The organism is Erwinia sp. INIA01 (assembly GCF_025947915.1).
Taxonomy (GTDB): Bacteria; Pseudomonadota; Gammaproteobacteria; order Enterobacterales; family Enterobacteriaceae; genus Erwinia; species Erwinia coffeiphila.
The window spans coordinates 230,290-287,507 of the sequence record NZ_JAPDNC010000008.1; the positions used below are offsets into that span (position 1 = coordinate 230,290).

53 protein-coding genes (2 of these 53 only partly in view) are annotated in these 57,218 nt (G+C 56.8%); 23 read left to right on the forward strand and 30 right to left on the reverse strand.

All coding sequences use genetic code 11. The features are described 5' to 3' along the window. From OMR58_RS15805 to OMR58_RS15830, 6 genes are all read right to left on the reverse strand, one after another. Nucleotides 1-204 carry the 5' portion of a YdgH/BhsA/McbA-like domain containing protein gene (locus OMR58_RS15805; protein WP_105593585.1) on the reverse strand. Its footprint begins 12 nt before the window's first position, so only the first 204 of its 216 coding nucleotides appear in the window; its start codon is at nt 202-204; the stop codon falls past the left edge of the window. A gap of 317 nt (nt 205-521) precedes the next feature. Beyond that, nucleotides 522-920, reverse strand: a complete 399-nt coding sequence (locus OMR58_RS15810) for a VOC family protein (protein ID WP_105593584.1) — start codon at nt 918-920, stop codon at nt 522-524. Between the two features lie 158 nt (nt 921-1,078). Next, nucleotides 1,079-1,684, reverse strand: coding sequence for an alpha/beta hydrolase (locus OMR58_RS15815; protein ID WP_264546367.1), 606 nt, complete (start codon nt 1,682-1,684; stop codon nt 1,079-1,081). 20 nt (nt 1,685-1,704) lie between these two features. Further along, complete coding sequence (locus OMR58_RS15820; protein WP_264546368.1) at nt 1,705-2,664, reverse strand: glutathione S-transferase family protein; 960 nt, start codon at nt 2,662-2,664, stop codon at nt 1,705-1,707. Between the two features lie 10 nt (nt 2,665-2,674). Next, complete coding sequence (locus tag OMR58_RS15825) at nt 2,675-3,091, reverse strand: DoxX family protein (RefSeq protein WP_105593581.1); 417 nt, start codon at nt 3,089-3,091, stop codon at nt 2,675-2,677. Nucleotides 3,092-3,205: 114 nt separating this feature from the next. Next, nucleotides 3,206-4,114 (reverse strand): LysR family transcriptional regulator, encoded by a 909-nt coding sequence (locus OMR58_RS15830; RefSeq protein ID WP_264546369.1) that lies wholly within the window; start codon nt 4,112-4,114, stop codon nt 3,206-3,208. A gap of 232 nt (nt 4,115-4,346) precedes the next feature. On the opposite strand from OMR58_RS15830, the gene OMR58_RS15835 reads away from it, so the two are divergent. Then, nucleotides 4,347-6,179, forward strand: coding sequence for an ABC transporter ATP-binding protein (locus OMR58_RS15835; protein ID WP_264546370.1), 1,833 nt, complete (start codon nt 4,347-4,349; stop codon nt 6,177-6,179). Nucleotides 6,180-6,181: 2 nt separating this feature from the next. On the opposite strand, the gene OMR58_RS15840 is transcribed toward OMR58_RS15835, so the two are convergent. Then, nucleotides 6,182-7,309 carry a GNAT family N-acetyltransferase gene (locus tag OMR58_RS15840; RefSeq protein WP_264546371.1) on the reverse strand — a complete coding sequence of 376 codons (1,128 nt, stop codon included), beginning with the start codon at nt 7,307-7,309 and terminating at the stop codon, nt 6,182-6,184. Nucleotides 7,310-7,513: 204 nt separating this feature from the next. Between OMR58_RS15840 and OMR58_RS15845 the strand changes: the two genes are divergently transcribed. Next, on the forward strand, nt 7,514-8,419 hold the full coding sequence (locus OMR58_RS15845; RefSeq protein ID WP_264546372.1) for a siderophore-interacting protein: 906 nt from the start codon (nt 7,514-7,516) through the stop codon (nt 8,417-8,419). Between the two features lie 8 nt (nt 8,420-8,427). On the opposite strand, the gene OMR58_RS15850 is transcribed toward OMR58_RS15845, so the two are convergent. Continuing rightward, nucleotides 8,428-9,330, reverse strand: a complete 903-nt coding sequence (locus OMR58_RS15850; protein WP_105593576.1) for a LysR family transcriptional regulator — start codon at nt 9,328-9,330, stop codon at nt 8,428-8,430. A 217-nt stretch (nt 9,331-9,547) separates the two neighbouring features. Here OMR58_RS15850 and OMR58_RS15855 point away from each other — a divergent pair, with 217 nt between their 5' ends. After that, nucleotides 9,548-9,880 carry a helix-turn-helix domain-containing protein gene (locus tag OMR58_RS15855; protein ID WP_200563158.1) on the forward strand — a complete coding sequence of 111 codons (333 nt, stop codon included), beginning with the start codon at nt 9,548-9,550 and terminating at the stop codon, nt 9,878-9,880. A 158-nt stretch (nt 9,881-10,038) separates the two neighbouring features. Next, nucleotides 10,039-10,548: a TIGR00645 family protein gene (locus tag OMR58_RS15860; RefSeq protein WP_105593574.1), complete on the forward strand. Its 510-nt coding sequence runs from the start codon at nt 10,039-10,041 to the stop codon at nt 10,546-10,548. Between the two features lie 30 nt (nt 10,549-10,578). Here the strand turns inward: OMR58_RS15860 and OMR58_RS15865 are convergent, their stop codons facing one another. Beyond that, nucleotides 10,579-12,567, reverse strand: coding sequence for a sigma-54-dependent Fis family transcriptional regulator (locus OMR58_RS15865; protein WP_105593573.1), 1,989 nt, complete (start codon nt 12,565-12,567; stop codon nt 10,579-10,581). Nucleotides 12,568-12,753: 186 nt separating this feature from the next. Between OMR58_RS15865 and OMR58_RS15870 the strand changes: the two genes are divergently transcribed. The 6 genes from OMR58_RS15870 to OMR58_RS15895 all read left to right on the forward strand — a co-directional run bounded on the left by OMR58_RS15870 (nt 12,754) and on the right by OMR58_RS15895 (nt 17,505). Next, nucleotides 12,754-13,767 (forward strand): Gfo/Idh/MocA family oxidoreductase, encoded by a 1,014-nt coding sequence (locus tag OMR58_RS15870; protein ID WP_200563160.1) that lies wholly within the window; start codon nt 12,754-12,756, stop codon nt 13,765-13,767. 11 nt (nt 13,768-13,778) lie between these two features. Beyond that, nucleotides 13,779-14,555: a TIM barrel protein gene (locus OMR58_RS15875; protein WP_200547221.1), complete on the forward strand. Its 777-nt coding sequence runs from the start codon at nt 13,779-13,781 to the stop codon at nt 14,553-14,555. Between the two features lie 115 nt (nt 14,556-14,670). Continuing rightward, nucleotides 14,671-15,594, forward strand: coding sequence for a substrate-binding domain-containing protein (locus OMR58_RS15880; RefSeq protein WP_105593570.1), 924 nt, complete (start codon nt 14,671-14,673; stop codon nt 15,592-15,594). Between the two features lie 198 nt (nt 15,595-15,792). Beyond that, on the forward strand, nt 15,793-16,689 hold the full coding sequence (locus OMR58_RS15885; protein WP_105593569.1) for an alpha/beta hydrolase: 897 nt from the start codon (nt 15,793-15,795) through the stop codon (nt 16,687-16,689). A 193-nt stretch (nt 16,690-16,882) separates the two neighbouring features. After that, entirely contained in the window at nt 16,883-17,200 is a 318-nt protein-coding gene (locus tag OMR58_RS15890) for a CopG family ribbon-helix-helix protein (RefSeq protein WP_264546373.1), read from the forward strand. Further along, nucleotides 17,200-17,505 carry a type II toxin-antitoxin system RelE/ParE family toxin gene (locus tag OMR58_RS15895; RefSeq protein ID WP_264546374.1) on the forward strand — a complete coding sequence of 102 codons (306 nt, stop codon included), beginning with the start codon at nt 17,200-17,202 and terminating at the stop codon, nt 17,503-17,505. Before OMR58_RS15890 ends, OMR58_RS15895 begins: the two co-directional genes overlap by 1 nt. A gap of 117 nt (nt 17,506-17,622) precedes the next feature. On the opposite strand, the gene OMR58_RS15900 is transcribed toward OMR58_RS15895, so the two are convergent. Continuing rightward, entirely contained in the window at nt 17,623-18,441 is an 819-nt protein-coding gene (locus OMR58_RS15900; protein WP_264546375.1) for an alpha/beta fold hydrolase, read from the reverse strand. A 301-nt stretch (nt 18,442-18,742) separates the two neighbouring features. Between OMR58_RS15900 and OMR58_RS15905 the strand changes: the two genes are divergently transcribed. Genes OMR58_RS15905 through OMR58_RS15915 form a run of 3 tightly spaced genes read left to right on the forward strand, consistent with a single transcriptional unit; the run spans nt 18,743 to nt 21,432 of the window. After that, nucleotides 18,743-19,384, forward strand: a complete 642-nt coding sequence (locus tag OMR58_RS15905) for a hydrolase (RefSeq protein ID WP_123334303.1) — start codon at nt 18,743-18,745, stop codon at nt 19,382-19,384. 54 nt (nt 19,385-19,438) lie between these two features. After that, complete coding sequence (locus OMR58_RS15910) at nt 19,439-19,855, forward strand: DoxX family protein (protein ID WP_264546376.1); 417 nt, start codon at nt 19,439-19,441, stop codon at nt 19,853-19,855. Further along, nucleotides 19,852-21,432: an MFS transporter gene (locus tag OMR58_RS15915; RefSeq protein ID WP_264546377.1), complete on the forward strand. Its 1,581-nt coding sequence runs from the start codon at nt 19,852-19,854 to the stop codon at nt 21,430-21,432. Before OMR58_RS15910 ends, OMR58_RS15915 begins: the two co-directional genes overlap by 4 nt. Here OMR58_RS15915 and OMR58_RS15920 read toward each other — a convergent pair. Then, complete coding sequence (locus tag OMR58_RS15920) at nt 21,416-22,462, reverse strand: LacI family DNA-binding transcriptional regulator (RefSeq protein WP_200563165.1); 1,047 nt, start codon at nt 22,460-22,462, stop codon at nt 21,416-21,418. The genes OMR58_RS15915 and OMR58_RS15920 overlap by 17 nt on opposite strands. A 447-nt stretch (nt 22,463-22,909) precedes the next feature. Between OMR58_RS15920 and OMR58_RS15925 the strand changes: the two genes are divergently transcribed. Further along, a complete protein-coding gene (locus OMR58_RS15925; RefSeq protein WP_200563166.1) occupies nt 22,910-25,282 on the forward strand; it encodes a membrane-bound PQQ-dependent dehydrogenase, glucose/quinate/shikimate family in 2,373 nt (790 codons plus the stop codon). Between the two features lie 114 nt (nt 25,283-25,396). Here OMR58_RS15925 and OMR58_RS15930 read toward each other — a convergent pair whose 3' ends face one another. The 3 genes from OMR58_RS15930 to OMR58_RS15940 are packed head-to-tail and all read right to left on the reverse strand — an operon-like array spanning nt 25,397 to nt 28,529. After that, the gene (locus OMR58_RS15930) at nt 25,397-27,268 is read right to left on the reverse strand and encodes an amidohydrolase (RefSeq protein ID WP_444861322.1); all 1,872 of its coding nucleotides are present in this window, start codon (nt 27,266-27,268) and stop codon (nt 25,397-25,399) included. Then, nucleotides 27,258-27,842, reverse strand: coding sequence for an antibiotic biosynthesis monooxygenase (locus OMR58_RS15935; RefSeq protein WP_264546378.1), 585 nt, complete (start codon nt 27,840-27,842; stop codon nt 27,258-27,260). The genes OMR58_RS15930 and OMR58_RS15935 overlap by 11 nt, the downstream gene beginning before the upstream one ends. A 45-nt stretch (nt 27,843-27,887) precedes the next feature. Continuing rightward, complete coding sequence (locus OMR58_RS15940) at nt 27,888-28,529, reverse strand: hydrolase (RefSeq protein ID WP_264546379.1); 642 nt, start codon at nt 28,527-28,529, stop codon at nt 27,888-27,890. Between the two features lie 130 nt (nt 28,530-28,659). On the opposite strand from OMR58_RS15940, the gene OMR58_RS15945 reads away from it, so the two are divergent. Continuing rightward, on the forward strand, nt 28,660-29,568 hold the full coding sequence (locus OMR58_RS15945; RefSeq protein ID WP_105595721.1) for a LysR family transcriptional regulator: 909 nt from the start codon (nt 28,660-28,662) through the stop codon (nt 29,566-29,568). Between the two features lie 153 nt (nt 29,569-29,721). Here OMR58_RS15945 and OMR58_RS15950 read toward each other — a convergent pair whose 3' ends face one another. The 7 genes from OMR58_RS15950 to OMR58_RS15980 form a co-directional block, all read right to left on the reverse strand. Beyond that, nucleotides 29,722-31,209 carry an FGGY-family carbohydrate kinase gene (locus OMR58_RS15950; RefSeq protein ID WP_264546380.1) on the reverse strand — a complete coding sequence of 496 codons (1,488 nt, stop codon included), beginning with the start codon at nt 31,207-31,209 and terminating at the stop codon, nt 29,722-29,724. Further along, nucleotides 31,206-32,099 carry an L-ribulose-5-phosphate 3-epimerase gene (locus OMR58_RS15955; RefSeq protein WP_264546381.1) on the reverse strand — a complete coding sequence of 298 codons (894 nt, stop codon included), beginning with the start codon at nt 32,097-32,099 and terminating at the stop codon, nt 31,206-31,208. Before OMR58_RS15955 ends, OMR58_RS15950 begins: the two co-directional genes overlap by 4 nt. Further along, on the reverse strand, nt 32,099-33,145 hold the full coding sequence (locus OMR58_RS15960) for an ABC transporter permease (protein WP_264546382.1): 1,047 nt from the start codon (nt 33,143-33,145) through the stop codon (nt 32,099-32,101). The genes OMR58_RS15955 and OMR58_RS15960 overlap by 1 nt, the downstream gene beginning before the upstream one ends. 13 nt (nt 33,146-33,158) lie before the next feature. Then, nucleotides 33,159-34,145, reverse strand: a complete 987-nt coding sequence (locus OMR58_RS15965; RefSeq protein WP_105595710.1) for an ABC transporter permease — start codon at nt 34,143-34,145, stop codon at nt 33,159-33,161. Beyond that, nucleotides 34,138-35,652, reverse strand: a complete 1,515-nt coding sequence (locus OMR58_RS15970; RefSeq protein WP_264546383.1) for a sugar ABC transporter ATP-binding protein — start codon at nt 35,650-35,652, stop codon at nt 34,138-34,140. The genes OMR58_RS15965 and OMR58_RS15970 overlap by 8 nt, the downstream gene beginning before the upstream one ends. Nucleotides 35,653-35,719: 67 nt before the next feature. Further along, the gene (locus tag OMR58_RS15975; protein WP_105595712.1) at nt 35,720-36,724 is read right to left on the reverse strand and encodes a substrate-binding domain-containing protein; all 1,005 of its coding nucleotides are present in this window, start codon (nt 36,722-36,724) and stop codon (nt 35,720-35,722) included. A gap of 277 nt (nt 36,725-37,001) precedes the next feature. Continuing rightward, nucleotides 37,002-37,811 carry a DeoR/GlpR family DNA-binding transcription regulator gene (locus OMR58_RS15980; RefSeq protein ID WP_105595713.1) on the reverse strand — a complete coding sequence of 270 codons (810 nt, stop codon included), beginning with the start codon at nt 37,809-37,811 and terminating at the stop codon, nt 37,002-37,004. A 441-nt stretch (nt 37,812-38,252) separates the two neighbouring features. On the opposite strand from OMR58_RS15980, the gene araD reads away from it, so the two are divergent. Next, nucleotides 38,253-38,948 carry an L-ribulose-5-phosphate 4-epimerase gene (araD, locus tag OMR58_RS15985; protein ID WP_105595714.1) on the forward strand — a complete coding sequence of 232 codons (696 nt, stop codon included), beginning with the start codon at nt 38,253-38,255 and terminating at the stop codon, nt 38,946-38,948. Between the two features lie 146 nt (nt 38,949-39,094). Here the strand turns inward: araD and OMR58_RS15990 are convergent, their stop codons facing one another. The 4 genes from OMR58_RS15990 to OMR58_RS16005 form a co-directional block, all read right to left on the reverse strand. Further along, complete coding sequence (locus OMR58_RS15990; RefSeq protein WP_264546384.1) at nt 39,095-39,811, reverse strand: helix-turn-helix transcriptional regulator; 717 nt, start codon at nt 39,809-39,811, stop codon at nt 39,095-39,097. Between the two features lie 453 nt (nt 39,812-40,264). Further along, nucleotides 40,265-41,617 (reverse strand): glutathione-disulfide reductase, encoded by a 1,353-nt coding sequence (gene gorA, locus OMR58_RS15995; protein ID WP_105595716.1) that lies wholly within the window; start codon nt 41,615-41,617, stop codon nt 40,265-40,267. Nucleotides 41,618-41,749: 132 nt separating this feature from the next. Then, entirely contained in the window at nt 41,750-42,538 is a 789-nt protein-coding gene (locus OMR58_RS16000) for a nucleotidyltransferase domain-containing protein (protein ID WP_264546385.1), read from the reverse strand. A gap of 7 nt (nt 42,539-42,545) precedes the next feature. Further along, a complete protein-coding gene (locus OMR58_RS16005) occupies nt 42,546-43,769 on the reverse strand; it encodes an RtcB family protein (protein ID WP_264546386.1) in 1,224 nt (407 codons plus the stop codon). 192 nt (nt 43,770-43,961) lie between these two features. Between OMR58_RS16005 and rtcR the strand changes: the two genes are divergently transcribed. Further along, nucleotides 43,962-45,545 (forward strand): RNA repair transcriptional activator RtcR, encoded by a 1,584-nt coding sequence (gene rtcR / locus OMR58_RS16010; protein ID WP_264546387.1) that lies wholly within the window; start codon nt 43,962-43,964, stop codon nt 45,543-45,545. Nucleotides 45,546-45,606: 61 nt separating this feature from the next. Then, complete coding sequence (rnz, locus tag OMR58_RS16015; RefSeq protein ID WP_264546388.1) at nt 45,607-46,521, forward strand: ribonuclease Z; 915 nt, start codon at nt 45,607-45,609, stop codon at nt 46,519-46,521. A 627-nt stretch (nt 46,522-47,148) separates the two neighbouring features. On the opposite strand, the gene OMR58_RS16020 is transcribed toward rnz, so the two are convergent. Beyond that, complete coding sequence (locus OMR58_RS16020) at nt 47,149-47,991, reverse strand: 23S rRNA (adenine(2030)-N(6))-methyltransferase RlmJ (protein WP_105595722.1); 843 nt, start codon at nt 47,989-47,991, stop codon at nt 47,149-47,151. Between the two features lie 139 nt (nt 47,992-48,130). Beyond that, a complete protein-coding gene (locus OMR58_RS16025) occupies nt 48,131-48,955 on the reverse strand; it encodes a CPBP family intramembrane glutamic endopeptidase (protein WP_264546406.1) in 825 nt (274 codons plus the stop codon). A 226-nt stretch (nt 48,956-49,181) separates the two neighbouring features. Between OMR58_RS16025 and prlC the strand changes: the two genes are divergently transcribed. After that, entirely contained in the window at nt 49,182-51,224 is a 2,043-nt protein-coding gene (gene prlC / locus OMR58_RS16030) for an oligopeptidase A (protein ID WP_264546389.1), read from the forward strand. 6 nt (nt 51,225-51,230) lie between these two features. Continuing rightward, nucleotides 51,231-51,983: a 16S rRNA (guanine(1516)-N(2))-methyltransferase RsmJ gene (gene rsmJ / locus OMR58_RS16035; protein WP_264546390.1), complete on the forward strand. Its 753-nt coding sequence runs from the start codon at nt 51,231-51,233 to the stop codon at nt 51,981-51,983. An 89-nt stretch (nt 51,984-52,072) separates the two neighbouring features. Here the strand turns inward: rsmJ and OMR58_RS16040 are convergent, their stop codons facing one another. Then, nucleotides 52,073-53,269: an NAD(P)/FAD-dependent oxidoreductase gene (locus OMR58_RS16040; protein ID WP_264546391.1), complete on the reverse strand. Its 1,197-nt coding sequence runs from the start codon at nt 53,267-53,269 to the stop codon at nt 52,073-52,075. 133 nt (nt 53,270-53,402) lie between these two features. Here OMR58_RS16040 and OMR58_RS16045 point away from each other — a divergent pair, with 133 nt between their 5' ends. After that, on the forward strand, nt 53,403-53,906 hold the full coding sequence (locus OMR58_RS16045) for an RrF2 family transcriptional regulator (RefSeq protein ID WP_264546392.1): 504 nt from the start codon (nt 53,403-53,405) through the stop codon (nt 53,904-53,906). Between the two features lie 38 nt (nt 53,907-53,944). Here OMR58_RS16045 and uspA read toward each other — a convergent pair whose 3' ends face one another. Then, complete coding sequence (gene uspA, locus OMR58_RS16050) at nt 53,945-54,382, reverse strand: universal stress protein UspA (protein WP_105595727.1); 438 nt, start codon at nt 54,380-54,382, stop codon at nt 53,945-53,947. 332 nt (nt 54,383-54,714) lie between these two features. Here uspA and uspB point away from each other — a divergent pair, with 332 nt between their 5' ends. Further along, nucleotides 54,715-55,050 (forward strand): universal stress protein UspB, encoded by a 336-nt coding sequence (uspB, locus tag OMR58_RS16055; RefSeq protein ID WP_200547192.1) that lies wholly within the window; start codon nt 54,715-54,717, stop codon nt 55,048-55,050. A gap of 82 nt (nt 55,051-55,132) precedes the next feature. Here the strand turns inward: uspB and pitA are convergent, their stop codons facing one another. Next, nucleotides 55,133-56,632, reverse strand: a complete 1,500-nt coding sequence (gene pitA, locus OMR58_RS16060; RefSeq protein WP_200563187.1) for an inorganic phosphate transporter PitA — start codon at nt 56,630-56,632, stop codon at nt 55,133-55,135. Nucleotides 56,633-56,874: 242 nt separating this feature from the next. Between pitA and OMR58_RS16065 the strand changes: the two genes are divergently transcribed. Continuing rightward, a protein-coding gene (locus OMR58_RS16065) for an NAD(P)/FAD-dependent oxidoreductase (RefSeq protein ID WP_264546393.1) crosses the window boundary here: on the forward strand, nt 56,875-57,218 show its start. Its footprint extends 841 nt past the window's final position; only the first 344 of its 1,185 coding nucleotides appear in the window; it begins with the start codon at nt 56,875-56,877; the stop codon falls past the right edge of the window.

Below are 57,218 nucleotides of genomic sequence, written 5' to 3' on the forward strand. Positions count from 1 at the left end.
TTCCGCAGAAACGTATGCGCCGTTTTCAACGCGTGCGCTGGTGATTTTATAGCCTGCACCCGCCTGCTGAGCCTGAGCGGCGATTTTCGCTTCAGCGCCGTCAAGGGTAGAGGAGGTGGCAGTAATGCTCTGAGCAAAGCTACCGAATGACATCAGTGACAGAGCAGCAACGGCAGCAACAGACAGTGTTTTGATAGTTTTCATGGTCGTATTCCTTCATTTGTATGGTGAGGAGGTTGTTTGCCTCCGATGAATAAATAGTAACTCTAGTTACTATAAGTTAATTAATAATAAGTGCGGTAATCATGATCGTGCTAACTTTTCGATAAACAGATGATATGGGTCAGTCCTTGTTCAGTCAGTGAAAAAGGAGGAGTGGCTGTCGTCAGGAAAGGGTCAGGCGATGGACATGTCAGAAGATAAGCGTGATACCGGGCGACAGGCGACAGGCGACAGGCGACAGGCGGCAGTGCTAAGGGATAATCACGCCGGGCTGGAAGGATTTAGCCCGGCGATAAGACTTATTGCAGGTTTTGGTACAGATCCCAGCGGTTGCCGTAGAGATCCTCAAACACCACCACGGTGCCGTACTCTTCCTGCCGGGGTTCTTCGCAGAAGTGGACGCCGGCCGCTTTCATCGCGTGGTAATCACGCCAGAAATCGTCCGTTTGCAGGAACAGGAATACCCGCCCGCCGCACTGGTTGCCGATAAAAGATTCCTGCCGGTCGTTAGAGGCGCGCGCCAGCAGCAGATTACAGTCGCTCTCCGGGTTTGGCGTCACCACCACCCAGCGCTTGCCCGGCTGCGGCGTGTCTTCAACCAGCGTGAAGCCGAGCTTGTTGGTGTAGTAATCAATCGCCCGATCGTAGTCGTCCACCACGATGGCGACGTATCCCATGCATCTTTTTTGCGTTCTCAAAACTTTATCCTTTCGTTTTATGAGCCAGCCAGGTCTTTGAATATAACCCTAAGACGAAAAAAACCGACGGATGAGGTCGGTTTTTTGTGAGTATTAAGAGAGTGAGGCTCAGAACGGAACAGCGCTATCCACTGTTGGCATCAGGATAAGGTTTCTGTTCAGCTCAAATTCAAACGCTCGGCAATAAACTCCGCCGCAAGCTGCGCACCGCGCGCTGAAATGGTATGCCCGGTACCCGGCTCAAAGTCGCTGCGGGCGCTGACGCCCAGATCGCGCAGCGTCTCTGCCGCCACTTCGCTTTCTGCCACCGGGATCACGCCGTCGGCCATACCGTGGATCAGCAGCACCGGAGTATTCAGCGCCGGAGTCAACGGCTGCGGTGAGGCCAGGCGGCCGGAGAAGGCCACAATCCCGGCGACCGGCCAGCGGCCGGACACCAGCGTATCCAGCGCCATAATCGACCCCTGCGAGAAGCCGACCAGCACCACCTTGTCGAGTTTATCGGTCATCTGATGCTGTTCAAGGATCGCCGTCAGCTCGCGGTCAAATGCTTCCCGCGCTGCGGCCACACGCGCCGGGCGGTTAGCTGGCGTAATACCGGCCAGGCTGAACCACTGATAGCCCGCGCCGTGCTCAAAATGGAACGGCGCGTCAGGGCTGGCGAAACTCACGCCCGGCAGGCTCGGTGCCCAGTGGCGACCCAGCCCGGCCAGATCGTTGCCGTTGCTGCCCACGCCGTGCAGTAAAATAACCAGACCTGTCATGACATTTCTCCTGATGCAGATTACAAACCGTACGCGGTCATATCGGGACCGGCAGGCACAATTCCGTTCGGGTTCAGGCTCTTAATCGAGTAATAGCCCTGCTTAATATGGTCGATACTCACCGTTTCGCGAACGCCCGGCAGCGCCAGCATGCCCAGCAGGAAGCCGTTTAGCGCCGGGTAATCACGCAGCTGCCGCTGATTGCACTTAAAGATGCCGTGATAGGCAACGTCAAAGCGGATCAGGGTCACGAACAGGCGGATATCGGCCTCGGTCAGCGACTCACCAAACAGCCACGGGCCGCGCTGGCTCAGGCGCATCTCCAGCGTATCCAGCATGCCGAAAACATCGTTAAAGGCTTCGCGGTAGCTGACCTCGGTCGTGGCAAACCCGGCGCGGTACACGCCGTTGTTCAGACGGGGATAGATTTCCGCGTTCAGGGCGTCGATCTCGTCCCGCAGCGCCAGCGGACAGAGGTCGATGCTGTCGCTGGCCAGGCTGCCGAAACCGCTGTTAAACATCCGCAGAATGTCGGCGGATTCGTTGCTGACGATGGTAGCGGTTTTTTTATCCCACAGCACCGGCACCGTTGCACGGCCGGTAAAGCTGTCGTCGGCGCGAGTATAGAGCTGATGCAGATACTCGGCGTGATTCAGCGTATCGCGGTCGGAACCGGGATAGTCGCCGAAGCGCCAGCCTTCATCGGTCAGCTTCGGTTCCACCACCGAGACGCTGACCATGTCCTGCAGGCCTTTCAGGCTGCGGGCGATCAGCGTGCGTGATGCCCACGGACAGATCAGCGCCACGTACAGGTGATAGCGATCCGCTTCGGCGGCAAACCCGCCGTCACCGGTGGGGCCGGGTGCGCCATCGGGCGTCACCCAGTGGCGGAAGCTTGAGATCTGGCGAACGAAGCCGCCTTTCTCATCGGTGGCCTGCACCGGGTGCCAGTCCGCCGTCCATTTACCGTTTACCAGCATAGTGACTTCCTTAACGCAGACGTGAATCAGGCAGGGAGGCTTTCAGCGCGTACTTGCCGTCACCGATCAGCGCCAGTACCACCAGGCTGATGGCCCAGAACACAGGATATTCCCAGCCGCCGTTCGGGTTAGTGAACCAGAAGCCCGCCGGACCGTGTACGGTGAAAATCGCACCCAGCAGTACCGGGATCAGCACAATTGCAGCGATGCGCGGACGGTAGCCGACAATCAGCGCCACCGCACCGAGAATTTCCCAGACGATAGTCACGTAGGCCAGGCCGCCGGGCAGACCCAGCGAGGCGAAGAATTTTGCGGTGCCTGCGGGCGTAAAGACAAACAGTTTCAGACCGGCGTGGGCCAGGAACAGGATGCCGAGAGAAAGACGCAGAATGAGCGCGGCCCAGGGAGCGGTGCGGGTATCAGTCATGTTATTTACCTTATTCAGTATGCCATCGGGGGTTGATGGAACGTACTTTACACTGATTCCCTGTGGCTGATTATCCCGCCAGAAACGCAAACATTACTTCCATTTTGGAAGTAATCACCAGCCGCGATCCCACTCCGGCTCACCGGCGTAGTGGCTGACCAGGAAGTCGATCAGCGCCCGGACTTTGTGCGCCAGATGGCGCGCCGGAGGATAGACCGCGTACAGCCCGAGCGGCGGAATTTCGCTGTGGCGCAACAGGGGGCGGATGGTGCCTGCCCGCAATGCCGGACCGGCAATAAAGGTCGGCAGCCGGGCAATGCCCAGCCCGCTCAGCGCGGCGGTCAGGCTGGCTTCGGCGTTGGAAAAGTGCAGGCGGCCGCGCACCGGCAGAGTAACCGCTTCGCCGTCCACGCTGAACGGCCAGTTAAAGGGATCGCGAAAATTGGTGTCGATAATGCAGTTGTGATCGGCCAGCTGCTGATAGCGGGTCGGCGTGCCGTGCGCGCTCAGGTACTCATCGCTGGCGGCAATCACCACCCGCATATCGCTGAGGTGGCGGGCGATCAGGCGGCTGTCGCTCAGCCTGCCGATGCGGATTGCAACGTCAAAGCCTTCATCCACGATGTTGACCAGCCGATCGGAGAAGTTAACGTCCAGCTCGATTTCCGGGTATTCGCGGGCAAAGGCGATCAGCACCGGGGCCAGCTGGCTGGCACCAAAGGTAATTGGCGCGCTGAGCTTGATGCGCCCGGTCGGTTTCCCCGCAGCATGGCGCACCGAGGCATCCAGCGCGTCCCACTCTTCCAGCAGGTTTTTAATGCGGTCGAAGTAGGCCAGCCCGACTTCGGTCGGCGACAGAGCGCGGGTGCTGCGCTTGAGCAGCTGTACGCCCAGCTCGCTTTCCAGCCTGGCGACCAGCTTGGACGCCTGCCCGCTGCTGGTGCCGAGCCGCGCGGCCGCCGCCGCGAAGCTGCCCAGTTCCATTACCGCTACAAACATCCGATCGCAGTCCAGACGTTCCACATGCTTTTCCTGATTCCGAGGGGCAGATATGCCTGCGGGAGGATTTTCCGGGGCCGCAGGCGCTGGCGTTATTAAAGCAGCCTTTGCGGCCGTTGTGCATCCAGGAATCTGCATTTCGCCGTCCGGCCGCCGCATCGGTGGATTATTTACGATACAAAGGCACTGACTGACGCCTGATGACCGGCCTGATGCACTAAGCTTCAGGGTTCTGTTGGTCAACTGAGCCTGTCTTATGTTTTATCACCGTGTTGAAAGGATGATCGATACCTTCAGGGAAGCCCGGGGCACCACGCCGCCCGACAGCGTGTGGCCCTTCTATCTGTTCTATCTGCGCCAGGTGTGGCCGGTCTTTGCGCTGCTGTTGGTGATTGGCTTGATTGCGTCTTTGATCGAAGTTTCGCTGTTTCGCTATCTCAGCCGGATTATCGATCTGGTGAACAGTACCCCGGCCGCCAGCTTCTTCCAGGATCACTACGGCGAACTGCTGTGGATGGCTGCGGTGGCAATGCTGTTTCGTCCGCTGTTTATCGGCCTGCACGACCTGCTGGTGCATCAGACCATTAACCCCGGCATGACCAATATGATCCGCTGGCAGCATCATAACTACGTGCTGCGCCAGAGCCTGAACTTTTTCCAGAACGACTTTGCCGGGCGCATCGCCCAGCGAATTATGCAGACCGGCAGTGCGCTGCGCGATTCTGCGGTGCAGATGGTCGACGCGCTGTGGCACGTGGTGATCTACGCGGTGACCACGCTGGTGCTGTTTGCCGAAGCCGACTGGCGGCTGACCATTCCGCTGATTCTGTGGATTATCGGTTACGTGCTTTGCCTGAAGTATTTTGTGCCGAGGATCAAAGCGCGTTCGGTGGCGTCATCGGATTCACGCTCGCGGCTGATGGGCTTTATTGTGGATGGCTACACCAATATCGCGACCCTCAAGCTGTTTGCCCACGGCGATCTGGAACGCAGCTATGCGCGGGAAGCGCTGGACGATCAGACGCAGAAAACCCGCAGCCAGGGACGAATGGTGACCGGGATGGATGTGGTGGTCACCACGCTCAACGGCCTGCTGATTGTCAGCACCACCGGGCTATCGCTGTGGCTGTGGGGCCAGTCGCTGATCAGCGTCGGCGCGATCGCGCTGGCTACCGGGCTGGTGATCCGCATCGTGAATATGTCCGGCTGGATCATGTGGGTGGTGAACGGCATCTTCGAAAACATTGGCATGGTGCAGGACGGCTTGAAAACCATCTCCCAGCCGCTGAGCGTGAGTGATAAACCCGATGCGGCGGCGCTGGATGTCAGCCGTGGCGAAATCCAGTTTGACGGCATTACCTTTAACTACGGCGGCGAGCGGCGGGTGATTGACGGCCTGCAGCTGGACATTCGACCCGGCGAGAAAATTGGCCTGATTGGCCCGTCGGGTGCCGGGAAGTCGACGCTGGTTAACCTGCTGCTGCGGCTCTACGACCTCAACGGCGGGCGGATTCTGATCGACGGCCAGAATATTGCCGACGTCAGCCAGGAGAGCCTGCGCGCGCAGATTGGGATGATCACCCAGGATACCTCGCTGCTGCACCGTTCAATCCGCGAAAACCTGCTGTATGGCCGCCCCGGCGCCAGCGAAGAGGAGATGCTGCAGGCGATCCATCGGGCGAAGGCTGATGAGTTTATTCCGCTGCTGTCGGATCTCCAGGGCCGCACCGGACTGGATGCATACGTCGGCGAACGCGGCGTGAAGCTTTCCGGCGGTCAGCGCCAGCGTATCGCCATCGCCCGTGTGCTGCTGAAGGATGCGCCGATTTTGATTATGGATGAGGCCACCTCGGCGCTGGATTCCGAAGTGGAAGCGGCGATTCAGGAAAGCCTGGAAGGGCTGATGGGCGGCAAAACGGTGATCGCCATCGCCCACCGCCTGTCGACCATTGCCCGCATGGACCGGCTGGTGGTGCTGGAACAGGGGCGGATTGTCGAGATCGGCAGCCATGCCGAACTGCTGGCGAAGGACGGCCTGTATGCGCGGCTGTGGCGGCATCAGACCGGCGGCTTCGTCGGTGAACAGTAGCGCTATCCGGCGTTAAGCCGGTACGGCAGCGCGTCGCGGGCTTCCTCAGCCCAGGCGCGCACGCCGTCGCGCTCCTGCTGCAGAAAATCCGCCACGGCGTCATGCAGGCCGCCGTGGCGCAGCAGGTGCCAGGATTCTGTCAGTACCGGTTCAAAACCGCGTATCAGCTTGTGCTCCCCCTGTGCCCCGGCGTCAAAGCGCTGTAGTCCGTTATCGATCGCATATTCCATCCCTTGGTAGAAACAGGTTTCAAAGTGCAGGTGGTTGAACTCCGCCAGGCAGCCCCAGTAGCGGCCGTAGAAGGTGCTGCCGTCGACCAGGCTCAGCGCCATAGCCACCGGCTGGTGGTGCTGGCTGGCGATGGTGATGCGCAGCGCTTCCGGCATGCGTTCCGCCAGCAGGCTGAAAAACTGGCGGGTGAGATAGGGCTGGCGGCCGCGAACGAAGTAGGTGTTGGCGTAACAGGTGTAAACAAAATCCCACTGGGCTTCGCTCAGTTCGTGCCCCTGATACCAGCAAAATTCAATGTCCTGCTGGCGTACGCCTTCGCGCTCTTTGCGCAGCTGTTTACGCTTGCGCGAGGTCAGCACGTCGAGAAAATCCTGAAAATCGCGGTAGCCGCGATTGTGCCAGTGATACTGGCAACCGAGGCGCGGCAGCCAGCGGCCGTCCTCCGCCAGCCGATCGCCGAGCGCAGCGTCGTTAAAATTGATATGGCCGCTGTAAAAACCATGGGTGGCGAGAAATTCCGGCAGCGCCTGTAGCAGCCGGTCGGCTGCCTGCGCTTCGCCCAGCAGCCGCGCGCCGCCCACCGGACTGAACGGCACCGCCGACAGCCACTTGGGATAGTAGGGAATGCCCGCCCGCTGGCTGGCATCCGCCCAGGCGTGATCGAAGACGTATTCGCCCATGGAGTGCCGTTTGCCGTAGCCCGGCATTGCCGCCAGCACGCGGTCACCCTCGCGCCACAGCACATGCTGCGGCTGCCAGCCGCTGCGCCCGCCGACCGAGCCGCTCTCTTCCAGCGCGCTGAGGAAAGCGTGGCGCATAAAGGGCTGGTCGTTGGGGGCCAGGGCATCCCACTGACTGGCCGGGATATCGGCCAGCTGCGTCAGAAGGCTTAACGACATCGATACACTCCACGATAAAGAAAAACCTTACGTTGAACGCTTTCGCGACGGAGATCAACGCCTTCCGCCCGGGTGGCACACGCGGATAAATGAAGCTGGATACGGATTGGGGTAATACGCATTCTCATTATCATTTGCCTTTGCTATTCTTGCTGCCCTTATGTGCGGCACGCGCGCACGGCTTTCGGTTAACAAGGTGGATCTATGGCTGCTCAGAGTTATCGCTTATTCAATGTCGTACTGGCGCGCAAGCAGGTACTGTCTCCTTCGATGCTGTGCTGCGTGTTTAGCGGTGAGGAAGTGCGCCAGATGAAGATGGATGCGCCGGACCAGCGCATCAAGCTGCTGCTGCCACCGCCAAGCGGCAAACACTTTGAGCCGGTCGATAACGGCCTGACTTGGTGGGAGAACATGGGCAAGCTGGCGGTGGAAGATCGCCCGATCATGCGCACCTATACCATTCGCCACGTTAACGCCGACGCCGAGGTGCCGGAGATGGAAGTGGAATTCGTGATGCACGGCACCGAAGGCCCGGCATCGGCCTGGGCGCTGAACGCGCAGCCGGGCGACGCGATGCAAATCGCCGCGCCGAACCGCGAATACGGTCAGGACAGCGGCGGCTACGAATGGAATCCGCACGAGCAGGTGAAGCAGGGGCTGGTGGTGGCGGATGAAACCGCGCTACCGGCGGCGAAGGCGATCCTTGAGCAGCTCTCCAGCTGGCAGAACCCGCCGCAGTTACAGGTGTTCCTGGAAGTACCCGAGCGTGGCGACTGCGTCGATCTCAGCCAGTACGCCTTTGCCGATATTCACTGGCTGCCGCGTGACGCCAGCGGAGCCAGCTACGGTGAGGCATTGCTGAGCGCGGTGCGTGAGCACGTGCGCCTGCCGGACAGTGCGCTGGCGCGAGAAGATCTGCGCGAAGAGGCCGAAGGGCAGCTGGTGTGGGATCGCGCCGACCACGACGACGTGCGCTTCCACGGCTGGGTGGCGGCTGAATCGAGCGCGGTGAAGCACCTGCGCCGCTACCTGATCGGCGAGCGCGGCCTGGCTCAGGACTGCATCAGCTTTATGGCCTACTGGAGCCGTGGCCCGCGCCGCAAAGGCTGAGTGCCGGGTCAGTTCTCCATCAGTACCGGGCAGGCTTCTTTCAGCGTGTTATAGAACCAGGTCTTGGCGGTGATGTCGCCGATCTCGGTATGGCCGTAGAGATAAACCTCCAGATTCGGCAGCTGGAACGGCAGTTCGACAATGCGCCCGTTGCCGCGCGCGGCATAGATTTTCGCCGCGCTGAGCGGAATGGTCACCAGCAGCTCGCTGCTGGCGATAATCTCGCCCAGCGCGGTAAAGTGCGGCACCTCCAGCGCGATGCGCCGCTCAAAGCCATACTCCTTAATTTGCGCCTCCACCATATGATGCCCGCTGATGGTCGACACGATAATGTGCTGCTCGGCCAGATAGTCATGCAGCGTCAGCTCGCCGCCGATGCGCGGATGCTGGTTATTCACCAGGCAGACGTAGCGCTCATCCATAATTCTGTCGCGCTGGGCAATCGGTGAAATGCTTTCGTTGCGGCTGCACAGCGTGGCATCCACTTTCCCGGTCAGTAGCCATTCATCAATGCGCATCATCTCGATCGGCAGCACTTCCAGCTGCACATTCGGTGCCAGCTCTCGCAGATGTTTAACCAGCCTTGGCAGCAGCAGCTGCTCGCCGAGGTCGGAGAGTGCGAGGCTAAATTTGTGAAAAGATGTTTCCGGAGAGAAGCTGCGGGTATCCGCCACGGCGGTTTCAATCCCACTGAGCGACTGCTTAAAAACCTTATACAGATGGCTGGCAACCGGCGTCGGCAGCATCCCTTTTCGGCTACGTTTAAACAGCTCGTTATCCGTCGCAGACCGCAGCCGGGCTAGCGCATAGCTAGCAGAAGGCTGCGTGATGAACAGCCGATCGGCAGCACCGCTGACGCTGCGGGTTTCATAAATGGCGATGAAAACCCGAACCAGATTAAGATCCATCATAGGGTTATATAGTTCCTGTCTATATCAGCAGATTCAAATTATCTATTTGAGCTATTTTAAACTTGCTAATAACATCCTTTCTACTTTTTATTGATATGTTCCGTTAATTTTTGCATATCACCTGTTTCATTATATAAATCAAAAAGATAATTCCATCGTAAAAATGAATGGCAGAAGCAGATGCGGGTAATTCGCTGCCGTTGTGGAGTGTGTAGAAATGAAAAATGAAATCGTAGACGTCATCGTAGACTGGATTGATGAACATCTGGAAGAAGGGCTGAATATCGAAGCCGTGGCGGCCAAATCAGGCTACTCCAAATGGCATTTACAGCGGGCGTTCAAAGAGAAAAAAGGCATTACGCTGGCGAGTTTTATCCGCAGCCGCCGCCTGGATCAGGCCGCACAGTGCCTGATTAATTCCACCAAAAGCATTATGACTATTTCGATGGATCTGGGTTTCTCCTCCCAGCAGTGTTTCCAGCGGGTGTTTAAAAAGCACTTCAACGTTACTCCGCGCGACTACCGCGTGCAGTACCGCCAGTATCACTAACGCCTTTCGCCACCCGGTGGCCGGCTGCCTTCGCTGCGGGATGACCTTCCCGCAACGTAAAGTCGTTTAAATTGTTCCGAATCCGGTCCTCCGCGCCTGCTAAAGTTCATCGACCATCAGTTATACTGTGCGCCGTGTTGAACTCTGAACTGGATGCTATGGAACGTTTCGTTGAAAATCTGATTTACACCTCACGTTGGCTGTTGGCTCCAATCTACCTTGGGCTGTCGCTGGGATTGCTGGCGCTGGGCATTAAGTTTTTCCAGGAAGTCTTCCACCTGCTGCCGCATGTGATCGAGATGACCGAAAACGACATGGTGCTGATGCTGCTGTCGATGATCGACATGACCCTGGTCGGCGGGCTGCTGGTGATGGTGATGCTCTCCGGCTATGAAAACTTCGTTTCCAAGCTGGATCTGGATGAGCACCGCGAAAAGCTGAGCTGGCTGGGTAAAATGGACTCCGGCTCGCTGAAGAACAAAGTGGCGGCGTCGATTGTGGCTATCTCCTCAATCCACCTGCTGCGGATCTTTATGGACGCGCGCAACGTACCCGACAACAAGCTGCTGTGGTACGTGATTATTCACCTGACCTTCGTGCTGTCCGCCTTTGTGATGGGCTACCTCGACAGCATGTCGCGCAAAGATAAAGACAAAACCTTAATCTGATTTTCTCAGACTCTCGCCGGTAGCACTGCGCTACCGGCGGAACTCATCCACGCTTATCGCGTACTTCTTCAGTTTGTTATACAGCCCGGCGCGCGACAGCCCCATCTGCTGTGCGGCCTGCCGCAGATTGCCGTTGAGCGAATTCAGCGTGGCAATAATATGCACCCGCTCATTTTCATCCAGCCGCACGGCGTGGGTGGTGGTGCCCCGTGAAACCGCCAACTCCGGCTGTGAGCGGCCCGCCTGGATCACCTCTTCCGGTAGATCGACGGCGTCAATATGCAGCCCGTTATGGGTATTGATCACCCGCTCGACGATGTTTTCCAGCTCGCGCACGTTGCCCGGCCACGGATACTGGCACAGTGCCTCAATCGCCCGTGGCGTAAACTGCACGTTCACTTTTTTCAGCTGGGTGCAGACCTTTTCCCGGAACCATTCGGTGAGTGCCGGAATATCGCTGCTGCGCTCGCGCAGTGCCGGAATGGGGATCGAGATGACGTTCAGCCGGTAGTACAGGTCGCGGCGAAACGCGCCGGTTTCCACTGCCTTCAGCAGATTACAGTTTGTCGCGGCGATAATCCGCACGTTCACCTTCACCGCCTGCGATGCGCCGATGCGCACCACTTCACTCTCCTGCAATACGCGCAGCAGGCTGGTTTGCGCCTCCAGCGGCATGTCGCCAATCTCATCAAGGAACAACGTGCCGCCGTCGGCCAGCTCAAATTTTCCCGCCGCGCCGCCGCGCCGCGATCCGGTAAAGGCACCGTCGGCGTAGCCAAACAGTTCGCTCTGTACCAGATCGCGCGGCAGCGCTCCACAGTTCACGGCGATAAACGCTTCGCCGCTGCGCAGGCTTTCATTGTGGATCGCCTGGGCAAACAGCTCTTTGCCGGTGCCGCTCTCACCGGTCAGCAGCACCGTACTGTCACTGCGGCAGCAGCTGCGCGCTTTTTCCATCGCCGCCATCAGCGTGGGTGCGCTGCCGCACAGCATGTCGAAGGTATAGCTGGCGTTAACGCCCATCACCCGGCGAGTAATGGCGCGAATACGCTGGTTTTCCCGCAGGGCGATAATCTTGCCGCCGGTCGGCGCGGGCATCACCGACACCAGGCAGGAGACGTGCTGATTTTCTGACGGTACAAACACCACTTCGCGGTCGTTGCAGAAGGTCATGGTCGCCAGCCGCGCGTTTTGCGGATTCAGCACCGCATCCACCTGATGGCCGGTGCGGGCGAAGCCGTGGAAGATCTGCCGCGCGTAGCGGTTGATGGTTTTGATCGTCCCGCTGCGATCCAGCACGATCACCCCTTCATTCAATGTTTCCAGGATCGACTTCTGCTCCGCCAGCAGGGCGCGCAGGATCAGCTGCTGGCCCACCGCTTCCGCCGCCGCCTGCACGGTGCCGAGGGTGTGATAGTGGAAGTTATCCTGGGTGGCGGTCAGCGTCAGTACGCCAATCATCCGCCCTTCGGCATCGCGGATTGGCGCGGCGGCACAGGGATAGTGGCGGCTGCGCAGGGCAAACTTCCAGTTCTCACCGCTGAGCAGATAGACCACCCGCTGCTGCTTCAGGCAGCGCGCGGTGCAGTTGGTCCCCATCTCGGATTCACGCAGGATGCTGCCCACCGGGGTGATATCCAGCCCGCAGTAGGAGAGGGTGATGCCGTTGGCGTCGGTGAGATTGATATGGCCGTCGGGATTATAGGCCAGCAGATTTTCCATAATCCCTCTCGCCACCTCAATCAGCACGGCGTTATCCGCCAGAATCTGCTTCACCTCATCCTGCGGTGGGAAGGTGTAGGCAAAAAAAGCCGGATCGATACCAGCATCGCGGCTGTATTTCCACGAGTTCAGAATGTCGGGGCGCACGAAATCCGGCTCTTTACCGGCATCAAAATCACGGCGTGCCTGCTCAAGCAGCGCATCCCAGCGCCGGGCTTCCTGGCTGTTTTCCGGCAGGCTCAGCTTACCGTCGCACTCTGCGCCAATGGCTGCCCTCAGAACGGGTTGATGATTCATGCTCTTCCCTCCGCTTATCGAGTGTCCATTTTATCGACATGTTAAGTTGACATGTTTTTTTTATGTCCATTTTGTGATCGCAGCGGGCAGAGAAAAGCGCGCCGTCAGGGGATTGTCAGGCTGGCATAGCCTTTGCTTATGACAAAGACACAACGAATGTCTGCCAGTAACCTGAAGGGGAACAAGATGTCTGCAACAAAAAAAATTATACGCGTAGGTCTGATTGGCGCGGGACGGATGGGGAGCTTCCACGCGACCTCTCTGGCTCAGCGTGTACCGGGTGCAGTACTGGCGGCGGTGGCCGATCCGGTCCCGGGCGCGGCCCAGCGCCTGGCGGAGAAACTCGGCGTTGAGCACTTCTACAGCGAACCGCAGGCGATGCTCGACAGCCCGGATATTGACGCGGTCGTCATCGTTTCCCCGGCGCGTACTCATGCTGAACTGGTGGTCGCCGCCGCGCGCGCCGGTAAGCACGTCTTCTGCGAAAAACCGATGGCCGTAACCCTCGAAGAAGCCGATCGCGCCATTGCCGCCGCCCGCGAGGCCGGTGTGGTGTTGCAGGTGGGCTTCAACCGCCGCTTTGCCAGCGGATTTGCCGCCGCGCTGGCGGAAATCAAGGCCGGTAAAATCGGTACGCCACAGCTGCTGCGCTCGCTGACCCGCGACCCGGCCCCGCTGCGCGATCCTACGCCAATCCCACCGTGGACGATTTATCTGGAAACCCTGATCCACGATTTCGACACCCTGCTGCACTGCAACCCGGGCGCGAAGCCGGTGGAAGTCTATGCCATCGCCGACGCGCTGGTGCGCCCGGACTTCAAGGACAAAGGCCTGCTGGATACCTCCGTGGTCACCATCCGCTTTGATAACGGCGCGATCGCCATTGCCGAAGCCAACTTCCAGGCGGTGTACGGCTATGACGTACGCGGTGAAGTGTTCGGCAGCAACGGCATGCTGCAAATCGGCAATATCAACGTCAACAACGCGGTGCGCTACACGGCGGAAGGTATCTCGATTGATACGTCGCGCCAGGACACCGATCTGCTGGCCGACGCCTACATTGCTGAACTCACTGAGTTTGTACGCTGCGCTGCCACCGGCGAAACCCCGCGTGCCACCGGTGAAGATGCGCGGAACGCGCTGGCGATTGCGCTGGCCTGTATCGCCTCCGTACAGCAAAACCTCCCGGTTAAATTATAAGGATCGTCACCATGTCCGATTACAGCCTGTCCGTCAGTGCCGAAATGGTTTTCCTCGATCTGCCGTTTATTGAACGCGTGCAGCGTATTCACCAGCTGGGTTTCGGCGTGGAGATCTGGCACTGGGAAAATAAAGATATCGATGCGCTGGCGGCCACCGGTGCACGTTTCACCTCGATGACCGGTTATCTGACCGGCAACCTGACCGACGATGCGGAAATTGAAAACCTGCTGAGCAGCGCCGCCGAATCGCTGGCGGTGGCCGAACGGCTGAACTGCCCGTCGCTGAATCTGCACGGCACCGGGCTGGATAATAAGGGCCTGCCGGTGAAGCCGGTGGATATCGTCACCGGTGAGATGTGGGTGAAAGCGGTGAGAACGCTGGAGAAGCTGGCGGCGCTGGGCGAGAAAGCCGGGCGGGTGTTCACCCTGGAAAACCTTAATACCGCCGTCGATCATCCGCGTACGCCGTTCGCCAAAGCGGCGGATACCCTGGCGCTGGTGGAAGCGGTCAACAGCCCGTATTTGAAGATGAATCTGGACCTCTACCACGCGCAGATCGGCGAGGGCAACCTGATTGAGCTGGTACAGCGCAGCGGTAATGCGATCGGTGAAATTCAGGTGGCGGATGTACCGGGCCGCTGCGAGCCGGGCACCGGAGAGATCAACTATCGCGCGGTGGCGAAAGCGCTGCGCGCCATGAATTACCGGGGGGTAATTGCGCTGGAAGGCTGGGCGTCAGGGGACACTGAAACAGCTCTGGCAAGCTTTAAAGCGCACTTTGAGTAATGCAGTACCGATGCGGCCAGCCCTGGCCGCAATTTTTTTTCCAATAAGTAAGACGTTCACCCGATGTTTTGTAGTTAAAAAATAATAACTTACCTATACCTACAGGAATCATGCTATGAACACTAAAAAAATCGCACTGCTCGTTTGCGCTATGGCGCTGGCTCCGGCTTCCCAGGCGAAAGACCTGCGCATTGGCGTTGCGCTGGCCAACTTCGATCTTAACTTTGTCTCCATTCTGCGTACCCAGATGGCTAACGAGATGAAGAAAGAGAACATTCAGGGACAGTTTGAAGATGCCAAGGGCGATGTGGCGGTCCAGGTTCAGCAGGTTGAGAACTTTATTAACCAGGGCGTTGACGCGATTATTCTGAACCCGGTGGATACTCAGGGCGTTAAACGCATGATGGATGCGGCCACCAAAGCCAATATCCCGCTGATCTTTGTTAACCGTAAGCCGGAAGTTGAGCTGACCGGCAAGATGGCCTACGTGGGCTCCGACTCGCTGCTGGGCGGCCAGATGGAGATGGAAGCGCTGGCGAAAAAGATGAATTACAAAGGCAACGTCGCCATTCTGATGGGCGCGCTGTCGGCGGAGGAAGCGCGCCAGCGTACCAAAGCCACGGAAGAAGTGATCGCCAAATATAAAGACATGAAAGTGATCGAGAAGCAGTCCGCCCAGTGGATGCGTAACGAAGCGGTGGATGTGACCTCCGGCTGGCTGCTCTCCGGCGATAAGATCGATGCGATTGCCGCCAACAACGATGAGATGGCTATCGGCGCGATTATGGCCCTCGGCCAGAGTGGTAAAAAAGATATTCTGGTCGCCGGCATCGACGGCACCCCGGATGCCCTGCAGTTTATTAAAAACGGCAAGCTGGCGTTAACCGTGTTCCAGGATGCGGCAGGCCAGGGCGTGGGCGCAGTGACCATGGCGAAGCAGGTGATTGACGGTACCAATAAAGACAAATTTATGTGGATTCCGTATCAGGTGATCACCAAAGAAAACTACGAAGAGTTCACCAAAAAGAACGTGAAGTAATCTTCCCGCCGGGTCCTGAATCAACAGGACCCGCTATTGTCTGTTTCCGTCTGAGTAATCCCACATTTAGTGATGAAAAAAGTGTGACGCCTGTAGCATTTTGCCACGCTTGTGAATACTATTTCGCCACTGAGATCCGCCGTCCTGGCGCTCAACGATAACCTCCCTGTTTCCTGCTGAGAATGTTGGATATGTACGATGATTAGTCGCCGCCGCCTGCTGCTCGGCTCCGGCGCGTTTGTCCTTGCCATGAGCACCGATAACCTGTTCGCACGTCAGGACTTTTTTCCTCTGTGGCCGGACGATCCGCCGGGCGGTGGAGGCCCTAAAGGGGCGCTGCGCATCTCGCCTAACGGTTCGTGGTCGAATATCGTCAGCCCCGGCATCCAGCGTTTTCAGCCGGAAGTGCCGAATGGAAAAGCTGTGCTGATTGCTGCCGGTGGGGGATATCGCTGGATCGGCATGGGGCGCGAAGGCTGGCCGGTGGCGCGCTGGCTGACGTCGAAGGGCTTTACTGCCTATGTACTCAGCTATCGTCTTCCCGGTGAACACTGGCAGGACGGTAACCTCGTTTCGTTGCAGGATGCTCAGCGGGCGATCCGTCTGGTGCGCTCAATGGAGCGCAGCGTACATCTGCTCGGGTTCTCCGCCGGAGGACATCTTTTCGGCATGGCCGCTGCCCGGCCCGAATACGATTCCTATCAGCCGCAGGATGCGCTGGACGAACTGGTGCCGAAGGTCGACAGCGTGGGGCTGATTTATCCGGTGATCACTCTCGAAGCGCCTTACACTCATACCAATACCCACCTGTCGCTGGTGGGCAATCATCCTTCTCCCGCCGAAGAGGCCAGCTGGTCGGTACAAAACTACGTGACCCGCGCCTATCCGCCGCTGTTTATGGCGCAGGCGGAAGACGACACCACCTCTAACCCGGAAAACAGCGTGATCATGCACGATACCTGCCGCCGGATGGGCGTTTCGGTACAGATGATCCGCATTTCCAAGGGCGGCCACGGCTTTGGTCTGGGTAAGGTGGGCACCCCGGCCGCAATCTGGGATGAAGCCTACGCGGTGTGGCTGGCGGCACGCGGGTGATTTTTGCTTTTCTTTAGCCGTTTGATTTTCGGCTGTGAATTTGCGAGCGGCCTCGGTTAATCGGTCGAAATACCAGCGCTAACGGACACGCTGTGGCATAAATAGCGGTGTCTATTCACATGGAGTCGCGCAGATTTTTCAGGCGTGTGGCACAGAACCCGGTTGCTGGCGGGTGAGATCAGGATGATTTAGTATGATTAGAATTGAAGCACATTATGAGAGCTCCATTATGGGACAGACAAAAACACGTGCGGTTAGCGCCTGTGTTACCCTGGAAATGGCAGAGAAACTCGATCGGATAGCGGCGGACTACAGTTGCTCACAGGAATTGCTGATAAAGCAGGCCCTACAGGATTTAATTGACCAGGAGGAGCAGCGTCATCAGATGACGCTGGAAGCTCTGGCCGCTGTGGATGAAGGCCGCGTTGTTGCCCATGATGATGTGATGCAATGGGCGAAAAGTTTAGGCACAGAGAACGCTTTATCGGTACCCAAATCCGGTAAACGGTAATGGCGTTGCTCTGGACGCAGCCGGCGATTGACGATCTCGACCGTATTTATCGCTTTCTGGTAGAGGTTAATCCTCTGGCCGCTGCTGGCGCGGTACAATCGCTGGTAACGGCTGCAAATAATCTTACTGTCTACCCGCGCAGTGGAGCTGCTTTAAAGGCGTATCATCCGCGAGACGTTCGGCGACTCATCCTCGGGCATTATGAAATGCGCTATGAATTTCAAGAAGAGACGGTCTTCATTCTTCGCATATGGCATACCCGGGAGCACCGTTTGATCAATGGCACTGAACCTGACAAACAATAGCTTTAATTATCGGCTAACCATTTTGTACAGCGATCGGTGCTACCTGCGTGTCAGAAAAACCTGAGTAATAAAAAAGGGGGCGATTGCAATAATCGCCCCCTTTAATGAGAAGTAAAATTAGCGCTGCAGGAAGGCCAACAGATCCTGGTTCAGCTGGTCCTGATGCGTGACCGCGAAGCCGTGTGGGGCATTGTCATACACTTTCAGCGTTGAGCCTTTAATCATCTCCGCCGCCAGTTTACCGGTGGCTTCAAACGGTACGATCTGGTCGTTACTGCCGTGGATAACCAGCGTTGGCACGTCAATCTTCGCCATATCGCCGCGGAAATCGGTTTCCGAGAAGGCGGTCACACAGTCAATGGTCCCTTTCAGCGAAGCCAGCAGGGCGATATTCAGCGTCTGGGTCAGTACGCCTTCAGAGACGGTCTGGCCTGCGTTGGTGCCGAAGAACGGCGTGCTGAAGTCGCTGATAAACTGAGCGCGGTCTTTACGCAGGCCGTCACGGATACCGGCGAACACCGACTGCTCAACCCCTTCCGGGTGATCGGCCGTCTGGCCGAAGATTGGCGTAACGGCACCGAGCAGTACCAGTGCGTTGATGCGTTCGCTGCCGTAGCGGCCGATGTAGCGGGACACGTCGCCGCCGCCCATCGAGAAGCCCACCAGGGTCACGTCGGTCAGGTCAAGGTGCTGGATCAGGTCGTTGATGTCGGAAGCGAACGTATCGTAGTTGTAGCCTTCCCACGGCTGCTCTGAACGGCCAAAACCACGGCGGTCAAAAGCAATCACGCGGTAGCCGCGCTCGGCGAGGAAATTCATCTGGCTGTCCCACATGTCGGCATCCAGCGGCCAGCCGTGGCTGAACAGTACCGGCTTACCTGTACCCCAGTCTTTGTAATAGATTTGAGTGCCGTCTTGCGTATTGAATGTGCTCATGGTTATTTCCTCGAATCGTTAATTAGGTTAATTACGTCTTGTTGGAATTAATCTTAGATGCCTTGTCGAATGATAGATAACGCAGAGATTTTGATAACTTGTTAGAAAATTCTTATCAACTTATCTTGATGATATGTATGGGTAATCTCTTCTATATAATGGCTAAAAACCTGTCAAAAAAAACTTAACGAGTTGCTAAATTCTTTCCGCTATCCGCTTTTTATCTCCTGCCGTAATCTTATTTCCAGCAGCACAACATCACTCACAAAATTGAAAAACTAAACATTAAGAGGAATTGAAAATGTCTAAATTCGACCTGCTGGACCCACAGAACTCCACCCTGATTTTCATCGACCATCAGCCGCAGATGTCCTTCGGTGTTGCCAACATCGATCGCCAGCAGCTTAAAAATAACACCGTCGCTTTAGCCAAAGCGGGCAAGATTTTTAACGTGCCGACCATCTACACCTCCGTTGAAACCGAAAGCTTCAGCGGCTACATCTGGCCTGAACTGTTAGCGGTTCACCCTGAATCTACGCCGATTGAGCGTACCTCAATGAACTCCTGGGAAGATGAAGCTTTCGTGAAGGCGGTGAAAGCCACCGGCCGCAAAAAGCTGATTATCTCCGCCCTGTGGACCGAAGTGTGCCTGACCTTCCCGGCGCTGATGGCGCTGAAAGAAGGCTTCGAAGTCTACGTGGTGACCGACACCTCCGGCGGCACCAGCGTGGATGCCCACGAGCGTTCCATCGACCGTATGGTGCAGGCCGGTGCGGTGCCGGTGACCTGGCAGCAGGTGCTGCTGGAGTACCAGCGCGACTGGTCACGTAAAGAGACCTACGACGCGGTGATGGACCTGGTACGCGAGCACAGCGGTGCCTACGGCATGGGCGTGGATTACGCCTACACCATGGTCCACAAAGCCCCGGCCCGCAAGGCCTGATCCATTAACCCGATGCCGGAGCCGACCTGAAGGCGGCTCCGGCAGGAGAGAATCATGCGTAATGCCCTTATTCCTGCTTTAACGTCCCGCATGCCGTTCCCGGCCGTTCGCTGGCTGGCGCTGTTAGCCCTCTGTTCCGCCTATATTCAGGGCGGCCTGGTCAAGCTGCTGGACTTCCCCGGCGCGATAGCCGAGATGCAGCATTTTGGTCTGTCACCGGCGGCACCGATGGCCGCTGCGGTGATTGTGCTGGAACTGGGGGCATCACTGATGATCCTGAGCGGCCGCCTGCGATGGCTGGGTGCACTGGCCCTCGCGCTGTTTACCGTGGCCGCGACCTTTATGGCTAACGCATTCTGGCAGGTGCCAGTAGCGGAGCGCGGCATGGTCATGAACGGATTTTTTGAACACCTTGGACTGGCGGGTGCGCTGGTTTACGTCGCCTGCAATGATTTGAGGAACAGCAAATGACCACTAGTACGCAATCAGGGGCTTTCGCTCCGCTGAAACAGGGGCTGTTCGCCGCCATCTGGGCGGCAACCATCCTCGGCAATACCGGGAGCTTTATGCGCGATGTCGCCAGCTCCTGGCTGGTGACCGGGCTGTCTTCCAACCCGGCCGCCGTTGCGCTGATGCAGACCGCCGCGACCTTGCCGATCTTCCTGCTGGCGATCCCTGCCGGGGTGCTGTCGGATATCCTGGACCGCCGTCGCCTGCTGATTTTCGTGCAGCTGCTGCTGGCCAGCGTCAGCGGAACGCTGCTGATTTTGTCGCATAACAACATGCTGACCGTGGAATATCTGGTGGCGTTAACCTTTATCGGCGGGATTGGCGCCGCGCTGATGGGGCCAGCCTGGCAGGCAATTGTGCCGGAGCTGGTGCCGCGCCCGCAGCTGAAAAACGCCGTAGCGCTCAACTCGCTGGGGATCAACATTGCCCGTGCGGTTGGCCCGGCTGCCGGTGGTCTGCTGCTGGCGGCGCTGGGTGCCTGGGCGGCCTACGGTGCCGACGTGCTGAGCTACGTGTTTGTTATTGCCGCGCTGGTTTGGTGGAAGCGTCCGCATAAGGCACAGAACGAACTGTCCGAGCATTTCCTCAGCGCATTCCGGGCGGGGATTCGATACGTGAAGGCCAGCCGCGAACTACACCGCGTATTATTACGGGCGGCTATCTACTTCTTCTTTGCCAGCGCAATCTGGGCGATGCTGCCGCTGGTGGCGCGTAACCTGCTGCAGGGCAGCGCCGGATTCTACGGCATTATGCTCGGCGCAGTGGGTACTGGTGCTATCGTCGGCGCGCTGATTATGCCTGCGCTGCGCCAGCGGATGAACGTTGACGGACTGATGCTGTTTTCCGCCGTGCTCTCTGCGCTGGTGATGGTGGTGATTGCTCTGCTGCCGGTGAAAGCGCTGGCGTTGCCGCTGATGATCCTGCTGGGTATCAGCTGGATCACCGCGCTGACCTCGCTGAACGGCGTGGCACAGGCGGTACTGCCGGACTGGGTACGTGGCCGTGGACTGGCGGTCTACCTGATGATTTTCAACGGGGCGATGGCGGCGGGCAGCCTGGTCTTGGGCCTGGTTGGCCAGCAGATTGGCCTGGTGCCGACGCTGATTGTTGCCGCGCTGCTGCTGCTGATTTCCGCACTGCTCTGTCTGCGCCTGAAACTTCCAGCGGGTGAAGCGGATCTGCAACCTTCCGGGCACTGGGATGCACCCGAGCTGAGTGGTGAAGTGACTACCGATCGCGGCCCGGTGATGATTCAGATTGAGTACCAGGTTGCGGTGGAAGATCGTCCGGCGTTCCTGGCAGAAATTAAGAAGCTGTCGCTGACGCGCCGCCGTGACGGAGCCTATGCCTGGGGGATTGCGGAACACAGCCACGATAGCGGCACGCTGATGGAGTGGTTCCTGGTGGAGTCCTGGCACGAGCATCTGCGCCAGCACCAGCGGGTATCGAATGCCGATGCCGATTTACAGAGCAGCGTGACCCGCTTCCATCAGGGGGAGGATAAACCGAAGGTGCATCACTTTATTTCGCTTCACTGATGGGGTCGGCGGCAGGGTTAAGATGGGACTGGCGGATACGTAGCTCGCCATATCGCCACGGACCCTGCTCGTCAGCCGGAGAACCCAGTAGCCGGTTGAGCGCTTCGGCAATTTGCAGGTCGGAGCGCTGTGCCCAGGTGGTCAGATTCCAGGTAGTGGTTCGCGCTTCTTCCACGTCATCAAAGCCGACAATGCCGATGTGCAGGTCGGCATCATAATCCCGAATCGCCTGCATTGCCCCGAAAGCCAGCACGTCGTTCTCGCAAAACAGCGCATCAATCCGCGACTCAGCAGGCGTTACCCGTAAGTAATCACTCATGGCGCGATACGCGATTTCGCGGTCGTAGTGGTTACATTTCAACAGGATATCCAGCTTTTTCCCCGCCGCCTGTAGCACCGACTGATAGCCTTCCATACGCAGTAAATGGGTGGTTTCCGTGTTGCGGCCTTCCATATAACCAAAGCGTTGATAGCCCTGATCCAGCAGCAGCTGCCCCATCTCCCCGCCTGCTGCGAAACCGTCAATATTGACGACTTCCACATCTGCCGTATCGGTATTGCGGCAGACGTGAACCGACGGCACCTGATGCACGCTTTCGGCGGTGAGGATCAGTTCATCGCTGAGGATGGTGGCGAGAAACAGCAGGCCATCCACCTGCAGCTGTCCGGCCATTTCCAGCACCGAACGATAGTTCTCCTGCGAATCGGTGTTCAGCAGCAGCATCATATAGCCGCGTTCGTTCAGCTGGTGGCTGACTTCACTGAGCATTTTGAGGGTATGCGGGTTGTTAAATTCATCGGTGACCACGCCGATAATATTGGTTTTACGCTGCTTCAGTCCTCTGGCCAGCAGGTTGGGGCGGAATCCCAGTCGGTTAGCGGCTTCCAGTACCTGTTCCCGCACTTTCGGTGAGATAGATGCGCCGTTTTTGAAGGCGCGCAGGACCGTCCATTTTGATACGCCCACCAGTTCGGCAACGTCGCTGGCGGTCGCTTTCTGCTGCTGCTTCTCTCTCACTTTGTTTTTCATCGTTTTATCTTCGTGGCCCTCAGATTACGAGCCACAGAATAAACAAATCCTCACCACGGAGACAGCACGCGCTGGTGATTGTGTTAGCTGCGTCGTTTCTTCGCTGGATAAATTGAGAACAATTATCGTTGCTACCGTTGGCAAAGTTTTGCCAACGGTAGCAAACTCCGGTAACATTTGATCTAAGTCACAAACAACAAACATTGCTGCATCATATTTTTAAATAAATTAACCAGACAGGTTCAAGCCCACAACAAATGTAATGGGTTAGGGATGAGTGTTGCCTGCGTTCAGAGAATATGCCGCAGAAGGGGTGCAGAGGGGGGACGAAATCCGGGAATTACGTATTTAAAATCAGATAATTAGAAAGAACACTACATTGTGCTGGGCAAAAGTTATTTTACCTATCTTCCTGAATGACTTTTTCTTAATGGAAAATATCTCATCATGAATAACAGTAGAAATATTGTGGTTACTATCATCGGGGCAGCTTTGCTGCTGTTGGGCTTAGGCCTGGCGGCGGGCGGCGCGTACCTGATCTCCCTGGGCGGTTCCTGGTTCTATCTGCCTGCCGGTCTGGCAATGGCCGCCAGCGGTCTTGGCCTGATCCGTCAGAAAGGCTGGGCGTTGTATGTTGCCTGGGCACTGCTGATCGTCAGCCTGATCTGGGCATTCAGCGAAGTCGGTACCGACTTCTGGCAGCTGGTGCCGCGTACGGTCACCTTCCTGGTGGTGGCGCTGCTGGTGACGCTGAGTGCGCCAACCCTGCGTAAAGCCGACCTGGGCCGCGTGATTTCCTGCAAGCTGGCCGCCGGTGTTTCTGCGGTGCTGGCGATCGGTATCATCGCTATCTTTGCCGGTATGTTCCGTCCGCATCCTGAAGTGGAAGCCACCGCCGATAAAGTGCCGGTGCTGGATGAGAAAGCCGCGGACGACAGCGGCAACGACTGGACCGCCTACGGCCGTAATACCGGCGGACAGCGCTTCGCACAGTTCGACCAGATCAACACCACTAACGTGAAAGATCTGAAAGTGGCGTGGACCTATCACACCGGCGATCTGGCGATTAACGGTGCCGAATACCAGACCACTCCGCTGAAAGTCGGCAACACCATGTACGTGTGTACGCCGCTGAATAAGGTGATTGCGCTGGACCCGGTGACGGGTAAAGAGAAGTGGCGCTTCGATCCGAAAATCGAAGAGACTTCCGGTAACAAGAACTGGAAACGCTGCCGTGGCGTGGCTTACACCGAGCTGAGCGAGGCGCCGCAGGACGGCACCCAGCCAGCGATTGCCGGTAACAAGCGCATTATCAGCACCACCAACGATGGCCGTATCTTCTCGCTGGATGCCGAAACCGGCAAGCTGGATGAGAGCTTCGGCGACAAAGGTTTCGTTAACCTGCTGAACGGCCTGGGCCCAACCGCGCACGGTTCTTACTACCTGACCTCTGCGCCGCTGGCTGCCGATGGCGTGGTGATGGTGGGCGGTAAGCTGAACGACAACCTGACCACCGGCGAAGCCTCCGGCGTGGTGCGCGGCTATGACTCACGCAGCGGTAAACTGCTGTGGGCATGGGATGCGTCACGCGGTGCGAAAGACAGCACCCCGCTGCCTGAAGGCGAAATCTATCCGATTGAAACGCCGAACTTCTGGGGCACGGCGGCCTACGATGCGAAGCTGGGCATTGCCTACTTCCCTACCGGCAACCAGACTCCGGACTTCTGGACCGGCAACCGCCATCCTTACTCTGACGAGTACAACGACTCCGTGGTGGCCGTTGAGCTGAAAACCGGTAAAGAAGTGTGGCACTTCCGCACTGCGAATCAGGATCAGTTCGACTACGACGTTTCTTCCCAGCCGATTCTGTACGATATGCCAGGTAAAGACGGCACCGTTACGCCGGTACTGATCCAGCTGACCAAACGTGGCCAGGTGTTTGTACTGGATCGCCGTACCGGTAAGCCGGTGGTGGAAGTGGAACAGCGCAAAGTGTCGACCGACGCAATGCCGGGCATGAAAGTGGCCGAAACCCAGCCGTACTCGGCGATTTCCGTGGGCACCAAGGCGCTGAAAGAGTCCGATATGTGGGGCGCATCAATCTTCGACCAGCTCTACTGCCGCGTGCAGTTTAAAGAGATGCGTTGGGAAGGCGAATTCACCCCGCTGTCCGATAAAAAACGTACGCTGATCTACCCGGGCTACTACGGTGGCTTTAACTGGGGCGGCGGTGCGATTGACGTTTCTACCGGTACGCTGATCGTTAACGATATCCGCATGGCGCAGTGGGGCCAGTTTATCAAGCGTGAAGATGCCGATGCCCGTGGCCTGCAGGCAACGACCGAAGGGGAATACTCCGAGCAGCTGGGCACCCCATGGGGCGTTGAGCGCGGCATGTTTATCTCTCCGCTGGGCGTACCGTGCTTCAAGCCGCCGTTCGGTTCGATGACCGCTATCGATCTGGCGACCGGTAAAACCCGCTGGCAGGTTCCGATGGGCACCATCAAGGATGCACCAATCCACGGCGTCGCGCCGGGTCTGGATATCCCTCTGGGTATGCCAACCATGGGCGGCCCGCTGGTGACCAAAGGCGGCCTGACCTTCTTCCACGGTTCTCTGGACTACTACGTTCGCGCACTGGATAACAACACCGGTAAAGAGCTGTGGCGTGGTCGTCTGCCGGTTGGCGGACAGGGTGCGCCGATGACCTATATCGGTGAAGACGGTAAGCAGTACATCGTGGTGGTTGCGGGTGGCGCAACCCGTACCGGAACCAACGACAACCGTGGCGATGACGTGATCGCTTACGCGCTGCCGTAACTTTCCGTAAAACGATCGAGCCGGGTTAAGCAGACGCTTAGCCCGGCTTTTTTTATGCCTGAGGGATTACAGCGAAGGGGCGTGCAGCAGTTGGAGACGGTTCAGATGACGCTATCAGAACGCAAAGCAGGAACAGCCCAGCGCACCCCAGAAGGCATTGTCATCCGAGACAGGCACCGTTGAGCGGCGCGCCACGTCGTGCGAGTGGCTGTGCACACCGCAGGGACCGCTGCACTGGTGCGGCTGCGAGGCGAAGGCGGCACGGCCGTTGGCCTGCGGCGGCGCACTGCGGTAGTGGCCGGGTACGGTGACCACGGGTGACCACTCCGGCAACACCGGCACCGGCGGCGGTGACAGCGGGGTGAAGCCGCCAGCGGCATAAACGATTTCGCCATCGACCACGGTCAGCACAGATTCAATCCCTTTAATCGCCTCTTCCGTCACGCTGAAGTAGTCCTGCGACAGAATGGCGAGGTCCGCCAGCTGGCCGACTTTGATCTGGCCTTTTTTGCCCTGCTCGCTGGAGAACCAGGAGCTGCCCTGGGTCCACAGCATCAGCGCGGTTTCACGATCCAGGCGGGCACTGTCGTCGTACATCGCCATGCCGCCCACGGTACGGCCGGAAACCAGCCAGTAAAGCGCGGTCCACGGATTGTAGCTGGCGACGCGGGTCGCGTCGGTGCCCAGACCTACCGGCACGCCGGCGTTGAGCATTTTGGCTACCGGCGGCGTGTGTTTCACCGCTTCTTTACCGTAGCGATCGGCGAAGTATTCGCCCTGGAACGCCATACGGTGCTGCACGGCGATACCGCCGTCGAGCGCCTTAACGCGATCGATGTTGGCTTCGGTAATGGTTTCCGCATGGTCAAAGAACCAGTGCAGGCCGTTAAACGGAATATCGCGGTTCACCTTCTCGAACACGTCCAGCATGCGGCTGATGGATTCGTTGTAGGTGGCGTGCAGGCGGAACGGCCAGCGGTGCTCAACCAGGTGGCGCACCACGCGCTCCAGCTCATCTTCCATCCCCGGTGCCAGGTCCGGACGCGGCTCAAGGAAATCCTCGAAGTCGGCGGCGGAGAACACCAGCATTTCACCAGCACCGTTGTGGCGATAGAAGTCGGTGCCCTGGCCCGGTTTCAGCATATCGGTCCACTTCTCGAAATCTTCCAGCTCGTGGCCGGGGCGCTGGGTAAACAGGTTATAGGCGATACGCACCGTCAGCTGCTTTTTCGCGTGCAGCTCGGAGATCACTTCGTAATCGTCCGGGTAGTTCTGGAAGCCGCCGCCCGCATCAATGGCGCTGGTCAGGCCCAGACGGTTCAACTCACGCATAAACTGGCGAGTGGAGTTCACCTGCTGGTCCAGCGGCAGCTTCGGCCCTTTTGCCAGCGTTGAATACAGCAGCATCGCATTCGGGCGGGCAATCAGCATGCCGGTCGGATTGCCGTTGCTGTCGCGCTGGATCTCGCCCCCCGGCGGGTTCGGCGTATCGCGGGTATAGCCCACCACGCGCAGGGCGGCGCGGTTCAGCAGGGCACGGTCGTAAAGGTGCAGAATAAATACCGGGGTGTCCGGTGCTGCTTCATTGATCTCGTCCAGTGTCGGCATGCGGCGCTCGGCAAATTGGAATTCGTTCCAGCCGCCCACTACACGCACCCACTGTGGGTTCGGGGTGCGCAGCGCCTGCTCTTTCAGCATCCGCAGCGCGTCGGCCAGCGACGGCACGCCTTCCCAGCGCAGTTCGAGGTTGTAGTTCAGGCCGCCGCGGATCAGGTGCAGGTGCGAGTCGTTCAGGCCCGGAATCCCGGTGTGGCCCTTCAGATCGACAACTTTGGTGTCGTGACCGGCAAACTGCATCACTTCCGCTTCGCTACCGACGGCGAGGAATTTGCCGTCTTTGATGGCCACGGCGGTCGCCAGCGGGTTTTCACGATCGACGGTGTGGAAATTGCCGTTGGTCAGGATCAATGAAGCACTATTCATCATTACTCTCCAGGTTCTGTTTCCCGCGCGGTGCGAGCCAGTTAGCTAATAAACGTGTTACCACCGGCATCCACATAAACACCACCAGGGCGACAACGGATGCGTCGTTAAGAAAATGTCCCCACAGCGTGCCTTTGGCCGCGGGCAGTACCGTTCCCCAAAACCACGGCACCAGATTGGTGGAGGGATAGATCACCGCCAGGGTGATGAGAAACTGCTTCCACTTTTTCGGCGCTTTGCGCTCCATGGTTGGCGGGGTAAACCAGAATGCCGCGCCCGGCCGCAGTTCAATATGTTCCGGACCGCACAGCATGGCCGGTAGTTCGGCGATCAGCGCGTGGCGCTGGGTCGAGTTAATCCAGCGATAAAGATTATCCAGCGTGTCAAACCTGATCAGCACCGTATACGTTTGTTCCCCGTGAACCGGTCTTAAAATGTTAACGCCGAGGTGGCCGTCGAATAATGCCGCTTGCGGCATCACTTTTTCCAGCCACTGTTCATACTCCGGCTGCTTACCCGCCAGCAGACGGTGGGTGATAACCAGGGTCACGTGCTCAGGCTGATGTGGATAATCCATGTTACTCTCCTAAACGCCCCCGGATGCGAGCCGGGGGCCGGGGGATCAGGCTTTGCGGGCCGGGGCTTTGTGGACCATGGTGTAGGCGTAATCCACGCCCATGCCGTAGGCACCGCTGTGCTCGCGTACCAGGTCCATCACCGCGTCGTAGGTCTCTTTACGTGACCAGTCGCGCTGGTACTCCAGCAGCACCTGCTGCCAGGTCACCGGCACCGCACCGGCCTGCACCATACGGTCGATGGAACGCTCGTGGGCATCCACGCTGGTGCCGCCGGAGGTGTCGGTCACCACGTAGACTTCGAAGCCTTCTTTCAGCGCCATCAGCGCCGGGAAAGTCAGGCACACTTCGGTCCACAGGGCGGAGATAATCAGCTTTTTGCGGCCGGTGGCTTTCACCGCTTTGACGAAGGCTTCATCTTCCCAGGAGTTCATTGAGGTGCGTTCAATCGGCGTAGACTCCGGGTTAACCGCCAGCAGTTCAGGCCAGATGTAGCCGCTGAAGCTTTCGGTTTCAACCGAGGTATAAATAGTCGGCACGTTAAAAATTTTGCCTGCTTTGGCTAAAGCAACGGTGTTATTTTTAAGCTGCTGGCGATCGATATTGGCGACGCCGAAAGACATTTGTGGCTGGTGGTCGATGAAAATCAGGGTGGAGTTCTGTGGGTCCAGCAGGTCAAGTTTAGACATTTTTTAATCCTCGTTAAGTTGTTGGTTTGCAGTTCGTCTTGCGTGTTTAAACAATACGAGAGGCGAGCTTTGGTTGATAACGGAAAGAATTTAGGTTGTTGTTAAACAATTTTTGGGTTTGGGGAACACCATGCGATTAAACCTTGAAGCGCTGCTGATTCTGGATGCGCTGGACCGGCACGGCACCTTTGCCGCAGCGGCGGCCAGGCTGTTTAAAACGGCCTCCGCGCTGAGCTATACCGTGCAAAAAATGGAGAGTGACCTGAATATCACGCTGCTGGATCGCTCCGGCCATCGTGCGACATTCACGCCAACCGGCAGGCTGATGCTGGAGAAAGGACGCGTTTTATTACGGGCGGTTGGCGAACTTGAGCAGCAGGCGCAGTACGTGGAAAGCGGCTGGGAGAGCAAGCTCACCATCAGTCTGGATGCCTCGGTGCCGTTTTCACTGCTCTCCGGGCTGATTGATGAGTTTTACCAGCAGCACCAGCACACGCGGCTGATGTTCCGCCACGACGTGCTGGCCGGATGTTGGGAAGCGCTGAGCTACGGCGATGCCGATATTGTGTTTGGTGCTGTGCAGCAGCCCGCGCGCCATGCGGGCGTTGAGTGCGTGCCGATTGGCTGGCTGGAATATGTCTTTGCCATTGCGCCGGAGCATCCGCTGGCCGCGCTGCCTGAACCGCTGCTGCGCGATCAGATCCGCCAGTATCGTGCGGTGGTCGTGCGCGACAGCTCACGCCATGCGGAGGGAATGGATCTGAGGATTCTCGACGATCAGCCGATCCTCAGCGTGCACAGCTTTAGCGATAAGGTACAGGCGCAGGTGGCGGGGCTCGGCTGCGGCTATCTGCCGCGCTATCTGGCCGCACCGCATCTGGAAAGCGGCGCGCTGGTTGAGCGCCAGCTGGATAGCGAAACCCGCCGAGACCAGGCGTTTCTGGCGTGGAAGTCCAGCGCTACCGGCAATGCAGCAATGTGGTGGCGCGAGCGGCTACAAAACTTCAACGGCATTCACGAAGTGTACGTTCCGGCCTGACGGCTGGGTTTGACCGCCGTCTCCCGCCGTGCCGGTTAACGGTTCCGGCTCCCGGCCAGGGTAAAGCCCCGGCCGGGAGCGGATTATTCACCGGCCTCCCACGCGTTTTCATTTAAGAACCGATCGCCGGTGGGCAGCTCAGCGAAAGGGCAATCAGACGATGGCCTTCACTTCACTTAACGCCCCGGCAATCCGCTTGAAGTGTTCAAAGCGTTTTCTCAGCATCGCGTGTTTAGCCGGGTTTGGCTCCAGGCGAAGGGTGGGCGGCTGGCAGTGCTTCATTGCCGTCTGGAAATCAGGGTATTCACCCGCGCCCACCGCGGCACAGATCGCGGCAGCGCGGCAGCCGGACTGCTTCACGTCGACGATTTCCAGCGGCAGGTTGCTGGCGTCGCAGAACATCTGCATCCAGATATCCGAGTGCGTTGGCCCACCGGTAAAGCGGATGATATCGCTGCCCGCGCTGAGGTCCTGCACACGGTCCTGATGCAGCAGATGCGAGAAGACGATGCCCTGATAAATGGCGTAGACCATATCTTCCCGACTGTGGTGGCCGCTTAAGCCAAGGAAGCCGCCGTGCAGGTTGTCGTGGAAGTTGGAGCCGTACAGCCACGGATAAAACAGGATGTTGAGATCCTTTTCGTAGCCGTTTTTCGCCCACTGGTTAAGCTGGCGATAGCTGTCCGGCAGATCCGGGAAGAACTGCTGCACAAACCAGGCGAGGTTGCTGGCCGAGGTCGGGCTGCCTTCATGAACAAAGAAAGTGCCGGGAATGCAGTATTTCCCCCACACGTAGGGATAGTCAGAGGGTTCAATACGGTCGAAAACGCGGGTGGCGATGCTCCAGGTGCCCGCCACGGCGCTGAGGCAGGAACTGTCGTGCACGCCCGAGGCCAGCGCCGCGCCGACAACGTCAAACAGCCCGCCGAACACCGGCGTTCCGGCTTTTAAACCGCACAGCGCGGCGGCCTGTTCGGTGACGTATCCGGCGCATTCGGCGGAACCGATCACCGGCGGCGCTTTCTCTGCCATCTCGGAAATACCGAAGATGTTAAACAGCGTCGGGTCGAATGCCCCCTGCTGCTGGTTAAACAAATTGCTGCCGGAGATATTGGTTTCTTCGCAGGCGAACTCGCCGGTCAGGCAGTAGCGGATATAGTCGTGGACCATCAGAATATAGCCCGCGCGCTGATAGCTGTCCGGCTCATGCTCCTTCAGCCAGCCGAGCAGCGCCGCCGGATGCGACGGCCATAGCTGTTGCAGGCTGCGGCTGTATGCTTCGGCGTCGCGGCCTTCACTTTTCCAGCGGCTGACCAGCGGCTGCGCGCGTGAGTCGGAGGAGACGATGCCGTTACGTACCGGCTGGCCCTGCTTATCCACCAGGTACAGACCCTTACCGTGGGCGGAAAAGCTCACGCCGTGAATCGCCTCTGCCGCAATACCGCTGTCGTTCAGCACCTGGCGAATCACCTGGCTAGTGGCGGACCACAGCTCGGCCATATCGCGCTCGCAGAACCCCATCTGTTCACTGAGCAGCGGGACCGCCAGCTCAACGACTTTGATCTCCTGGCCGTCGGCGGTGTAAATCCCCGCTTTGGTTACCGTCCCGCCTAAATCAACGCCCATAAAGTAGTGGCTCATACTGCCTCCGGGCTGAGCAGCGCGCTACGGGTTTCACCCCAGCCGGCTGCGGCCATTTTGTCTTCAATCCACTGACGGGCGCGAATGATTTCCAGCAGCGGCTCGTCGGCTTTTTCCGTCCACATTTCAACCAGGAAGGTGCCGCGATAGTTCAGGCGGCGCAGGGTTTTAAAGAACTGCACAAAATCAACGCAGCCCTCACCAAACGGCACATCGCGGAACTGGCCCGGCGAGTCCGGCGTGACCGGCAGCGTATCTTTCAGGTGGATAGCCGCAATGCGATCGATACCGCCGGTCAGCTCGCTGTCCACCTCATTTCCCCAGGCGCTGAGGTTGCCGATATCGGGATAGACGGTGAACCACGGTGAGTTAATTTTCGCATTCAGCGCCTGCCACTTGCTGATGGAGTTCATAAACGGCGTGTCCATGATTTCCACCGCGCACATCACCTGCGCCCCGGCGGCCAGCTCAACGGCCCAGGCCACGGAGTCCTCAAAGCGGGCGATGGTGTCGTCGTCCTGCGGTTCGTAATAGACATCGTAGCCGGCCAGCTGAATGGTACGGATGCCCAGATCCTGCGCCAGCCGCACCGCTTTTTCCATAATGGTATACGCCTGCTGGCGGGTCTGCGCGTCGCGGCTGCCGAACGGAAAGCGGCGGTGTGCCGACAGGCACAGGGTGGGAATGCGCACGCCGGTCTGCTGAATCGCCTGGATGATCTCCATGCGCTCTGCCTGCGTCCAGTCCAGTCGCGCCAGGCGTTCGTCGCTTTCATCCACCGACATCTCGACAAAATCAAACCCGCAGGATTTTGCCACGGCCAGCTTCTCCACCCAGTTGGTCCCTTTCGGCAGCGCCTTCTCGTAAATCCCTAATGGATGCTTACGCATTATCTTTCCCCACGTGTTGCCAGCAGCTGCTGGTGCTTTTTCCGGTTCAGCTTCATCGCCCGCTGCGCCTGCCATTTGTTTTTAAAGAATTTGAACGCCAGGGCGAAAATCAGCGTGATGCCCCATACCGCCAGATTGAAGTGCAGGCTGACCCCCGCCAGGCTCAGCCCGGTGGCGATCACCTGCAGCACCAGCAGCGCGCAGAAGACGTGGATCACTTTGCCCACGCCGCCGAACGGGTCGGTCCCGCCCAGCACAATCGCCAGCACCGTCAGCAGCAGATACGAATCGCCGTAGCCCATGCGCGCCGAGTTAAAGCGGGCCATCATGATCAGCCCCGCCAGCACGCACAGCAGGCTGGAAATGGCGTAAATCGCCATCATGATGCGGTCGGTGCGGATGCCGCTGAACCAGGTGGCGTTGATGTTGCTGCCGCACATGTAGATATTTTTGCCGAGGCGCGTTCTGCCCAGTAGCAGGGCTAAAAATACGGTGGCGACGATAAAGATAATCAGTGGAACCGGGATCCCCCAGACCACTTCCGATCCCATACTGCGCACGATTGGCGGCATGCCGCTCAGCGCCGCGCCTTTGGTCAGGTACACACCAATGCCGCTGATAATGGTCATGCTGCCGAGAGTCACCAGAATCGGGTGCGCACCCACGCGGGAAATCATCAGCCCGGTCAGCACGCCAATCAGCACCGCAATCACTGCCGCAGCCAGCAGCGCCAGCACCAGCCACATCAGCTGCACGCCGATGCTGGCATCAACCGGAACGTAGTGAATCAGCAGCCAGGCCATAAACAGGCTGGTGAGGTTGGCCGTGCCGATAATCGACAGATTCAGGCCACCGCTCAGCATCGGTACAAACATCGCAAAGGTCAGCAGGCCGAGTTCCGGCAGCTGAAACGCAATGCTCAGAAAGGTGTTTTCGGTTAGAAAGCGGCCCGGCATCGCCAGTGAAAAGGCCACCGTGGCAATCAGGCAGATACCGAGCAGCCCGGTGCTGGTGCCGTCCAGAGGTAAAAAGGGTTTATTTTTCATTAAACAGTCTCCGTCAGACGAAGCCGACATCGGTTTCTTTGCGTTTCTTGTAGTGGGTGACGCAGATCGCGGCGACGATAACGACGCCAATCACGATGTTGACGAAATAGCTGGAAACGCCGATCAGGTTCAGGCCGTTTTTCAGAATGCCGATCAGGAATACGCCCATCAGCGTGCCAATCACCGAACCTCTGCCGCCGGAGAGACTGGCACCGCCCAGCACCGCCGCCGCCAGCACATCCAGCTCGCCGCCGACCAGCGCGTTAGGCACCACTTCGCTCATGCGGTACGCCTGCAGCATGCCGCCAATCGCCGCCGCCGCGCCTAAATAGCCGTAGGCAAACAGATAGATAACGGAGACGCGGATGCCGATACGACGAGCGGATTCGTTGCTGCCGCCGACGGCGTAGAGCTGCCGACCGATATGGGTTTTATTCAGCAGCAGCCAGGTCAGCAGCGCCATGCCCAGCATCACCACCACCGGCAGGCCCACCTGATAGCTTTCGCCGCCGTATTCGAAGGGCAGGATAGTACGCTGGCTGATCCACCAGTCGGGCAGGTCGTAAATGCTGTGGCCGTTGGTAATCCACATCAGCATGCCGAACAGCAGCGACTGCATACTGATGGTGATAATGATCGAGACGATATTGAGGTAGTAGATCAGCACGGCGTTAATCAGCCCGAAGACCACACCGCAGACAATCGCCAGCACGATACACAGCAGCGGGCTGGCAATCACATCGTTAAGCAACAGCGAGGCAATAAAATACTGTGCGACAGAAGCCACGGCGGCGAAGGAAATATCAATGCCGCCGGTCACCAGCACCACAAATAAACCCAGCGCGAAAATCCCGGTTACGGCATAGCTTTCGGTCAAATCCAGCAGGTTCTGGATCGACAAAAACTCGCTGCTTAAGGTGGAAAACAGCACCAGCATTAAGGCGATAACCCAGCCCAGCCAGCCTTCGACCGAACGTGGCATTTTAAAAATGTTAGCCATTGATGGCCTCCGCGAGTTGAGGTTCGCTCAGCGTTGAAGGAATTAACTCGTTAACGATTTTTCCCTGCTTCATATGCAGCACGCGATCGCAGTTGTAATAGGCTTCCGGGGCTTCATCGGTAATTAACAGCACCGAAATACCCACGCCGGACAGGCGATGGATTAGCTTGTAGATACTGTCTTTGGCACCGATGTCTACCCCGACGGTGGGCGCATCAAGAATCAACACTTTTGGTCGGGTGAGTATCCATTTCGCCAGCACCACCTTTTGCTGGTTGCCGCCGGAAAGGGTTGAAAGCGGGTTATCCGGGTTGGTCACCTTGATATCCAGATCTTTGATCCACTCCTGCACCAGCGCGTCTTTGCGCTGTTCATCGATCATGTGCCACGGCGTTTTGATCTCATCGAGAATGGAAATCACCATGTTGTCGGCAACCGACTGCGGCAGAATGGCACCCAGCGTCAGACGGTCTTCTGAAACATAGGCAATGCCCATTTCCCGTGCCTGAGTGTTGTCTTTGATCCGGACCTTTTTACCGTCCAGCAGGATCTCACCGCTATCGGGGTGGGTGATACCAAACAGGCTCAGTGCCAGTTCGGTGCGGCCGGAGCCCAGCAGGCCGCACAGGCCCAGTACTTCGCCGCGATGCAGCTGTAAGGAGATATCGTCAAACTGCCCTTTGCGGCTGAGGTGATTCAGCTCCAGCACCACCTTACCCAGCTCGGCGTTTGGCAACTTCTGCTGGTGCTCAATAACTAATCCTGTCATCAGCTCGGTGATTTTGCCGGTAGAGAGCGCGGCGGCGTCCCAGGTGCCGATCTTCTCGCCGTCGCGGATCACGGTAATACGGTCGGAAATCTCTTTCACTTCATCCAGACGGTGGCTGACGAAGACCACGGTGATGTTTTTATCCCGCAGGTAGTTCACCGTGCGCAGCAGCTGGTTCACTTCGGTGCGCGTCAGTGAAGCGGTTGGCTCGTCCATAATCACCAGCCGGGCGTCCGCAACCAGCGCGCGGCAGATGGCGATCTGCTGGCGTTGGGCTATGGGAAGATGCTGCACCAGCGCATCCGGATCGATATTGAACGCCAGCTCGTTGAGGATCTGCTGTGCTTTTTCTTTCAGTTTTTTCTGCTTAAACCAGCCGAAATAGCCCTTAAGGTTGTATTCGAAGGCAATGTTCTCGGCGACGGTCAGATTCGGGAACAGCGACAGGTCCTGATAAATCACCTGAATGCCTAAAGCCCTGGCGCGATCGGGCGTCAGGCGTGCATGGGTTTTGTCGTCGATGATGATTTCGCTACCGGCATCGGGCGCGTAGACGCCGCTGATGGTTTTAATCAGCGTACTTTTACCGCAGCCGTTGGCCCCGGCCAGGCAGTGGACTTCGCCCTGGTTTAAGGTCAGCGTGATGTTTTTTAATGCCTGATGGCCGCCAAAGCTTTTTGACAGCGCGTTCAGCGTGATCAGCGCGGCGGCATTATCGACATTGTTATTATTAAGCATCGTTCTTGCCCTGGTGTTAGACGTGAATAAAGCCGGAGCGCAATGGCTCCGGCGATACGGCTCAGGGTCAGAGGCCCAGTTTCACCAGACGTTTGGTGTTTTCCACATCCAGTTTTTCCGGGTTATCGCTGAGGATGGTGTTGCCTTTGATTTTGATTTCGCCCATGTCGCCCAGTTTGACGCCGTCTTTGATCGGTTCACCGTTCATCATCGCGGTCGCCACCTGTACAAAGACCTTGCCGGCGGTCATTGGGTTAGAGATATAGCCGCCATCGATCGCGCCTTTCTCCAGCAGCTTGATGCCCTGGCCCGGGGTAAACGTACCAAAGACGCAGATATCATTGTTTTTCTTACGCTTGTCGATCGCGCGGCCTGCGCCGATTGGGCCCTGCGAACCGAAGGACATAATGCCTTTCAGATCTTTGTGTTTGGACATCAGGTCATTGGCGGTGCGCATGGAGTCATCTACCGATTCGGCAACGCCAAAACGGTCTTCAACCAGCTGCATTTTCGGGTAGTGTTCTTTCTGATAGGCGATGGCCGCGTTGGCCCAGTCGTTTACCAGCGGAACGGTCAGGCTACCCACGAACATGGCATATTTGCCTTCTTCACCCATGCAGGCGGCCATATCTTTCATATGGTTAGCGCCCATAGTTTGAGTATCGAGCAGTTCAAAGTCCCAGTCCGCATTGGCCTGCGCCGGTGATTCGTGGGTAATCACCTTGATGCCCGCTTCCTGCGCGCGTTTCAGCACCGGCTCCAGCACTTTGGCATCGTTTGGCACTACGCCAATGACATCCACTTTCTTGGCGATCAAATCTTCAATGGCGCGCACCTGCTCGGCCGGGTCGGCGGTGGTTGGCCCCACCTGCCAGGCGTTCACGCCCAGGGCTTTACCTTCTTCTTTAATCCCCTGTTCCATCACGTTAAACCAGGGAATTCCCCCCACTTTCACCACCACGCCCATAGTAAAAGGTTTGTTGGCTTTTTGAGGGACCGCTGCGTCATCAGCCAGGGTGGAAAATGAAGCGATCAGTGAGGCGATTACACAGGGTAAGAGTAATTTTTTCATTATTAGATCCTCAGAAGGTTATTTTAATTATCATGGTTGCCGAATAGTGCATTATTCGGTTTGTTTCCCCTTCGCCATTACACCGTGCGTTGTTAAATAAAATGAGCAGCAACGGCTAACGCAAAGGATGCATTAATCCGCTTTGCCATTGAATAAAACAATGGTGATGGTGTATTTCGGTTCCGGTTATTTATTGCAACTTTCACTGGTATTGACGGTAATAAAATCGTTCTGGCTTATTGCGCCAGAACGGGCGGATTTTATCTTCGCTAAAAAATTACTTGTCGACTTCAATTACACTAAATTCAGGGCTGTCTCCCCAGTTTCTTTCTTCAGCCACTTTATTGGTGATTAAAATATCAATGTCATCGAGCATGCAAATCTTACAAAACGCGAACTGATCGAATTTGCTGGAGTCGGCCAGCAGAATTTTTTTGCCGGAAACCTGTAGCATTACCTGCTTTAAGCGGGCGTTAATTTCACTGCCGTCGCGGATGCCATTTTCCAGATTCAGCCCCTGGCAGGAAAAAAAGAAGGTATTGATCTGAAAGTTACGAATCGCGCTTTCTGCCACCGGGCCGTGGAAATCGTCGTGGCGCTCCGAGTATTCACCGCCGCAGCCGATGATACGTACCTTATCGCGGCAGGCCAGCGCCTGGATGATTTTGACCGAGTTGGTTACGACGGTGATATCAATATCCGGGATCTGTCGTGCGAGGAACCAGCAGGTGCTGCTGTTATCCAGCAGGATGCAGTCGCCGGGCTGAATAAACTGCAGTGCAGCCTTGGCCAGTTTCATCTTAATATCGGGGTGTTCTTCCGTTCTTTTGCGTAGCGATTCTGCCCGATCGATAGTATCCGCTTTATAGAAAGCGTCCTGCACGGGGCGGGTGCGGTCGTCATAGTCATCAAGCGACACTGCGCCGCCAAAGCTGCGGATCAGTTTCTTGTTACGTTCCAGCAGATTTAAATCTCTGCGTATAGTTTCCTGCGAAACGCTGCACATAGTCGACAGTTCAGCAACCAGCGCGGAGCCATTTTGTTGCACATAGCTACAAATCATCTTGTAACGCTCAGCCTGTAACATAAATAGCCCGATTCCATTGCTTATCACATGGACTAATATTCATACTTTTCAGTTTTTTTTAAAGTGACTGATTTCAAGAAACCCGTTAGCTAGTTTTTCCATATGTCTTAATGTGATAATAATCACTATTAAGTGATGATTGTGATGTGCATTATGCATTTTAATGTGATTTTCATCACGTAAAAACGGGCGTTATTGCAGATAAAAAATCATCAACAGCTTTAAATCAACATAAACGGTCAAGTTGTAAATGCCCATTTATGACCGAATGCGACCGTTTGTATTTGTTTGGCGACTTTTGCCATTCTCACAGGCTTTTCGCAGCAAAGTATTAGACGTAACGTAATAACCCATCCATTCCCTTATTAATTGATGAAATAGATATTTGCAGCGCCTTAGTCATTATCTGCAAATAAATTATTTATTACGTGAGGTTTAACTATGCTGCAGAAATTAAAACAACAGGTATTTGAAGCAAACCTATTATTACCCGCCCACAAGCTGGTGACCTTTACCTGGGGAAACGTCAGCGGAATCGATCGTGAACGCGGTCTGGTGGTGATTAAGCCTTCCGGCGTGGATTATAAAGATATGCAGCCGGAGGATATGGTGGTGGTCGATCTGCAAACCGGTAAAGTGGTGGAGGGGGATAAAAAACCGTCTTCCGATACCGCGACGCATCTGGTGCTGTATCGTGCCTTTGAACATATCGGTGGTGTGGTGCACACCCACTCGCGCCACGCGACGATCTGGGCGCAGGCCGGTCAGCCGCTGAAGGCGCTGGGCACCACTCACGCCGATTATTTCTATGGCACGATCCCCTGCACCCGACTGATGCGCGACGAGGAAATTAACGGTCAGTATGAGCACGAAACCGGGAATGTCATTGTGGAAACGGTAAATCAGCAGGGGATTAGCGCGAAGGATATCCCTGCGGTGCTGGTCAACGGCCACGGTCCCTTTGCCTGGGGCACCGATGCGGATAACGCCGTGCATAATGCCGTAGTGCTGGAAGAGATCGCCTATATGAATCTGTTCACCCGTCAGCTACAGCCCGGCGTTGACAGTATGCAGCAGACGCTGCTGGATAAACACTTCCTGCGTAAGCACGGGGCGAATGCGTATTACGGGCAGTAAATATCTTTTTCAGAGATAATGCCTCACTGATTCTGGCATTGCAGCATAGTGCAACATATTGCAGCCATGCCAGGTCGGGGCAGGATTGAACCCCTGCGGAGTTTTTAGCTCCAATAGCGGTGACTAAATGTTGCTGTCACTGATTTTTATATTTCGGGCTTTATCAAGCCATGCTCTATCCCAAAACGTACGGCATGTCGTGCATTTGTTACACCCATTTTTTTGACAATGTTCGACATGTGAAATTTGACCGTGCGTAATTTGATCCCAAGAATAATACTGGTTTCCTGATAGGTTTTACCCATGCTGTACCAGTAAAGGACTTCGTTTTCTCTCTTCGTGAAAATGGTTTTCTTATCGACTTTATTGATGTTTTCCGTTGGTGGATAAGCCAGAGCAAGATATGTTTCATGTATGGATGCGAGAAGTAATGAAATATCTCCCCTTTTTTGAGTTAATTTATTAACTATCTCAGGTTTACTTCCCCGACTGGTAATGAAAGTTAACGTCGCGAGGTTATTATTAAAGTCATGAACAACAAAAGTATTTCCTTTAATCAAATCAAATTCTTCAGCCTGATCAAACAACCCGGTGTAATGATATCCGGAGTTAATTATCAGACTTTTATCCCACTCAAAAGGCGTTAATCTGGTGCGTGCAGTGATAACAACCGGATCGGTGAAGTATAATCTTTTTTCCTTATAAAACATGACCCATTCATCCGGATAGTTTGTCACGTAAAAATTTAATGACATATTACTCTTTGAAAGAACAACATAAGCCCATGTCAACTCACTAAAATCACCCAATGCATCTTCAACATAATTCTTTATAAATAACTCAATGTCTTTATCACTTTTCATCGGGTATTTTTAGCCTTGATAGCAAGAGATTTATGAACGCTATTATATAATAAAGATTTTTACTTGTGGTTATTTTTATTCTTGTTATCCATCATTTTTCACAGGTACAGGTAGAAAGTACAGTCGAAAGACTGTCCTTTTGTACAGATTATCTTTTTTGGTGAAGTGTGTTACTGTTCTGGCGGGTTTAGTATAACAATTATTTTAATTTTTTTTAGTTTTTCAGCGTCATGCATCAGGGAAGTTTAATTTTAGAATAATGATAGTGTGAAATAAGGAGATATTTTTATTTCCGTGTTTTTATCCATTCTTCGAATGGTCGTTTTCTTAAACTTCTACCATTGTTAATGGTTTATAATTAATGGGTTATAGATTCTACACTATTAATTTCAAACTCGCTAAGAAACACCTACAGAACGACCTGCAGGTGTTTTTTTAATATCAGAACAGTGCTTAACGCATAGTCACAAATTCTTCCGCGCCGGTCGGGTGGATCGCAACGGTGTTATCGAAGTCTTTCTTGGTGGCCCCCATTTTCAGTGCCACCGCAAAGCCCTGTAACATTTCATCCATGCCGTAGCCGATGCCGTGAATGCCGACAATCTTCTCATCGGCGCCGACGCAGACCAGCTTCATACGGCAAGGCTGGCGGTGCTGAGTGACGGCGGTGTACATCGCCGTAAAGGCCGATTTGTACACTTTGACCTGGTCATCGCCAAACTTCTCGCGCGCTTCCGGCTCGGTCAGGCCCACGGTGCCGATCGGCGGGTGGCTGAACACGACGGTTGGCACGTTGCTGTAGTCCAGATGCTCGTTCGGTTTGTTGTTGAACAGGCGCTCGGACAGGCGACGACCGGCGGCAACCGCCACCGGAGTCAGTTCTACCGCACCGGTGTTATCGCCCACCGCGTAGATGCCTTTCACGTTGGTATTCTGGAACTTATCAACGTTGATATAGCCTTTGTCGTTCAGCGCAACGCCGGTGACGTCCAGGTTCAGGTTGTCGGTCATCGGCTCGCGGCCAATCGCCCAGATCAGGCAATCAACGGTCTGCTCTTTACCATTTTCCAGCTGCAGGGTCAGGCTGCCGTCGGCATTCTTCACCACCGCTTTTGGAATAGATTCGGTGTGCAGCGTCGGGCCTTCGGTGTTGATCACTTCCAGCAGCGTATCGACGATCAGCGGATCGAAGGTGCGCAGCGGCGCGTGCTTACGAACGAACAGGTGGGTTTCAGAACCCAGCGCGTTCAGCACGCCGGCAATTTCAACCGCGATATAGCCTGCGCCCACCACGGCGGTGCGTTTTGGCAGCGCCTGTAGCTCAAAGAAGCCGTCGGAGTTGATGCCGTACTCGGCACCCGGAATGTTCGGCTGAACCGGGCGACCGCCGGTAGCAATCAGAATATGGTCAGCGGTAATCTTTTCGCCGTTCACTTCCACGGTGTGCGCATCAACAAAACGCGCAAAGCCTTTGATCACATCGACGTTGTTTTTACCCAGCACGTTATCGTATGAGGTGTGGATACGATCGATATAGGCGCTGCGGTTCTTCAGCAACACGTCCCAGTTATGCTGGTTAACGGTGGTGTCGAAGCCGTAGTCCGGGCCGTACTGATGGATGGCTTCAGCAATCTGTGCGGCATGCCACATTACTTTCTTCGGTACGCAGCCCACGTTCACGCAGGTGCCGCCAAGATCTTTCGCTTCGATCAGCGCACATTTCTGTCCGTACATGGCCGCACGGTTGATGGAGGCGATACCGCCGCTGCCGCCGCCGATGGCGAGATAGTCATAATGTTTGGTCATCGAATCTTCCAGTTCAGTAAGTGAGTTATTTTTCTGGGCATAAGTGTAACGCCACTCGGCCAAATGCCGCAAAGATTGCGTCTATGATTGCGATAGGGCGGAGGCACCGAGCCGAACGATGCCTTTGCCATTTCACCTCTGGGCCATGACTGTATCGCGCAGGAACCGATCCAGCTTTGTCGCATCGCGCCTTTCACTGTCGGCCAGCAGTGGGCGATCCTGCTGCTCCAGCTGGCTGCGGATAAAGGCGTGCAGGTAAGGGCGGCGCGGGCCATATTCCGCCTCATTCGCGCTGCGTTTCATTACCAGCAGCGACTCAATCTCGGCCAGCAGTTTCGGTTCGGTTATCGTGCCCGCGACCAGTTTGTCGAACCGCATGGGCGGGGTTCTCAGACCGGCTTCGATCCACATCACGGCGAGCAGTGGACGCAGCACGTAGAAATATTTCTTGAGTCGTATCTGCTCCCCTTGCAGATAGCCGCGAAAATTTTTTCTCGCCATCGACAGGTAATGGTAGCGCGCACGTCGATCGCTACAATAGTCGCGGGCCAGCGCCTGTAGCGCACTGCTGCTTTCGGTATGCTGGCGATAAACGATCGGCGAGTCCAGCCACTCCATCAGCGTGGGGTTAGCGGCCTGCATCAGGCCAAGCGTTTTACGTAACTCCCAGCCGCACACATCCAGCTCGTCATCTATCGGCATTTCGATCACATCGCGCGGCGGCATTACCCGCAGATACCATTCCGGCTGATGTACATAGATGAAGCGCACATCATAATCGCTGTCCGGTGAGGCAAAACCCCAGCCGCGGCTGCCCGATTCGCAGGCGTACAGGATTCGCACCCCGTGCTTTGCTTCCGTTTCTTCCAGCGTTGCCAATATTCTGCTGCGCATTTCGCGGCTTATCGTCTGTTCCATCATTCACTCCTTATCCTTTTACGCACACCACCTGGCGCAGGGTGTGGACAATTTCTACCAGCGAGGCCTGGGCGGCCATCACCGCGTCGATATCTTTGTAGGCCATCGGGATTTCATCGATGACGTTACTGTCTTTACGGCACTCAACGTGTGCCGTTGCGCGCTGCTGGTCGGCTACGGTGAAACGGTTTTTCGCCTCGGTACGGCTCATCACGCGCCCGGCGCCGTGGCTGCATGAGCAGAAGCTCTCTTCATTGCCCAGCCCGCGCACGATAAAGCTTTTCGCCCCCATCGAGCCGGGAATAATCCCCATTTCGCCTTTGCGCGCGGAAACCGCACCTTTACGCGTGATCAGCACCTCTTCGCCGAAATGCTGTTCGCGCTGCACATAGTTGTGGTGGCAGTTAACCGCCTGTTCCTCGGCGATAAACGGTTTGGTTACCGCCTGCGCCAGCGCCGCCAGCGTCTGCTGCATCATCACCATGCGGTTGTGGCGGGCGTAGTCCTGTGCCCATTCCACCGCCTGCAGATAGTCATCAAAATGCGCGCTGCCTTCGGCAAAATAGGCCAGATCGCGGTCCGGCAGGTTGGCGATGTGCTGGCGCATATCCTGCTGTGCCAGAGTAATAAACAGGTTGCCGATGGCATTGCCAACGCCGCGCGACCCGCTGTGCAGCATCACCCATACCCGCTCGGCTTCATCCAGGCAGAGCTCGATAAAGTGATTACCTGTACCGAGCGTGCCGAGATGCTGGTAGTTATTGGTTTTCAGCAGTGCAGGGTACTTATCCGTAATACGTTTGAAGCCCTGTTCCAGCGCCTGCCAGTGGTTATCAACCACGCCAGGTGGATTCTGCCACGCCCCGCGATCCCGGCCCGACCGTCCGCTGCTGCGGCCGTGAGGCACCGCCCGTTCAATTGCGCTGCGAATGCCGAGCAGATTATCCGGCAGATCGGCGGCCGTTAGTGAGGTACGCACGGCAATCATGCCGCAGCCAATATCCACGCCGACCGCTGCCGGGATAATCGCCCCTTTGGTCGGTATCACGCTGCCAATCGTGGAGCCTTTTCCGACGTGAACGTCCGGCATCACTGCCAGATGTTTAAAGATAAACGGCATTTTGGCGGTATTCAGCAGCTGCTGCTGTGCTTTCGGATCGACCGGTACGCCATGCGTCCACATTTTTACCGCAGCGCCGTCGGGGTTCTGCAACTGCTGCCATTCATTTGCCATCTGTTATTCCTTTTGCTTAACGTGGGTGACGAACCACTATTGCCAGAAGCGTGCCATTGCGGGTTTTAGCCGTGAATTTATTTTTAACTTTATGAATAATATGGTTTTTAAAAAATATTTTTGATGATCGATATTGATGCTGTAAGTTAGATTATTATCTTTTTATCTCGCTTTTTATATTTAAGGATAAACATGAAGCGTCGGGTTGTGATTGGCATGCTGGGCACCACGCTGGATAAACGCGGGAAACGCCATAACCGCTGGAACAAATGGCGGCCCACCGTCGGTCTTTGTATGCAGCCGGGTTTTGCCATTGACCGACTGGAGCTGCTGCACGGCGACAACAGCCTGCAGCTGGCCGGGCAGGTGGTGGAAGACGTGGCGCAGGTATCACCGGCGACGCAGGTTCAGCTCAACGAAATCGTACTCCGCGATCCCTGGGATTTTGAAGAGGTGTACGGCGCACTGCTTGAGTTTGCCAGCCGCTATACGTTTGATACGGAAAATGAAGAGTATCTGGTCCACATTACGACCGGGACGCACGTGGTGCAGATCTGCTGGTTCCTGCTCACGGAAGCGCGCTATCTGCCCGCCCGCCTGCTGCAAACCGGACCGGGCCAGAACGAGGGTGAACCCAAAACGGCAGGGGCTTATTCGATTATCGATCTGGATCTGCGCCGTTATGCCACGCTGACCAGCCGTTTTATGCGTGAACAGGCCGCATCGGTTTCGCTGTTGAAGGGCGGTATTGCCACGCGAAACACCACCTTCAACACGCTTATCGAACAGATTGAGCGGGTGGCGCTGCGTTCCACGGCTCCCATTCTGCTTACCGGCCCCACCGGGGCGGGCAAATCGTTTCTGGCCGAGCGCATCTGGCAGCTGCGCCAGTCGCGGCATCGGGTCAAGGGCAGGCTGGTCGCCGTTAACTGCGCTACCCTGCGCGGTGATAATGCCATGTCGACGCTGTTCGGCCATGTGAAAGGTGCCTTCACCGGCGCGCAGCAGGCGCGAAACGGCCTGCTGCGTGAAGCGGACGGTGGCATGTTGTTCCTTGATGAAATCGCCGAGCTGGGGCTGGATGAGCAGGCGATGCTGCTGAAGGCGATTGAAGAAAAGCGTTTTTTGCCTTTCGGCAGTGATAAAGAGGTGAGCAGCGATTTTCAGCTGATCGCCGGTACGCATCGCGACCTGCGGCAGCGGGTGGCGGAAGGGCGCTTCCGCGAAGATCTCTTCGCGCGTATCAATATGTGGACCTTTACGCTGCCGGGTCTGGCACAGCGGCGTGAGGACATCGAGCCTAACCTGGAGTATGAACTGCTGCGTTATGCTGGCGACAGTCAGTCACAGGTGCGGTTTGAACCGCCAGCGAGGCAGCGTTTTTTGCAGTTTGCCTGTTCGCCTGAAGCCCGCTGGCCGGGAAATTTTCGCGAGTTAAGCGCTTCTGTAACGCGGATGGCGACGCTGGCGGATGAAGGGCGTATCGGTAGCGAGCAGGTGGAAGAGGAGATTGCCCGGCTGCGCCGCAGTTGGTATCAGGTAGAGGGCGGCAGTTTGCCGGAGGGGATGGTTGAGCTGGATCTCTTTGATCGTACCCAGCTGGAAAGCGTACTGGCGATTTGCCGCACGTCATCGTCGCTGTCCGATGCCGGACGCAGGCTGTTTGCCGTATCCCGCCAGCAGAAAAAGCAGCCCAACGATGCCGACCGCCTGCGTAAGTATCTGGCCCGTTTCGATCTGAGCTGGGAGCAGCTGCACGGGGATAACCAGTGCTAAACTCGCCCTCTTTTTCTCCTGCTCGCCGCAGGAAACAACGCTATGACGGAGTAGAAAGCGTATGGAATTACAGTTTTTAGGTACCGGTGCAGGTACCCCGAGCCGCGAGCGAAATGTTACCAGCATTTCGCTGAACCTGAGTGAATACAATCGCGGCAGCTGGCTGTTTGACTGCGGAGAAGGGACCCAGCATCAGATCCTGCGTACGCCGATTAAGCCGGTGAAAATTGAGAAAATCTTTATTACCCATCTGCACGGCGATCATATTTTCGGCCTGCCGGGGTTGCTGACCAGCAGGTCGATGAACGGTGCCACCGAGCCGTTAACGCTATACGGCCCGGTGGGAATTAAGACCTTTGTGGAAACCTCGCTACAGCTGAGCGGGTCGTGGCTGACTTTCCCGCTGGAGATCGTTGAGATTACCGCCGGAGAGGTGTGCAACGACGAGCAGTTTCGCGTTACCGCGTTTCCGCTGACTCATCCGGTGGAGTGTTACGGCTACCGGATTGATGAGCATGACAAACCCGGCGCGCTGGATGCGGAGCGGCTGAAAGCGGACGGCTATCTGCCCGGCCCTTACTATTACGATTTAAAGCAGGGGCGCAGCGTGACGCTCGATGATGGTCGGGTGGTGAATGGCTGGGACTATCTGGGTAGTTCCATCAAGGGGCGCAGTCTGGCGATCTTTGGCGATACGGCACCCACTGCGGCGGCAACCGATCTGGCGGCGGGTGTTGATGTGATGGTGCATGAGGCGACGCTGGAAGTGGCGATGGAAGAAAAAGCCAACGGTCGCGGTCATTCCTCGACGGTGCAGGCGGCCAGGGTGGCGAAGGAGAGCGGGGCGAAGCGGCTGATTATCACCCATCTGAGTTCGCGTTATTTACGTCAGGACTGTGAGCGGCTGTTGGATGAGTGCCGGGCGGTGTTTCCGGTGACGGAGATGGCGCATGATTTTGCGGTGTTTGTTGTCTGACAGATCGGGGTTGTACAGTCTGGTGCTCTGGTGCTCTGGTGCTCTGGTGCCTGCGCTGACGGGGCGTGGCCACGCCCCGTCAGCGCTGTGACTTCTGGTATTGCCTGCAAGGGATAATCCGGCCTGACGTTTAATGTTGTAGATAAGCCGCTGATGTCACCGGCCCTGCGTACCGACGTACAGTTGAGCGTTGAGAAAGAAAAACAGATTTACCGAACGAAGAGCGAACCCCTGACTTAACGGAAAGCGAGCACGAAAACTGAAGGAGAACGGCCTCTGCGGCGGCAAAGTGGCAATCCGCAGCGCTGAGGTGGAGGCAACTGACCAGGAGACGACAGCAGGGACGCTGGCGTCAGTTTGAGTGCGGGCAGGAAGCCCGCTCTCAAACGGTCCGTCGGTCAGATGCCGGAGACGAGGGCACCGCGCAAAGCGCGGCGCGAGGACCGCCCGCCGCCGCCGCAGAGGCCGTACTCCCGCACGACTCACGCAGCCTCCGCACTGAATACCGTGCTCCCGCACGACTCACGCAGCCACCTGCACTGAATACCGTACTCCCGCACGACTCACGCAGCCATCCGCACTGAATACCGAACTCCCCGCACGACCCACGCAGCGAACCCGCAGAAATTACTCCGGAACGATCCACTCAACCTTAGAATGCCCGGTCCCGGACGGCACCAGCACTTTTTCCAGCCACGGCAGCACATTCTTCATCTGCTGCTCCAGCTTCCACGGCGGGTTAACCACAATCATCCCCGACGCTGTCATGCCGAAACGGTCGCTGTCCGGGCGCACGCCCAGCTCGATCTGCAGAATACGGCGAATGCCGGTAGCTTCCAGCTCTTTACACATGCGCTTAATCTGCTGACGCAGCACCACCGGATACCACAGCGCATAAACGCCGGTACTGAAGCGCTTATAACCCTCTTCGATACCCTTCACGACGGCCTGATAGTCGCTTTTCAGCTCGTAAGGTGGGTCGATCAGCACAAAACCACGGCGGGACAGCGGCGGCAGCTTGGCTTTCAGCTGCTGATAGCCATCGGCACGATCGGTGCGCGCGCGGCTGTCTTTCAGGAACTCACCGCGCAGCAGCGGGAAATCGCTGGAGTGCAGTTCGGTCAGCTGTAGCTTGTCGTATTCACGCAGCAGGTAGCGCGCAATCAGCGGAGAACCCGGGTAGTAGCGCAGCTTGCCGTTAGGATTCAGATCCTTAACCGCTTTAATATACGGCTCAAGCTCGGCAGGGAGATCGTCCTGCTGCCAGATGCGGGCGATGCCTTCCAGATATTCGCCGGTACGCTCCGCATGCTCACCGCTCAGCAGATACCGACCGGCGCCCGCGTGGGTGTCGAGGTAAAGATAGGGTTTATCTTTCTCGTTCAGCGAACTGATAATCAGGCTTTGTACGGTGTGCTTAAGTACATCGGCGTGGTTGCCGGCGTGAAAACTGTGGCGATAGCTGAGCATTATTTATCCTGTTGATTTTATGCGGCTTTAATTGATGGTGAATCAATTTTCTACAATTATTACCCCACGGATTACCCTACAGAACGGCGCACAGCAACGGATGCAGGAAAAAGCATGAGAACGAATTGTGCCGATTATATCAGGTCGGCAGGCGTTGCCATACAGGATAGGTGAAGAACAGCAGGTGCAGCATATTAAAGGAAAAATGCACCAGCGTAGCCACCCAAAGACGTCCGCTCCACAGCCAGGCCAGACCGTAAATCACGCCCGTCAGCGTGGCGAAAAATACCAGCATCAGTCCACCAGAAAAGTGTGCCAGGCCAAATAATACCGAGGCAATCAACAGCGCGCGCTTATCGCCCAGGAACTGGCTCAGGCGCTGCTGAATATAGCCACGGAACAGGGCTTCTTCCGCCAGACAGACGAAAAACAGGTTGGCGAGCATAAACGAGCCAATCCAGGTTGGAATATGAGGCTCCACCCGCAGCGCGCCGATAACGGTTGCCACCAACAGCAGCAGAGGCATCGACAGCATCAGTATCAGCCACCACAGCGGATTCTGCGGCTGCTGTGACGGACGGGCGATAAGCGTTGGCATACAGCCCAGCAGCAGGAAGGGGATCAGCGCTTTATCAAGATTAAAATAGAAGGTGAACGGCAGGCTCTGCGGCCCGGCCTGCACGCCTGAAGCCGCGATTTGATTATTAAAACCTGGGATCATATGTAGCCCCAGCGCGATTGCGCCAGCAACCAGCAGGATCTCGCCCGGTAGCGCAAACGGCGTTTGCCGCTGGCGATATCCCCAGCAAATAGCGATGCAGAACATAATGCCAAGAGCAATAATACCCGGTGGCAGCAGCGTTTGATCGATAATCGCCATTGCCAGAGCAATAAATAACAATACCAGTGAGCTGCGCAGACTAAATGACAAGAACAGCAAAGACAGCGCCAGCAAAAACCACATCATTTCACTCCCTGTTTAAATGAGTAATACGGCGTAACAAAGCGAAAGAGTATGCAATGCCGACCCGGCACCAGCAAAGCCGAACGTGCGGTGAGAAGCCGCTCCGATAGCCGATGAAGGGGAGATGTTACGCTGGCAACCATTGATTTTCGCTACACTTAGCCTCATGTTAAAGAAATCGTGCGTAAAAACGCGCTCCTTACACCGATTAAAGGACTACTGCGCTATGACCAACCCGTTACTTTCTTCGTTTACTCTTCCTCCGTTTTCCGCCATCAAGCCTGAACATGTGGTTCCCGCCGTGACCCAGGCACTGGATGATTGCCGTGCGGCGGTTGAGAAAGCTGTTGCCCAGGGTGCGCCCTACAGCTGGGATAACCTGGTGCAGCCGCTGGCAGAAGTCGACGATCGTTTAAGCCGCCTGTTCTCCCCGGTCAGCCACCTGAATTCGGTAAAAAACAGCCCGGAGCTGCGCCAGGCCTACGAACAAACCCTGCCGCTGCTGTCGGAATACAGCACCTGGGCGGGCCAGCATGAAGGGCTTTATCAGGCATATCGCGATCTGAAAGAGGGCAGCCACTACGCCGCGCTCGATCTGGCACAGAAAAAAGCGGTCGATAACGCACTGCGTGATTTCGAGCTGTCCGGTATCGGCCTGTCGAAAGAGAAGCAGCAGCGCTACGGTGAAATCGCCGCACGCCTCTCCGAGCTGGGTTCGACCTACAGCAACAACGTGCTGGATGCGACCATGGGCTGGAGCAAGCTGATTAGCGATGAAAGCGAACTGTCCGGCATGCCGGAAAGCGCGCTGGCCGCCGCGAAAGCGCAGGCTGAAGCGAAAGAGCAGCAGGGCTGGCTGCTGACACTGGACATCCCAAGCTATCTGCCGGTGATGACCTACTGCGACAACCAGGCGCTGCGTGAAGAACTGTACCGCGCCTACTCGACTCGTGCGTCCGACCAGGGTCCAAACGCCGGGAAGTGGGACAACAGCGAAGTGATGGCCGAAGAGCTGGCCCTGCGCCACGAGCTGGCCCAGCTGCTGGGCTTTGACTCCTTCGCGCATAAATCACTGGCGACCAAGATGGCGGAAAGCCCGGCGCAGGTGATCGACTTCCTGACCGATCTGGCGAAACGTGCACGTCCGCAGGCGGAGCAGGAGCTGGCCGAGCTGCGCGCTTTTGCGAAAAAAGAGTTCGGCGTGGACGAACTGCAGCCGTGGGATCTGACTTACTACGGTGAAAAGCAGAAACAGCACCTGTACTCGATCAGCGACGAGCAGCTGCGTCCGTACTTCCCGGAGCAGCGTGCGCTGAGCGGCCTGTTTGAAGTGGTGAAACGCATTTACGGCATCACCGCCAGTGAACGCAAAGATGTCGATGTGTATCACCCCGACGTGCGTTTCTTCGACCTGTTTGACGAAAGCGGCGAACTGCGCGGCAGCTTCTATCTGGACCTTTACGCGCGCGAGCACAAGCGCGGCGGTGCCTGGATGGATGACTGCGTTGGCCAGATGCGCAAAGCCGACGGCAGCCTGCAAAAGCCGGTGGCCTATCTGACCTGTAACTTCAACCGCCCGCTCGGCGGCAAGCCTGCGCTGTTCACCCACAACGAAGTGACTACCCTGTTCCATGAGTTCGGTCACGGCCTGCACCATATGCTGACCCGCATTGAAACCCCGGGCGTATCCGGCATCAGCGGTGTGCCGTGGGATGCGGTCGAGCTGCCGAGCCAGTTTATGGAAAACTGGTGCTGGGAGCCGGAAGCGCTGGCGTTTATCTCCGGTCATTATGAAACCGGTGAGCCGCTGCCGCAGGAACTGCTGGAAAAAATGCTGGCCGCGAAAAACTACCAGGCCGCGCTGTTTATCCTGCGCCAGCTGGAGTTCGGCCTGTTCGACTTCCGCCTGCATACCGAGTTCGACCCGGCGAAAGGCGCACAGATCCTGGAAACGCTGAAAGAAGTGAAAGCGCTGGTCGCCGTAGTGCCGGGTCCATCGTGGGGCCGCTTCCCGCACGCCTTCAGCCACGTCTTTGCCGGTGGCTATGCCGCAGGCTACTACAGCTATCTGTGGGCGGATGTGCTGGCAGCGGATGCGTACTCGCGCTTTGAACAGGAAGGGATCTTCAACCGTGAAACCGGGCAGTCGTTCCTCGATAACATCCTGACGCGCGGCGGTTCCGAAGAGCCAATGGAGCTGTTTAAACGCTTCCGTGGCCGCGAGCCGCAGCTGGATGCGATGCTGAAACACTACGGCATCAAGGGATAAGCGGTTTTGAACATCTGTTTACTGGATGAAACGGGCACCGGAAACGGTGCCTTATCTATTCTGGCCGATCGCTGGCAGCTGACGCATGACGACAGTGCCGTAATGGCGCTGGTGATGACCGCCACGCACCTTGAACTGCGCAAGCGCGACGAGCCGAAACTCGGCGGCATTTTCGTGGATTTCGTCGGTGGTGCGATGGCACATCGCCGCAAGTTCGGCGGCGGTCGCGGTGAGGCGGTGGCAAAAGCCGTCGGCATTAAAAGTGGCTATCTGCCGGATGTGGTCGATGCCACGGCGGGTCTGGGGCGCGATGCGTTTGTGCTGGCGTCCGTGGGCTGCCGCGTGAGAATGCTGGAGCGTAATCCGGTAGTGGCAGCACTGCTGGATGACGGCCTGGCACGCGGCTATGCCGATGCGGAGATTGGCCCGTGGCTGCGCGAGCGGCTGACGCTGCTGCACGCCTCCAGCCTGACGGCGCTGACGGATATCACGCCGCGCCCGCAGGTGGTGTACCTTGATCCGATGTTTCCGCACAAACAGAAAAGCGCGCTGGTGAAGAAAGAGATGCGGGTGTTTCAGTCGCTGGTCGGGCCGGACCTCGATGCCGACGGGCTGCTGCAACCGGCGCGTCAGCTGGCGACCAAACGGATCGTCGTAAAGCGCCCGGACTATGCGCCGCCGCTGGCCGATGTGGCCACGCCGAACGCGGTGACAACCAAAGGCCATCGCTTTGATATTTATGCGCCGTTAACAGCGTAACGGCGCGATCGTAATGTTGGGCACGGTCTGCGGGAGCACCCAGGCCGTGCCCTTTTTTTTGCCTTTAGCCCGTGCGGGTTAGGCTGCGATCACACAAACGGCGCGAGCGGGTCGGCGATCCTGAACGCGGTGGCCTTATCGGCTGCCGGTGGGTAGATCAGTTCGCTGACGATCGACACTTTCAGCTTTTTCGCTTCCGCCCGCGTCAGCTTAACCTGCTGATCCCAGCCTTCGCTATAGACCGCGCCCCACGCACCCAGATCGAGGCAGGTGACGTAGTTTTCCTGACGATAAGGCAGCGGCGCGATATCCAGCAGGCTCGCCGCCGCGTTGTTACCGGCAAATTTACCGAGCTGAATCGCGTGCTGGCAGGTCATCAGCGCGTGGTTGCCGCTGTCGTCGGTGGCGGCATACGCCACGTCGCCGGTGGCATAAATCTCTTCATGACCGATGACCTGCAGCTGGGCGTTAACATGCAGGCGGCCCTGGCGATCGCGCGGTGCGTCAATCTGCGTCGTCAGATCGTTGGCCTGTACGCCAACGGTCCAGATAACGGTCTGCGCGGCAATTGTCTGCCCGTCTTTCAGCGTCACGCCTTCTGCCGTCACCTGCTCCACTTCCGCATTGACCTTCCACTCCACGCCCAGCTCGGTGGAAGCCTCGATAATCACATTGCGTAGCTCCTCGCTGAATCGCGCGGCTGGCTGAGGGCCGCGTTCAATGACCACCACGCGGGTTTTTGCCTGGGCGCCGAGGATCTCCCGCAGGCGTGCCGGAAGTTCGGTCGCCATCTCAATACCGGTGAAGCCACCGCCGCAGACCACCACGGTGTTACGTGTTGGGCTGTCCAGGCGCTGAGCCAGGCCGTTAAGGTGCTGCTCCAGGACTTCGGCGCTCTCCAGCTGGTCGAGGTCAAACGCGTGCTCTGCCACGCCCGCCACCTGCGAACGATTAACGTGGCTGCCGCTGGCCAGAATCAGGCGGTCATAGCGCTGCTGCTGCACGGTGCCGGATTCGTCACGCCAGCTGACCCGGCGAGCCGCCGCATCGATCTGACTGACCGTACCGCGCAGGAAATTCACCCCGGTGACGTCGAACAGCGGCTGCAAAGGGGCAACCAGCGAACGCACGGCGCTTTCATAAAAACGCGGGCGCACGCGCAGCTCCGGCTGTGGGGCGATCACGGTGATGTCGATATCGGCATTGCCTTCTGCCAGCCGTGCGGCGCTTAGCGCTGACCACATACCCGAGAAACCTGCACCGACGATCAGAATCTGTTTACGCATTTTACTGTCACTCTTGTTACGGTTATTAACTCGGATTGTATTTGTCGGAGTTTGAAAAAGCAAAGGTGATTTGTGCGCAAGCTGGCGCTGAAAACGCTACACTAGCGCGAGTTAACAGGGTTGAGATAAGTACATGGCTTTCTATAGTTCTGGCGTTGAGTACGGCATTCACAGCCTGATGTTTATGGTTGATAGCAGCGGGGACGCGCGTGAAATGAGCGTGCGGGAGATTGCCGATCTGCAAAATGTGCCCTACGACTATCTGGCCAAGATCTTTACCCGCCTGTCAAAAGCGGGGCTGGTGCGCAGCAGTGAAGGCAAGGGCGGCGGTTTTCAGCTGGCGCTGCCTGCCGCCAACATTACGCTGCTCGACGTGGTGAACGCCATTGACGGCGAAAAACAGGTGTTTGCCTGCCGTGAGATCCGCCAGCGCACGGTCATTTTCGATGAAACGCCGCCGGAGTGGGCCTGCTCGGGGATTTGCGGGGTGCGTTCGGTGATGGAGATGGCGCAGCAGCGCATGGAAGAGTCGCTGGCACAGCACTCTATTCAGGATTTAGCGCTGAAGATGTACCGCAAGGCACCGCAGACGTTCGTGGTGGAAGTCCAGGACTGGATTGAAGCACGGCGGCAATAAAAAGGCCGGGCGAACCCGGCCTGTGCAAGACAACGAGCTTAGTCTTCGTCTTCGTCGTTCAGCGGCACAATCAGCATATCAATGTGCACGGTATTGATCAGCTGGCGGGCGGAAGACATCAGTTTGCTCCAGAAGTCCTGATGGTGGCCGCAGACCACCAAATCCACCTGATACTGCTTAATCGCATCAACCAGCACCTGGCCGAGATCGCCGCTGCCGCTAAGGGTTTCAGCAATCGGATAACCGGCGCTGTTAGACAGCTCGGTCAGCGCGGTGTGGGTTTCTTCCGAAATCCGTTTCTGCATATCACCCAAATTAACGTCGATCAGACCGGTGTAGAGGTCGGAATAATTCACATCAACGTGGATCAATGAGACTTTTGCATCATAAGGACGAGCCATCGATACTGCTTTATCAACCAGCAGTTTACTCTCAGGCGACAGGTCAACAGCAATCAGAATATGTTTGTAAGCCATGATGAATACTCCTTTTCGCGTAAGTTCTGATACATGCGGGATACGATTTAGTATAGCGAAATTTGTTAAAGGATGTTGTGGCAGCCTGCGGTCTTTGCGAACAGGATCAACATGAATTTTCCTCCGTTTATCGGGGATGTCGTACAGAGTGCTGGAAAAATTTTGTGCAGATCTCCTACACTGATAAGAGGCGCCAGTCAGCGCTTTCTTATCGCCTCATCCGGCTGACCGCCGTATCGGGCCGATATCGATAACAGGGGCAGTTCAACCATCGCAGGGCGCAGAGGTTTGTCCGTCTGACGTTTTCTGTGGTGAATGGCCGGGAGGGGATCATGATCAGCACCATCGCGCTTTTCTGGGCTCTTTGTGTCGTTTGTGTGGTGAATATGGCGCGCTATTTCTCTTCGCTGCGCGCCTTGCTTGTGGTGTTACGCGGTTGCGATCCTTTGCTGTATCAGTACGTCGATGGCGCGGGATTTTTTACCTCGCACGGGCAGCCGGGCAAGCAGGTTCGGCTGGTGTACTACATCTGGGCCCAGCGCTATCTCGATCATCACGACGATGAGTTTATCCGCCGCTGTCGGCGCGTGCGCGGCCAGTTTATCCTGACCAGTTCCCTCTGCGGGCTGGTGGTTATCAGCCTGATTGGCCTGGCTATCTGGCATTAAGCGCGGCGTACAGCCATAAAAAAAGCGGACCGAAGTCCGCTTTCTACACTTTTTGCGTGACGGGCAACCCCGCCGCGCTGGCTTAAATCAGCTTCAGCGCAATCCAGTACAGCACACCGGAAAGAATAATCGATACCGGCAGGGTAAATACCCACGCCAGCAGGATATTCTTAATGGTGCGGCCCTGAACGCCACCGCCGTCAACCAGCATCGTACCCGCCACCGAGGAGGAGAGAACGTGAGTGGTTGAAACCGGCATCCCGGTATAACTTGCCACGCCAATCGAGACCGCCGCCGTCATCTGCGCCGACATTCCCTGAGCGTAAGTCATGCCTTTCTTACCGATTTTTTCACCGATAGTGGTCGCCACGCGACGCCAGCCAACCATCGTACCTAACGACAGAGCCAGTGCCACCGCCACGATAATCCATACCGGGGCATACTCGATGGTGTTCAGCAGATCGCCTTTCAGCTTGGTCAGGAAGCGTTTATCTTCCGCGCTGGTTTCCGGCAGCTTGGCTGCTTTTTCCGCCGTATCCGAGATACACATCAGCATGCGGCGCAGATGGCTGCGCTGCTCAACGGTCAGTGAATCGTAGCTGGACAGGTCGTTCAGCAGTCCCTGAGCACGCTGGATAACCGGCAGCGCGCGCGCGGCATCACAGTGGAACTCCTGAGGACCGGACGGCACGTCTTCCGGCGACGGAATCGCCGGTGGCGACATCTGAATGATGTGCGTCAGCGAAGCGGCATGCTGCTGGTAATACTGCTCCAGATGGTTAACGGCATCACGCGTACGGGTGATGTCATAACCGGTGGAATTCATATTGACCACGAAGCCTGCCGGCGCCACGCCAATCAGCACCAGCATAATCAGACCAATGCCTTTCTGGCCGTCATTTGCACCGTGTGAATAGCTAACGCCAATCGCGGAAACGATCAGAGCGATACGGGTCCAGAACGGCGGCTTTTTCTTGCCATCGATCTTTTCACGTTCCGCTGGCGTCATGTGGACACGCATACGCTTCTTGTTCCCGCTCCAGTAACGGCGCAGCAGGAACACCAGTCCGCCAGCAACAACCAGGCCAACAATCGGCGAGACAATCAATGACATAAAGATGCCAATCATTTTCGGCACGTTCAGCGCATCAACCACCGAGGTTCCGGTCAGCAATGCGTTAGTCAGGCCGATACCGATAATGGCACCAATCAGGGTGTGGGAGCTGGAAGCCGGTAACCCAAAATACCAGGTTCCGAGGTTCCATATAATGGCGGCAAGCAGCATGGAAAAGACCATTGCCAGCCCGTGAGCCGATCCAACGTTCAATAACAGATCGGTGGGTAACAGATGGACAATGGCATAAGCTACGCTCAGGCCGCCCAACAGTACACCAAAGAAGTTGAACACCCCTGCCATGACGACCGCTAACTGCGAACGCATTGCACGAGTGTAGATCACGGTTGCGACCGCGTTGGCTGTATCGTGGAAGCCGTTAATCGCTTCATAAATCAATACAAACAACAAAGCCAGAACCAGTAACAAGCCGGTATGAAAATCAAGACCAGCAAATAGATGTAGCATAAGCGTTACGCCATTTTGGAGGACATGAACGCGGCGCATTATCAGCGACAAACCGCACTGGGGGAAAGTGAAATATAGACTTTTTTTGACATTAATGTGTCACTATAGTGACAATACCCTAAGAAAATTATGGTAAATCATTAAGTTACAAATTGTTTCCGCTGAGGTTTCCCCTGATGCTGGTATCCCTCCCGCCAACTCTCTACAATCAGCGTTTTTGTCGGGCAGTGCCGGGGTGAGCAGTGGAAAAATATGACGTTATCGTAATTGGCGCAGGGGCTGCGGGCCTGTTTTGTGCGGCGCAGGCGGGCCAGAAAGGGCTGCGCGTACTGCTGATTGATAATGGCAAAAAGGCCGGGCGTAAAATCCTGATGTCCGGCGGTGGCCGCTGCAACTTCACCAATCTGTATACCGAACCGGCGGCCTACCTGTCGCACAACCCTCACTTTTGTAAATCCGCACTGGCGCGTTATACGCAGTGGGATTTTATCGATATGGTGAACCGCCACGGCATTGCCTGGCATGAGAAAACCCTCGGCCAGCTGTTCTGCGATGATTCTGCCCAGCAGATTGTCGATCTGCTGCT

Bases quoted from the DNA above. Each gene is read 5' to 3' on its own strand.
- OMR58_RS15815 (WP_264546367.1), bottom strand. From the start codon at position 1,684: ATGACAGGTCTGGTTATTTTACTGCACGGCGTGGGCAGCAACGGCAAC.
- OMR58_RS15820 (WP_264546368.1), bottom strand. From the start codon at position 2,664: ATGCTGGTAAACGGTAAATGGACGGCGGACTGGCACCCGGTGCAGGCC.
- OMR58_RS15825 (WP_105593581.1), bottom strand. From the start codon at position 3,091: ATGACTGATACCCGCACCGCTCCCTGGGCCGCGCTCATTCTGCGTCTT.
- OMR58_RS15835 (WP_264546370.1), top strand. From the start codon at position 4,347: ATGTTTTATCACCGTGTTGAAAGGATGATCGATACCTTCAGGGAAGCC.
- OMR58_RS15840 (WP_264546371.1), bottom strand. From the start codon at position 7,309: ATGTCGTTAAGCCTTCTGACGCAGCTGGCCGATATCCCGGCCAGTCAG.
- OMR58_RS15845 (WP_264546372.1), top strand. From the start codon at position 7,514: ATGGCTGCTCAGAGTTATCGCTTATTCAATGTCGTACTGGCGCGCAAG.
- OMR58_RS15850 (WP_105593576.1), bottom strand. From the start codon at position 9,330: ATGATGGATCTTAATCTGGTTCGGGTTTTCATCGCCATTTATGAAACC.
- OMR58_RS15855 (WP_200563158.1), top strand. From the start codon at position 9,548: ATGAAAAATGAAATCGTAGACGTCATCGTAGACTGGATTGATGAACAT.
- OMR58_RS15860 (WP_105593574.1), top strand. From the start codon at position 10,039: ATGGAACGTTTCGTTGAAAATCTGATTTACACCTCACGTTGGCTGTTG.
- OMR58_RS15865 (WP_105593573.1), bottom strand. From the start codon at position 12,567: ATGAATCATCAACCCGTTCTGAGGGCAGCCATTGGCGCAGAGTGCGAC.
- OMR58_RS15870 (WP_200563160.1), top strand. From the start codon at position 12,754: ATGTCTGCAACAAAAAAAATTATACGCGTAGGTCTGATTGGCGCGGGA.
- OMR58_RS15875 (WP_200547221.1), top strand. From the start codon at position 13,779: ATGTCCGATTACAGCCTGTCCGTCAGTGCCGAAATGGTTTTCCTCGAT.
- OMR58_RS15880 (WP_105593570.1), top strand. From the start codon at position 14,671: ATGAACACTAAAAAAATCGCACTGCTCGTTTGCGCTATGGCGCTGGCT.
- OMR58_RS15885 (WP_105593569.1), top strand. From the start codon at position 15,793: ATGATTAGTCGCCGCCGCCTGCTGCTCGGCTCCGGCGCGTTTGTCCTT.
- OMR58_RS15890 (WP_264546373.1), top strand. From the start codon at position 16,883: ATGATTAGAATTGAAGCACATTATGAGAGCTCCATTATGGGACAGACA.
- OMR58_RS15895 (WP_264546374.1), top strand. From the start codon at position 17,200: ATGGCGTTGCTCTGGACGCAGCCGGCGATTGACGATCTCGACCGTATT.
- OMR58_RS15900 (WP_264546375.1), bottom strand. From the start codon at position 18,441: ATGAGCACATTCAATACGCAAGACGGCACTCAAATCTATTACAAAGAC.
- OMR58_RS15905 (WP_123334303.1), top strand. From the start codon at position 18,743: ATGTCTAAATTCGACCTGCTGGACCCACAGAACTCCACCCTGATTTTC.
- OMR58_RS15910 (WP_264546376.1), top strand. From the start codon at position 19,439: ATGCGTAATGCCCTTATTCCTGCTTTAACGTCCCGCATGCCGTTCCCG.
- OMR58_RS15915 (WP_264546377.1), top strand. From the start codon at position 19,852: ATGACCACTAGTACGCAATCAGGGGCTTTCGCTCCGCTGAAACAGGGG.
- OMR58_RS15920 (WP_200563165.1), bottom strand. From the start codon at position 22,462: ATGAAAAACAAAGTGAGAGAGAAGCAGCAGCAGAAAGCGACCGCCAGC.
- OMR58_RS15925 (WP_200563166.1), top strand. From the start codon at position 22,910: ATGAATAACAGTAGAAATATTGTGGTTACTATCATCGGGGCAGCTTTG.
- OMR58_RS15930 (WP_444861322.1), bottom strand. From the start codon at position 27,268: ATGATGAATAGTGCTTCATTGATCCTGACCAACGGCAATTTCCACACC.
- OMR58_RS15935 (WP_264546378.1), bottom strand. From the start codon at position 27,842: ATGGATTATCCACATCAGCCTGAGCACGTGACCCTGGTTATCACCCAC.
- OMR58_RS15940 (WP_264546379.1), bottom strand. From the start codon at position 28,529: ATGTCTAAACTTGACCTGCTGGACCCACAGAACTCCACCCTGATTTTC.
- OMR58_RS15945 (WP_105595721.1), top strand. From the start codon at position 28,660: ATGCGATTAAACCTTGAAGCGCTGCTGATTCTGGATGCGCTGGACCGG.
- OMR58_RS15950 (WP_264546380.1), bottom strand. From the start codon at position 31,209: ATGAGCCACTACTTTATGGGCGTTGATTTAGGCGGGACGGTAACCAAA.
- OMR58_RS15955 (WP_264546381.1), bottom strand. From the start codon at position 32,099: ATGCGTAAGCATCCATTAGGGATTTACGAGAAGGCGCTGCCGAAAGGG.
- OMR58_RS15960 (WP_264546382.1), bottom strand. From the start codon at position 33,145: ATGAAAAATAAACCCTTTTTACCTCTGGACGGCACCAGCACCGGGCTG.
- OMR58_RS15965 (WP_105595710.1), bottom strand. From the start codon at position 34,145: ATGGCTAACATTTTTAAAATGCCACGTTCGGTCGAAGGCTGGCTGGGC.
- OMR58_RS15970 (WP_264546383.1), bottom strand. From the start codon at position 35,652: ATGCTTAATAATAACAATGTCGATAATGCCGCCGCGCTGATCACGCTG.
- OMR58_RS15975 (WP_105595712.1), bottom strand. From the start codon at position 36,724: ATGAAAAAATTACTCTTACCCTGTGTAATCGCCTCACTGATCGCTTCA.
- OMR58_RS15980 (WP_105595713.1), bottom strand. From the start codon at position 37,811: ATGTTACAGGCTGAGCGTTACAAGATGATTTGTAGCTATGTGCAACAA.
- araD (WP_105595714.1), top strand. From the start codon at position 38,253: ATGCTGCAGAAATTAAAACAACAGGTATTTGAAGCAAACCTATTATTA.
- OMR58_RS15990 (WP_264546384.1), bottom strand. From the start codon at position 39,811: ATGAAAAGTGATAAAGACATTGAGTTATTTATAAAGAATTATGTTGAA.
- gorA (WP_105595716.1), bottom strand. From the start codon at position 41,617: ATGACCAAACATTATGACTATCTCGCCATCGGCGGCGGCAGCGGCGGT.
- OMR58_RS16000 (WP_264546385.1), bottom strand. From the start codon at position 42,538: ATGATGGAACAGACGATAAGCCGCGAAATGCGCAGCAGAATATTGGCA.
- OMR58_RS16005 (WP_264546386.1), bottom strand. From the start codon at position 43,769: ATGGCAAATGAATGGCAGCAGTTGCAGAACCCCGACGGCGCTGCGGTA.
- rtcR (WP_264546387.1), top strand. From the start codon at position 43,962: ATGAAGCGTCGGGTTGTGATTGGCATGCTGGGCACCACGCTGGATAAA.
- rnz (WP_264546388.1), top strand. From the start codon at position 45,607: ATGGAATTACAGTTTTTAGGTACCGGTGCAGGTACCCCGAGCCGCGAG.
- OMR58_RS16020 (WP_105595722.1), bottom strand. From the start codon at position 47,991: ATGCTCAGCTATCGCCACAGTTTTCACGCCGGCAACCACGCCGATGTA.
- OMR58_RS16025 (WP_264546406.1), bottom strand. From the start codon at position 48,955: ATGTGGTTTTTGCTGGCGCTGTCTTTGCTGTTCTTGTCATTTAGTCTG.
- prlC (WP_264546389.1), top strand. From the start codon at position 49,182: ATGACCAACCCGTTACTTTCTTCGTTTACTCTTCCTCCGTTTTCCGCC.
- OMR58_RS16040 (WP_264546391.1), bottom strand. From the start codon at position 53,269: ATGCGTAAACAGATTCTGATCGTCGGTGCAGGTTTCTCGGGTATGTGG.
- OMR58_RS16045 (WP_264546392.1), top strand. From the start codon at position 53,403: ATGGCTTTCTATAGTTCTGGCGTTGAGTACGGCATTCACAGCCTGATG.
- uspA (WP_105595727.1), bottom strand. From the start codon at position 54,382: ATGGCTTACAAACATATTCTGATTGCTGTTGACCTGTCGCCTGAGAGT.
- uspB (WP_200547192.1), top strand. From the start codon at position 54,715: ATGATCAGCACCATCGCGCTTTTCTGGGCTCTTTGTGTCGTTTGTGTG.
- pitA (WP_200563187.1), bottom strand. From the start codon at position 56,632: ATGCTACATCTATTTGCTGGTCTTGATTTTCATACCGGCTTGTTACTG.